This window comes from Virgibacillus oceani (assembly GCF_041521345.1).
GTDB lineage: Bacteria > Bacillota > Bacilli > Bacillales > Amphibacillaceae > Virgibacillus_N > Virgibacillus_N oceani_A.
In genome coordinates, this window is the sequence record NZ_JBGOHB010000039.1 from 1 (window position 1) to 42,731 (window position 42,731).

At 40.7% G+C, this 42,731-nt stretch carries 21 protein-coding genes and 1 pseudogene; 6 read left to right on the forward strand and 16 right to left on the reverse strand.

Going from position 1 to position 42,731, the window contains the following annotated elements:
- Window positions 1-481: 481 nt before the first annotated feature.
- Together ACDX78_RS20455 and ACDX78_RS20460 are read right to left on the reverse strand one after the other, a co-directional pair.
- A complete protein-coding gene (locus ACDX78_RS20455; protein ID WP_486030313.1) occupies window positions 482-4,744 on the reverse strand; it encodes a S8 family serine peptidase in 4,263 nt (1,420 codons plus the stop codon).
- A 1,063-nt stretch (window positions 4,745-5,807) separates the two neighbouring features.
- Window positions 5,808-10,925 carry a S8 family serine peptidase gene (locus ACDX78_RS20460; protein WP_486030315.1) on the reverse strand — a complete coding sequence of 1,706 codons (5,118 nt, stop codon included), beginning with the start codon at window positions 10,923-10,925 and terminating at the stop codon, window positions 5,808-5,810.
- 697 nt (window positions 10,926-11,622) lie between these two features.
- Between ACDX78_RS20460 and ACDX78_RS20465 the strand changes: the two genes are divergently transcribed.
- Complete coding sequence (locus ACDX78_RS20465; RefSeq protein ID WP_486030317.1) at window positions 11,623-12,522, forward strand: LysR family transcriptional regulator; 900 nt, start codon at window positions 11,623-11,625, stop codon at window positions 12,520-12,522.
- A gap of 650 nt (window positions 12,523-13,172) precedes the next feature.
- On the opposite strand, the gene ACDX78_RS20470 is transcribed toward ACDX78_RS20465, so the two are convergent.
- The 9 genes and pseudogenes from ACDX78_RS20470 to ACDX78_RS20510 form a co-directional block, all read right to left on the reverse strand.
- On the reverse strand, window positions 13,173-15,149 hold the full coding sequence (locus ACDX78_RS20470) for an FIMAH domain-containing protein (protein WP_486030319.1): 1,977 nt from the start codon (window positions 15,147-15,149) through the stop codon (window positions 13,173-13,175).
- Window positions 15,150-15,254: 105 nt separating this feature from the next.
- Complete coding sequence (locus ACDX78_RS20475) at window positions 15,255-16,154, reverse strand: serine hydrolase (protein WP_486030320.1); 900 nt, start codon at window positions 16,152-16,154, stop codon at window positions 15,255-15,257.
- A 627-nt stretch (window positions 16,155-16,781) separates the two neighbouring features.
- Complete coding sequence (locus ACDX78_RS20480) at window positions 16,782-19,622, reverse strand: gamma-glutamyltransferase (RefSeq protein ID WP_486030321.1); 2,841 nt, start codon at window positions 19,620-19,622, stop codon at window positions 16,782-16,784.
- Between the two features lie 110 nt (window positions 19,623-19,732).
- Window positions 19,733-23,239 carry an amidohydrolase family protein gene (locus ACDX78_RS20485; RefSeq protein WP_486030323.1) on the reverse strand — a complete coding sequence of 1,169 codons (3,507 nt, stop codon included), beginning with the start codon at window positions 23,237-23,239 and terminating at the stop codon, window positions 19,733-19,735.
- An 88-nt stretch (window positions 23,240-23,327) separates the two neighbouring features.
- Window positions 23,328-24,200 carry a serine hydrolase gene (locus ACDX78_RS20490; RefSeq protein WP_486030325.1) on the reverse strand — a complete coding sequence of 291 codons (873 nt, stop codon included), beginning with the start codon at window positions 24,198-24,200 and terminating at the stop codon, window positions 23,328-23,330.
- Between the two features lie 297 nt (window positions 24,201-24,497).
- Complete coding sequence (locus tag ACDX78_RS20495; protein ID WP_486030327.1) at window positions 24,498-27,392, reverse strand: N-acyl-D-amino-acid deacylase family protein; 2,895 nt, start codon at window positions 27,390-27,392, stop codon at window positions 24,498-24,500.
- Window positions 27,393-27,487: 95 nt separating this feature from the next.
- Entirely contained in the window at window positions 27,488-28,072 is a 585-nt protein-coding gene (locus ACDX78_RS20500; protein ID WP_486030328.1) for a TasA family protein, read from the reverse strand.
- Window positions 28,073-28,143: 71 nt separating this feature from the next.
- A pseudogene (ggt, locus tag ACDX78_RS20505) lies at window positions 28,144-30,681 on the reverse strand (gamma-glutamyltransferase); the annotation flags it as partial.
- Between the two features lie 1,279 nt (window positions 30,682-31,960).
- Entirely contained in the window at window positions 31,961-33,016 is a 1,056-nt protein-coding gene (locus ACDX78_RS20510; RefSeq protein WP_486030330.1) for a M20/M25/M40 family metallo-hydrolase, read from the reverse strand.
- 125 nt (window positions 33,017-33,141) lie between these two features.
- On the opposite strand from ACDX78_RS20510, the gene ACDX78_RS20515 reads away from it, so the two are divergent.
- The 4 genes from ACDX78_RS20515 to ACDX78_RS20530 all read left to right on the forward strand — a co-directional run bounded on the left by ACDX78_RS20515 (window position 33,142) and on the right by ACDX78_RS20530 (window position 37,145).
- Window positions 33,142-33,696 (forward strand): thioredoxin family protein, encoded by a 555-nt coding sequence (locus tag ACDX78_RS20515; protein WP_486030332.1) that lies wholly within the window; start codon window positions 33,142-33,144, stop codon window positions 33,694-33,696.
- A 93-nt stretch (window positions 33,697-33,789) separates the two neighbouring features.
- Window positions 33,790-34,791, forward strand: a complete 1,002-nt coding sequence (locus tag ACDX78_RS20520; protein WP_486030334.1) for a potassium channel family protein — start codon at window positions 33,790-33,792, stop codon at window positions 34,789-34,791.
- A 128-nt stretch (window positions 34,792-34,919) separates the two neighbouring features.
- Complete coding sequence (gene yugI / locus ACDX78_RS20525; protein WP_486030336.1) at window positions 34,920-35,285, forward strand: S1 domain-containing post-transcriptional regulator GSP13; 366 nt, start codon at window positions 34,920-34,922, stop codon at window positions 35,283-35,285.
- Window positions 35,286-35,816: 531 nt separating this feature from the next.
- Entirely contained in the window at window positions 35,817-37,145 is a 1,329-nt protein-coding gene (locus tag ACDX78_RS20530) for a glucose-6-phosphate isomerase (RefSeq protein WP_486030338.1), read from the forward strand.
- A 187-nt stretch (window positions 37,146-37,332) separates the two neighbouring features.
- Here ACDX78_RS20530 and ACDX78_RS20535 read toward each other — a convergent pair whose 3' ends face one another.
- Window positions 37,333-38,910, reverse strand: a complete 1,578-nt coding sequence (locus ACDX78_RS20535; protein WP_486030340.1) for a hypothetical protein — start codon at window positions 38,908-38,910, stop codon at window positions 37,333-37,335.
- Window positions 38,888-39,451 carry an RNA polymerase sigma factor gene (locus ACDX78_RS20540; protein WP_486030341.1) on the reverse strand — a complete coding sequence of 188 codons (564 nt, stop codon included), beginning with the start codon at window positions 39,449-39,451 and terminating at the stop codon, window positions 38,888-38,890. The genes ACDX78_RS20535 and ACDX78_RS20540 overlap by 23 nt, the downstream gene beginning before the upstream one ends.
- 361 nt (window positions 39,452-39,812) lie before the next feature.
- Between ACDX78_RS20540 and ACDX78_RS20545 the strand changes: the two genes are divergently transcribed.
- Window positions 39,813-41,000: a MalY/PatB family protein gene (locus tag ACDX78_RS20545; RefSeq protein WP_486030343.1), complete on the forward strand. Its 1,188-nt coding sequence runs from the start codon at window positions 39,813-39,815 to the stop codon at window positions 40,998-41,000.
- A gap of 84 nt (window positions 41,001-41,084) precedes the next feature.
- Here the strand turns inward: ACDX78_RS20545 and ACDX78_RS20550 are convergent, their stop codons facing one another.
- The 3 genes from ACDX78_RS20550 to ACDX78_RS20560 all read right to left on the reverse strand — a co-directional run bounded on the left by ACDX78_RS20550 (window position 41,085) and on the right by ACDX78_RS20560 (window position 42,009).
- Window positions 41,085-41,381 (reverse strand): TIGR04104 family putative zinc finger protein, encoded by a 297-nt coding sequence (locus ACDX78_RS20550; RefSeq protein WP_486030344.1) that lies wholly within the window; start codon window positions 41,379-41,381, stop codon window positions 41,085-41,087.
- 33 nt (window positions 41,382-41,414) lie between these two features.
- Window positions 41,415-41,678: a hypothetical protein gene (locus ACDX78_RS20555; RefSeq protein ID WP_486030346.1), complete on the reverse strand. Its 264-nt coding sequence runs from the start codon at window positions 41,676-41,678 to the stop codon at window positions 41,415-41,417.
- Window positions 41,679-41,772: 94 nt separating this feature from the next.
- Entirely contained in the window at window positions 41,773-42,009 is a 237-nt protein-coding gene (locus ACDX78_RS20560) for a hypothetical protein (RefSeq protein WP_486030347.1), read from the reverse strand.
- Between the last annotated feature and the right edge of the window lie 722 nt (window positions 42,010-42,731).

Below are 42,731 nucleotides of genomic sequence, written 5' to 3' on the forward strand. Positions count from 1 at the left end.
CCGCAAGGGTATGACCTAAAGGCCCTTGAACGAATCGGGCCGTTACTGGCTGTTGGATCTCCCACTTAGCATTTTCATGTTTCCTTCATGCTTGAAGTGGGAGTCTTACGACGTACAGGACGTGCTAATGCCGACAATGCCACAATTCTTTATGATGGGACGAGGAACTACTGTCCCGTAGTCCCAGGACGTGGCGTTTTTGTCGGCCAGCCAGTTACACTGCGATAAAAATGATTAAAATTACTATCCTGATTACAATAAATCGAAACCTAGATTCACTCCTGGGATAAATTTCTCAAATCAACATTTAATCAAAGATTTATTAAGTAACACTTTCAAATCAGAAAAAACAAAACTAAGTAAAAAGTCTCAACTTCAGAGCAGGTCCTTTGTTACTATGTAAAAAAAGAGCACAGAGACATAAAGCCTCTGCACCCTCCCACATTTAAACATTTTGCAACAGAAGAACCGTCCCTATGTTTCACTCCACGTTAATGAACAGTCTTCCTTCTGCCTGCTGGCGGGTTTCATTGCCAAATTCATCTTTTGCAATTACTTCAATAACTGCTCCGTCAGCATAAGTGTTCTGTGGCACTGTGTAATATCCTACATAATTACCTGGTGTTGTTTCCATCATCGGTAACTCCGTAGCATTTAACGTTTGTATACCAAAGTCCGTTAATGGCATATGCACCACAAAGCTTGTACGCAGTCCCGGTTCACTTTCGAATTCAATCATCACGGATTGACCTGTTTCAAGTTCTACATCTTCATCCGGTGTTAAGTTGGAAATTTCCGGTGCAGTATATTTAGCATATACAGTAACTGTTTCTGTGGCAGTATTTCCAGCCAAGTCTGTTGCCGCAACTTCGATTACATTTTCTCCCTCATCAAGAAGAATTCGTTGTGAGAACGCCCCATCATCAACGGCTGTTTCCTGACCGTTTACAGTAACTGTATCAAGGTGTTCATCACTTACAGTACCTTCCACTGTAGCTGTTTCACGGTTCGTATTCTCCCCGTCTTCCGGACTGTCAATAGCGAGTTCCGGTGCTTCTGTATCCAGTGTTACTGTTACAGGATCAGACTCATCAGCCTGTTCACCATTTACATACGTTATGGCGCTAAATTCATTCTCACCTTCAGCCAATTCCGTATCCACAGCAAATCTTCCATCTTCGCCAATTTCTACAGAACCTGCTTCTTCACCATTTTGCATCACTTCTACCGTTGTTTCTGGAGAAGCGGTACCTTCTACAGTAATATCAGCTTCATTTGTAACGAGTCCTTCTTCAGGTGAAGTAATTTCAGGTGTTTCCACCTCATAAGCTACACGTGCACGGATCATGTAGTTCCCTTCATCCAAAGGAGATTGGGACCAAACTCCGCCTACTTCCTGATAGCTTCTTTCTGCATTCGGGCTATTTTCATCTGTAGCAAGTCCAGGCGCGCCCGTGTTATCCTGTGTTTGCACATAGACCATAAAGAAGTCGCCATTTACTTGAATACTTTCATCACGCAGATCAACTACGGTCCATTCATCCAGATCTCTGACTGCATCAGCATCAATTGGTCCAGCCAGTCTTTCATCAGGCATACCGTCATCACCTGCCGACCATACTTCAACCGCAAATGGGGTACCACCTGGAACAGGGAATTCATCATCATGGAACTGGAATACTCCATCTGTCACAAGTGCAGTATCTCTTTCTTCAGGCAGGGACATTTTTACAGCCCATTTGTTGCCTGCGTCATAGAATGCACGTGCGTTTTCGGCTGTACCATCATCATAGTAGATCTCTCCGCCAGGGACAGTGAAGAATGCCTCCAGTTCAATATCAAGAGATACTTCCCCATCAATGGTTACTTCTACATCTTTGCTATGGAAATCAGTCGCAATTACTCTTAAAGTATAATCGCCTTCATAACCGGTAATTTCGTAATTCCCGTTAGCATCCGTTTGAACAGGATCAACATTGGCATCTTCCACAAGAAGTACTGTTGCTCCTTCAATCGGATTACCGGAATTTTCACTTGTAACAGTGCCGCTCACAGTACCTTCAGGAAGCTCTTCCAAAGTGAAGTTCGCTTCTGTTGTACTATCTTCTTCCACTGTTACTGTTTGCTCATCAGTATAGAATCCGTATGCTTCAGCCACTACAGTAAATGTACCTGCAGCATGCATTAATCTATACGACCCATCCTGTGGGTTTGTGTTTGTGGAACGACCGCTTTCAAGCACACTTACCTGCGCCTCTAATGGAAGTCCACTAGCAGGTTGTACTTCTTCTACAGTTTCTTCTTTTTCAGCAGTTTCTGTATTTACAGAAGTACTTTCTTCATTTAATTTTTCTTTTTCTTTCGGTGCCATCATTGGCTCATCAAATAATCCTACATTACGGGACTCGATATTTAATGATTCATCGGACAATACAACATCATCAATATACCAGCCCGGGTTTGTAATTGAAGCATCTGAATCAAAGTGGAAGCCTACATATACACGCTGATCACTATAATCGGATAGATCAACCTCTGCAGCTTCCCAACCATCAGTTGCACCAGTAAATGTCATTAAGTCTGTCCAGTCTTCCTGATCGGTGGAAATAACGACATAACCGTTGTCCCAGTTGGTCTCAATATCATGCCAATTATTGAACTGTAAATAAGACTCCCCTTCAGGCAAATCAACAGGCGGCATCATTAAAATAGCATCGGAGCTGTTTACATAATCCCCTGCTAAATTAGTGGCATAGACATTATCTCCGGATGCAGCTTCTTCCGGTCCAGAAGTAGGCTCTCCCCACTCCCAGGTGTCATTTTCGCCGAAAGAATACCAGCCTACTGGAGTTGATTCAAAATCCTCTTCATAGCCTACCGTAATACCAGGTTGTACATCTACCACATATTCTTCCGTCGTAACTTCATTATCTCCAAAATCATTAATGACAAAATGATACGTAAATTGTTCATCATTAATATCTTCCCCAGGCACCGTCACGGCATATTCACCGGATTGGAAATCACCAGAAGTACGGGTTGCTTCAACTACTTGATCATCGTAGTGCAATTCTACAGAAGTAACACTTACATTATCACTTGCTTCAATAGCTAGATCCAGATCCATTCCCTCATACGTTTCTGAAGGTGCCGCGTGGTTATAAGTTGGAGCTTCATTATCTTCTCCATCTTTTGTAACCTGCCCTTCAATGGTTCCAAGACCAGAAACAACAGAAGAAACCGCTGCATAAGCATCAACAATTCCATGTCCGTATCCGTGGTTTGGAGACTCAGGGAAAGATTCATCTGTTCCTGCTTCGGAATCTGCCATTTCTATTAAAATTCCTTCCATTGTATCTACATCAAGATCTGCATTCGCTGATCTCAACAATGCAACTACCCCGGCAACTGCTGGAGATGCCATGGAAGTACCGTTCATGCCACCATATCCGCCACCTGGCAGTGAAGAACGGATTCCTTCACCCGGTGCAGCAATATCCGGTTTAATCTCATCATATGGTGATGGCCCTTCTAAAGAAAAGCTGGATAGATCGTCACTGTTGTTCGTGGAACCTGTTGCAAAAGATTCTGGATAATTTGCAGGTACAGCAACTGATCCAGGTCCACCTGGATTTGTCGGCGTCGTATTCCCGGCTGCAAAAGCAGGGAAAATTTCTGCTGCTCTCCATGCAGTAACTGCATCACGGTACCACTCATCAAGTCCAGGTCCGCCACCCCATGAGTTATTTACAACATCCGGCGCCTTTGTTACGTCATCACCTGGTGCTAAAATCCACTCTGCTGCCGCAAGCAGATCTGTATCATAAGCACCCAGAGGAGTGAATGCTTGCACAGAAATCCACTGCGCACCTGGAGCAACACCTACTTGGTTCGATCCATCTGCTTCACTTCCAACCATGGTACCAGTAACATGGGTTCCATGACCGTCATCATCATAGGCTGCTTCTTCTCCGTTAACCGGATCAAAAAAGCTGTACGTATGGTCTACGTCACCTGTAGCTGGGTCATATCCACGATATTTATCCTGCAGTGCAGGGTGTTCCCAATCAGCACCGGTATCGATGCTCGCAACAACCGTGCCCTGACCGTCAATGCCCATATCCCAAACAGCCGGTGCACCAACACGGTCTACGTTCCACTCAATTTCTGCTGTTTCGTTTTGTGGAACTTGCGTCTCCGTATCCGCTGCCCTGATTAACTCACGCTGTTCATTTGGCAAAAGCTTTTCTACTTCAGGAAAAGAAGCTAATTTTTCTGCAACTTCTTTTGTCGCAGTAACTGCCATTCCATTTACAATATGGTAGGCGTGGATATCCTCCGCATTACCAATTTCTTCTTGGTCTTCGAGGAAATGCTGTACTTTTTGTTGTGACTCCATCGCTGTTGACTTTAATTCGGAAATTACCGCAGAACGCTGTGCGTGTTCCTGACCCAGTGCGGAAATATTTGCTTTTTGCGCACTATCTCTCGCTTCCTGGGCAACATTCATTACATCAGCTGTTTCCGTAAACTTAATTAAAAATGTTACTTTATCTTCGTTCTCGAATTCACTTTGCAAGTTATTACTTACTTTGTTCTGAACATTAACTTTTGAATCATTAAGTGACTGACTTACTTTTCCAGTCGACTCTGCAAATGTAAATCCTGGTGTAATTAATGAGAAAATCATGATGATCGATGCCAAAATACTAAATGCACGAACCTGTCTTTGTTTTTTTCTCACACTTTATCCTCCCTTCGATTTTGAACCCCTTGAAACGAAAAACTAGCCCCCTTCTCTTATATTTTCCCAACACTGGTAATCTACCAGGCTAGCCTTGTTGCTAGTTTCACTATAGTAGATAATCAAGTCAGAATGTGTCGAAATATGTCTATAAATATCCGATAATTCCAAATTGATTAATAAGTCCTGGTTCTTCTCGAAAATAAAGTAGGCAAAAGGTAGGTAGGACAATATACCAAATACTATTATAGAGGGAAAGCGTTCTTACAGAATAAAAACAATCCAGAAGATTTATACAATAAAATGATTAATAGTTACTAATTTTTTCACAAAAATTGAATCAAGAATACTAATTGGTATAATTTACCTATCAACTATCTTTACAAGTTCAATAATATATAAAACTTTCCTATCACAAAAGATTAAAAAAGGAAAATAGACCCATTTTTGAAACACCGGGACGAATCTTATTATATTTTTTAAAAGGGGGGGAAATTGTTTTCACTATTTTATGATTCAGTCGAGAACAATCGTGACTTCAATCATGAGATGAACCGGTTTCGGATAAGGCGTGTCTTTTGGCACGTTAATTAGCCGATATGTTTAGATTAGGTATGGTATCATATCTTGGTATAGATTGCTCTTTGAAAACTGAAGGTATAAGGTTGTTGCAGAAAAAACGTCTGCAACGTAAAATCTTCAACATTCTTTCACCCCACGCTCACCGGAGTAGCGAAACCCAAGCTAAGTAGGTAGCGTGGCGAGTCAACGTACAAGAATTGTTCTTTCACCGTAGGGACTATGGCTTTGCCTGCTAAATAACTAGCGGTTACGTTGGTGTTCGCAGGAATCTCTTGATTTTAATCACGAGTAGTTCAGTAAACTGGATTTACATTCCGCTATAATTATCAAATTTCCACCATATTAATTCTAACAAACTATCGATTGTTATTTGCAGAACCAGACTTCTCCCGCTGTAATGCAAAAAAGGATGCAGAGTGAACATCAAAGTCTCTGCATCCTTCCATATAATCATTATGCAACAGGAAAATATCCCCTGTGTCTAATCTTCTAGATTTATAAACAATCTGCCTTCTGCCCGTTTACGGGCTTCGTTGCCAAAGCTGTCTGTAGCAATGACCTCTATGGCTGCCCCGTTAGCATAAGCGCTACGCGGCACTGTCCAGTATCCGACATATTTGCCTTCACTTATTTCCATCATCGGTAATTCTAAAGCTGTTTCAGTTTGCATGATAGGGTCAGTAAGCGGCATATGCACGATAAATTTTGCTTGCAATCCCGGTTCACTTTCAAACTCAATCATGACAGATTGACCGGTTTCCAATTCCTTATCTTCATCGGGCTTTAGATTGAAAATTTCCGGTGGAGTGTCATCAACATATACAGTAATCGTTTCGGTTGTTGTATTTCCAGCCAGGTCAGTTGCCACAATTTCAATTACATTCTCTCCTTCATACAGAAGAATTTGATGTGAAAACGCCCCATCAGTAACTTCTGTTTCCTCACCATTCACCGTAACGGCATCAAGGTGTTCATCGCTCACAGTACCTTCCACTGCTATTTCACGATCTGCTTTCTCACCGTCTTCCGGACTGGTAATCGTTAGATCCGGTGCTTCTGTATCCAGTGTTACTGTTACAGGATCAGACTCATCAGCCTGTTCACCATTTACATACGTTAATGCTGTAAATTCATTTTCACCTTCAGCCAATTCTGTATCCAAAGCAAAGCTTCCATCTTCGCCAATTTCTACAGAACCTGCTTCTTCACCATTTTGCAGCACTTCCACTGTTGTTTCTGGAGAAGCAGTACCTTCTACAGTCACGTCAGCTTCATTTGTAATCAGCCCTTCATCAGGTGAAGTGATTACAGGTGTTTCTACTTCGTATGCTACCCGGGCGCGGATCATGTAGTTACCCTCAGCAGCCGGAGATGGTGACCATACACCTCCAACTTCCTGATAGCTTCTTTCAGCATTCGGACTATCTTCATCTGTAGCAAGTCCAGGTGAGTTTGTATTATCCTGGGTTTGGACATAGACCATGAAGAAGTCGCCATCAACCTGGATGCTTTCATCACGCAGGTCAACTACCGTCCATTCATCCAGATCCCTGATCGCTTCATCTTCAACCGGACCAGCCAATCTTTCATCAGGCATCCCGTCCTCACCAGCTGACCAAACTTCAACTGCGAATGGCGTATCACCTGGTGTAGGGAAATCTGTGTCATGGAACTGGAATACACCATCAGTGACAAGTGCAGAATCCCTATCTTCAGGTAAGCTCATTTTTACTGCCCATTTGTTACCAGCATCATAGAATGCGCGTGCGTTTTCCGCTGTACCATCATCATAATAGATCTCTCCACCAGGGACAGTATAGAATGGCTCCAGCTCAATATCAAGGGGCACATTACCATCAATCGTTATTTCCACATCTTTGGAATAAAAATCAGACGCAATTACTCTTAAAGTGTAGTCACCTTCATAACCGGTAATTTCATAATCTCCGTTAACATCCGTTTCCACAGGATCAACATTAGCATCTTCTACAAGAAGCACTGCTGCTCCTTCAATTGGATCACCGGAGTTTTCGTTTGTAACGGTGCCACTGACTGTATACTGATCCATTTCCTCTAAGGTGAAATTAACCTCTGTTGTACTATCTTCTTCGATCGTGACTGATTGTTCATTCGGATGGAATCCATATGATTCTGCTGCAACTGTAAAATCACCAGCTGCATTAACAAAAGAGTAGGTTCCATCTTCAGGGTTTGTGTTAACAGATCTACCAGACTCTATTACACTGACACTTGCAGCCAGCGGTAATCCAGAAACATTTGCTTCATTGCTTTCATTCTCAGTTTTGCTATTTTCAGTTTGAGGATTATCCTTTTCTGGTACACTATGGTTCTTCGCATCTGTTTGTAACGCTCTTTTATTATCATTTGATTGTTTTTCCTTCGTATTGCTTTGTGTTTCCAAAGTGTCCTCGGCTTTCATTTTCTCAAAACCATTTTGCTGGGACAGATGAGTCGTACTAAATATGGACGTGTCAGTCAATTCAACATCATCCAAGTACCATCCAGGTTCATGAACAGAACCATCGCTTTCAAAATAAAATGCTAAATATATTTCTTCTCCAGCATAATCTGACAAGTCTGCTTCTATATGCTGCCAAATGCTGCCCTGTCCACTGAAGTGTGCAAGTGTTTCCCAATTTTCCTGATCTGTAGACACTTGTACTTCCCCAAAATCACCTGAACCTTGTTCAAACATATACCAATGTTTGAACTGCAGATAAGCATTACCTTCAGGCAATTCAACAGGCGGCATAATCAACTGATCGCTACTGTTTCCAGGGTAATCTCCATCAAGTATTGTAGCATAAACATTTTCCCCTGCAATTGCTCCCTCAGGTCCTGAAGTTGGCGTGCCGACTTCCCAGGAACTTCTATACTCAGAGATCCAGCCTGGGTTCGTTTCAAAATTTTCACTGTATCCGAGTGTTATGCCAGTATCCACTTGAACCTCATAAATATCGCTTACTACCTCATTTCCACCGTAGTCAACTATACGCCATCTATAGTCAATTGATGGTTCACTAACAATGTCACCCGGAAGTGTTGCAGAATAGCTTCCATCTAATTCATCACCATCTATAAGCTCTGCATCTACAGATTGCCATTCACTTCCCTCTGAATCTTGATATTGCAGCTCAACTAATTCAACACTAAAATTATCCTGAACGTCAATACCGACAGGAAGATTCATTTCATCATAAGCAACAGCTGGCACCTCATGCTGATAGGTTGGTGGCTCTGTGTCTTCGTATAACGGTTCATCACTTAAACCGACGTCATCTAAATACCAGCCTTCATTATGAACAACTGCAGTGCTCGTAAAATGAAACGCAATATGAACACGTTGCCCAGCATAGTCTCCCAACCTTAATTCAAAATCTTCCCAACCATCACTTTCACCCTCAACAATAGCAAGTTGTTCCCAATTCTCCTGATCAGTGGAAATCAAAACATATCCCATATCCCAAGTAGCATGGGTATGATACCAATGTTTAAACTGCAGATATGAATTTCCCTCAGGCAAATCAATCGGAGGCATTTCTAACATCATATCGTTATTAGCACCATGATCCCCATCAAGATTCGTGGCATATACTCTTTCACCTGAGTAAGCATCAGGACCATAAGTAGGTATGCCCCATTCCCAAGAATTGTTTTCCCCATAGGAAATCCAGCCGTTCGGCGCAGTTTCAAAATCCTGGAAATAACCAACTGTGATTCCCTGTTCTATATTTACTTCATAAATGTCGGTTGTAACCTCGTTTCCTCCATAGTCATTAATGACAAAGTGATAGGTGAATTCATCCCCAACAATCTCTTCTCCAGGCACCGTTACATTATACTCACCGGAACGATGATCCCCGGAAGCTCTAGGTAATTCTACTACTTCATCATTATAATGGAACTCTACTGAAGTAACACTTACATTATCACTTGCTTCGATAGTCAGATCCAAATCCATTCCCTCATAAATCTCAGCAGGTGATTCATGCTCATACGTTGGAGGTTCGGTATCCTCTCCATGCATCGTGACCTGCCCCTCAATCGTTCCTAAACCAGAAATCACAGACGAAACTGCTGCATAAGCATCAACAATTCCGTATCCATATCCATTATTTGGAGACTCAGGAAAAGATTCATCTGTTCCTGCTTCTGAATCAGCCATTTCCATTAAAATTTCTTCTGTGGTATCTACATCAAGATTTGCATTTGCAGATTTCAACAATGCTACTACCCCGGCAATTGCTGGAGAAGCCATAGAGGTACCGTTTTTTCCACCATAACCACCTCCCGGTATGGAAGATCGGACACCTTCACCCGGTGCTGCAATATCCGGTTTGATCTCATCATATGGCGATGGTCCTTCTAAAGAGAAGGTAGATTTATCGTCACTGCTGTTGGTGGAACCAGTAGCAAAGGACTCGGGATAATTTGCAGGCACAGCAACTGATCCAGGTCCACCCGGATTTGTCAGCGTCGTATTTCCAGCTGCAAATGCAGGGAAAATTTCTGCTGCTCTCCATGCAGTAACCGCATCACGGTACCACTCATCAAGCCCCGGTCCACCTCCCCAAGAGTTATTTACAACATCAGGCGCTTTCGTTGCGTCGCCGCCTGGAGCTAAAATCCACTGCGCTGCGGCAAGCAAGTCAGTGTCATATGCACCTGCTGGTGTGAAAGCTTGGACTGAAATCCACTGTGCACCTGGAGCCACACCTACTTGATTCGACCCATCTGCTTCACTTCCTACCATTGTTCCGGTCACATGTGTACCATGACTGTCATCATCATACGGCACTTCTTCTCCATTAACCGGATCATAAAAACTGTACGTATGATCAACCTCACCGGTTGCTGGATCGTATCCGCGATATTTATCCTGCAGTGCCGGGTGTTCCCAATCAGCACCTGTATCGATGCTAGCAACAACCGTCCCTTGTCCATCAATGCCCATATCCCATACAGCCGGTGCACCTATTCGGTCGACGTTCCACTCAATTTCTGCTGTTTCGTTTTCAGGCACTTCAGCTTCGGTATCCACCGCTCTTATCAATTCACGCTGTTCGTTTGGCAAAAGCTTTTCTACTTCAGAGAAAGAAGCCAGCTTTTCTGCAACTTCTTTTGTCGCAGTAACAGCCATACCGTTCACAATATGGTAGGAACGAATATCTTCCGCATTACCCATATCTTCTTGTTCTTCAAGGAAGAGTTTTGTCTTTTGCTGTGACTCCCTCGCAATTGATTTTAATTCGGAAATCACCGCAGAACGCTGTGCGTGTTCCTGACTCAGTGCAGAAAGATTAGCATTTTGCGCACTTTCTCTGGCTTCATGGGCAACCCCCATTACATCCGCTGTTTCCGTAAACTTGATTAAAAATGTTACCTTGTCTTCGTTCTCAAGTTGGCTTTGTAAGCTGCTGCTTACTTTATTTTGAACATTTATCTTTGAATCGTTAAGGGAATGGTTTACCTTCCCATTCGATTCCGCAAATGTCAGTCCTGGTGTAATTAATGAGAAAATCATGACGATCGATGCCAAAATACTAAATGCACGAACCTGTCTTTGTTTTTTTCTCACACTTTATCCTCCCTTCGATTTTGAACCCCTAAAAAAACTGCCCCCCTTTTACAACTCCCTATACCAACCTGGCAATCTTTCAGGCTGATTCTTGTTGCTAGTTTCACTATAATAGATACGCAACACAAATGATGTCGAATTAAGTCGCTAATAATCTGATGATTACAAATTGAATAATTGGTACTACCTTTTAATGCTTACAAACTGGGCAGAAAGTATGTACGGTTAAAATTCACAAGGCATCGGAACAGTATTTTGTTTATCCTAAAAAAAAGAAGTTTACCGATAAAATATTTTCATTAGAAAAAATGATTAATAGTAACTATTTTATTACAATTAATTCCATAAAATTCTTATATTAGTAGAATATCCCTACTAAATATCCCTTAAAGCATGTCGGCTATGTAAAACTTTCTTATTACAAAAGAACAAAAAACAGGATCAAAGAATTAATTTTGTATCATCGAGAAGGATTTCTTGAAGCAAAAAAAAGAAAGAGTTTTTCCCACTACACCTTTAATAGGTATGGGGAAAGCATAACTTAACAGTTGAGAGTTTAACTGTTATGATTGCAAAAACTAAATTCATATATTATAAATTAACATGCAGGCATATTTCTATTTTCTGAAAAATAGAGTTTCATTTGTATGATAAGGCAAAAATATTTCTCATAATTATGTAAAAAGGAGCATCAATAATGAATCTATTATCATTCCGATATTTTTTAGAGGTTGCACGTCATTTAAACTACAGTAAAGCCTCAGAAATACTTCATATCTCACAGCCCGGACTCAGCAAGCAAATTACGTCACTTGAAAAAGAACTGGGTTTTAAACTATTTGATCGCACTACAAGAAAAGTGGAACTAACGGCAGAGGGCAAATATTTACACAAAAAACTATCCCCTCTATTTCAGGACATTGAAAGTACAGTTAGCGAACTAACAAATAAACAAGCGATACCTGAAACCACAATAAAAATAGCAACCGTTCCTTCCGCTGCAAGTAACTATTTGCCAAATATTTTAAGCATGCTGCATAAAGATATGCCGGACATTGAAATTTCTTTATATGAAACTACTTCTGTCCAAGCCATTGAATTGTTAAAGCAGCAAAAATGTCATCTTGCTTTCATCAGAACACCAATCGATCCCGAAAAGATAAAAAAACAGGGGCTTAATATGCTGGAATTTTCTAGATATCCCATACAGTTAGTCGTTGCAAAGGACCATAGAATAACGAAAAACGCTTCGGTTGATTTATATGATATACGGGATGAAAATTTCATTCATTATGACTCTAATAATTCACCTTCATTATATTATCTTTTACAACGTGCCTGTTTAACTGCGGGATTTGTGCCAAAAACGTTTTGTGTTGGACCCGAAATGCTGACCATTGCCAATTTGGTTTCATATGGATTGGGAGTTACCATCATGCCAAAAGACATGATCGAATTAATCAATTCAAGTAATATTACAGCTATTAATCTTAAAAACCAGGATCTACAAAGTTCCATATCCGTTTTTTGGAAGGATTCAGATTATTTGCCTCTTAATACCAAAGTTATTTTGAAGTATTTACATGATATTGTTTAACCAAAAAAATTCCTTGTGATATAAAGTCTTCATTAACAAAATTGAGCCGAAAAAAGAAACAAACTTAAAAATTGTGAAAGAAGTTACCGAAGTAATCAAACAGGGGGCGAGTTATTTCCGATTCGATATATTGAAATGTTAAACTAAATACAAATATCACTGAATAATAAGAAAAACATAGAATAATCCAATTGATAAACTGGTGACAGGTACCAGTAAAGAACCACCATCACCTTCTAAGAAGAAGGCGATGGAAGGATGAAAACTTTAAGAGGTTCGCACGTTAGTATGGCGAATTTCCAAAAGCTCTATGGTACATGCCGCCTTAAATAATCAATTTTTCCCGACACCTAGTAAGTTTATAATCTTACTACAGTGAGCATTATCTCTGAAAAAAGATATATGAGAAGAGCCACGATCCTACATGATGTGCATTGGGTCATAACTCCTAAATCAGTTAAAATAAGGATAAAACCTGTTAAGGATTACACTCTTTTATCTACAAACCTTACACATGGATCAAACGCATTCCACGTAAAGAAAAGCACAGCATCCCAGTTTATAGAATACTGTACTATTATGGGAAGATTCAATTTAGTATTTAATCAATTAACCGCAGAGGTAATGCAGCTGACAGCATAACTAAAACGCTATTCCCACTGTTCAATCAAGTTATCTGCACCCGTTTTAAGTTCATCATACACAATCTCTGAGATCAATTCGTCTTCTTTCTGATGTTCCAATAACATTTTAAAGCTTTCCATATGTTTGATGGCCTTATCCATGGACTCAATTTCTTCATATTGTTCTACTGCAGTCAGGTGAGTCTGTAAATGTCTTGCTGCTTCGTCACTTACAATGGACCCCTCGTCCAAGAATTCCTCAACCTGTGTCATCATTTGATCGATAGAATACTCACCGGGATCTTCGGGATCTTCAATCGAGGTATAAATGGTTGTCAAATTACCTCTTAAATGCAATAATCGCATAATCGATTCACCAGCAGAGACATTTTCACTAACTTCTTGAATCATGTCCCAATCTTCAGGTTCAGCATCTCCATCTTCCCAAAGGCGGACAGCTAGTTCATTGCCTTCAATGTGTAGTCTTAACCAATGCCAGTCGGTCGTCATATTTGCATCAATACTGTCAAAATGGAAAGTGTTCTTGTTCTCCATTCCAAATAGCTTTAACTGGTCTGTTTTTAAATTTAATTCAATACCGTATCCGTTTCGAGGAGAAGAGTTACCGTCGAGGAACTCATCACCCCGAATAAATGCCCTCATCCATTGGTCATTACCCACTTGATCAGTGCGAAAGCGCATTAGTAAATCACTTTCCATTGGATTTTCCATATTAGGTATTACCCTACCGTAAGAGGCGCTTAAATCGGCTTGCTGTGATCCTAGCTCAATCTTACCCGTATTTTCCTGTATGCTATACTTTACCCCATCTGAATTGTCCGGATTTGGGTATGAATGAAGTTGATCAAAAGCTTCTGAATTCCAATTAGCACCATCCTCGCCATTAAAGTCATGATGGAAGATAGATTCATTCTCTGGTGACTCCACAGTAAGTTCGTCAATAAAAAATGTATTTACATTATCCTTGTCAAGGTTAGCAAAACTTAACATAGACTTTTTATGAACTTCAGGAATATCGTATTCAATGTCCCAATCCCCAGGTTCTTCTTCATTATCGTTCCATAGACTAACCGAAACCTTGCCGTCTGAAGCACGTAACTTCAACCAATGCCAATCCGTCGTCATATTGGCTGTTACACCTTCCACTTTGGTTGTACTATTGTCTTCTCTTCTTTGCAAAGCTAACTCGTCCGTTCCAAGATGCAATGCAATCCCATAACCATTCCGAGCAAATGAACTACCAGACCCAAACTGATCGGATTGCACCCAGACTCTTAACCATTGTGTACTGCCTAAATCATCCACCCGAAAACGCATTCGGACCTCACTGTTTTCTAAATCTTCCATAATTGGAGTTAGTTTCCCATAGCTGCTAGATGTTCCATCCCTCCTTTCGTCAATCTCCATTTTCCCGGTATTGTCTTCGATGCTGTATCTCACGGCATCCGGATTTCTTGGGTATACAAAAAGGTCCTCACCAAAGGCTTCTGGATCCCACGAATCACCATCTTCACCATTAAAGTCATATGTGAATGCAATCGTTTCTTCATCCAAATCTTCAACTGTAAACTCGTCAACATGGAGCATATTGCCATTGTCGAAATCTAAGTTGACGAAGCTCCATAGCCCCTGCCCTTGATCAATTTCGTAGTCGAAGTTTGTTTCTCGGTCAAAGTCTGTCATCCAATCCTCAAGTGTATCCCCTAGTTCAGGAAAACGGATATCGGATGCGCTCTCTACACGTTCATTCACTATTTCTTCAATTTCTTCCTCAATTTGCAACCGCAACTCAGGATCAACCATTCTTTTTAACATTTCGTGTCTTCCGCCTTCTTTAACCCAAGTAGGCACGAAATCAATCAAATCTGTTTCGACTTCTTGATTATCAGCTTGAAGCTGTCCAGTAGGTATTTGTAAAACCATACCTGGCAGCAGCAAAAAAATAACAGCTACAATCGCCATTCTTTTTATCATTTTTGACATGTTAATCCCCCCAGAATAATTATTTCAACACGTGTATTGCAACGATATGGTCTTATAAATAGCTTAATCTTAGCTTATAAAGGCTCTCATCCTAATACCCTCCGATCAGTCATTCTCAACCATATAATCCATAATCACTTTGCCGATCTCAGCAATGGTAGGAGTTGCGGTATTAGGAACTACATTATGCGTAAGGACTGCGGCATATATTTCTTCTTCCCCAAGTGTAAAAACGCCCACATCATGAAGCACTCTTGGGCTTGCTGTTGAGCCACCTTTACGGCCTGTCTGGATGTCTCCGTGAATCTCCGGATCTTTGTACGCAGTCAACCTGCCATCCGGTACTTCTCTCATAATTCTTAAAAATTCTTCTTTACCTTCCTGGGAAAAAATATCTTTGTTAATTACTCCTGCAACAACTGTTGCCATATCTTTCGCAGTTGTATAATTGTGAGGTCCTCTATCCTGGGGCATTGATGTATATATTGAATTCTGCATCACAGTTTCTTCACACCCTAATTCAATACAAGTCCAATTAATTTGATCAAACCCTACTCTTTCAGCAATCATGTTCGTAGCTGTATTGTCAGAAACAGTCATCATCAACTCTGCCAATTCTCGGACGGGCATAACTACTGGCAAGTCCATATCTCTAATAACACCGCTTCCACCAACTGCATCCGACGCTTCCACAAGCACCTCATCATCCCAAACTAAGTCACCTCTTTCGGCTTGTCTTACAGCTTCAGCCAAAATAGGAACTTTGATAACACTAGCAGAAGACATTACTTCCGTTTCATTAATATTTATGATCCCTTCGCTTGTTTCAATAAAAACCCCAATATTTCCATCAGTATCAGCTTCATTCACAATCTCTTCCACATTATTCTTTAATTCAGAAAAAGTCTCTACTTCCGCTTGTCCGCTTTCCATTGACGTAAGCAAAACTATCAACATTACACAAGCAATAGCTATCACTCCATATCGCTCAATAAACTTAAACATGCTAATCCTCCTTTTTTTAAAACGTAGATATTAACAGACAGTCAAGTTCACTTCCATATTTCATAATGTTCAGGGGCAATGCTACAGAACGAGCTTCCAGAAAAGTGAAATTTAAATAATTGTGATTATTATCTATCTCCTTGCATACTACGTATATTCACTACCCTCCTATCCAGATTTGAAATTGTATATATAAAATTATCACTTCTCTAATCTGTTCTAAGAACTTCTCTATTCCGGAATTTCCAAGTCACAAAATATCAGTAATAACATCCCAGATTCATTTCTATGCGGCATTAAAATTGATATAGACATAAATGTTGGGAATGCATCATCTACACATCATCGGGACCAACATCTTCAATTCGTGGTAAATTTATAATTGCACGTAAAGAAAGTATCCCTTCAACTACCCGCTAGCCAATTATAAACATAGCCCAGTGAGGCAGGAAATTTCAATTTTAGTCAACCCTGACTACAAACTTGTGCTGCTTCTTAAAAAAATTGATTATGGATCTTCCAAGATGCTCTGTTTCGTTTTCTCTCTCGATAAAATTCTTCTAAGTTTTACCTTGATGACAGGTTAACACCTGCCACCAAGGTAAGAATCCGTCCAAATCTATCCATCTACTCCCACGCATCAAGCAAAACATCTGCATGTGCTTTTAACTCGCCGGCAGCATTTTCAGAAATCAACCCTTCATCACCTTGATAATCTACCAGCAATTTAAAGTTGTTCATATGCCTTATAGCCTTATCTATCGCGCTTTGTTGTTCATACTGCTCTATCGCAGTCAAATGCGTAGTAAGCAAGCGGGCAGCTTCTTCATCTGTGATTTCCCCGTTTGCTGCATGCTCTTCAACGAGTTCCTTCATCAGAGCCACACTGGAATCTCCAGGAGGGGCAGGATCTTCTATCTCATCCATATCAATAGCCATCGCGCTTCCTCCACCTCTTCTCTCCGGCTCCGAAGCAGCTCGGATATTTCCATCTTCCAGAAATTCAAGGCCATTTGCTGCACTAATTCCCTGTGGAGCATTATCTGCAATAAACGTGTGTCCCATATCTTCCAGTTCATCTAAAAGTGCCCCATATTTTTCAAGGTACACACCTTCAAATTGTGTACTGGCATGGCTTAAATTCCGCTGTGATAAACGCGGTTCATCAACTGCTTCCGGTAGTGACATATTAAAATCAAGCAGACTGATGATAATCTGTAAATTTGTTGTGATAATTCGGTTGCTGCCTGGTGATCCAATCGTCATTACCGGGTCCCCGTCTTTTGCCACAATCGTAGGAGACATCGCGCTCAGCATGCGAAGTCCCGGTCTCGGGGCATTGGGATGGTCCGGATCCTGCATTGGTGTCCGACCGGAAAATCCGTTGTTTAAAATAAACCCATAGCCAGGAACAACCATTCCATTCCCTGCAATACTGTTAATCGTCTTCGTATAGCTCACTACATTACCATCACCGTCAGCTACAGATAAATGAATGGTCTCTGTAGGTATTTCTTCTTCCGCTTCCTGAGAATCCGCCGCATCTTGCTCGAGTGCAGTCAATGGTGCAGCAGCATTTTGTTCCATTGCTGTCAGTTGTGTATCATCAGCTAAATCATTTACGTTAATCTCATCAAACTGAATCGTATTTCCACTGTCATGATCAAAATTAATAATGCTTAGGAGTGCTCTTCCCAAATTATTATTTTCTTTTTCCTCATCAGACAATTCATGTGTAACAGCCCATTCATCTGGCTCTTCCATATCATCATTCCAAAGACGAACGCCCAGATGATCACCTTCTGCTTTTAGTCGTAGCCAGTGCCAGTCTGTGGATAATTCCGTGTTCGCAGTACCAAGTGTAGTGGAACTTCCGTCCTCTCTTCCACGCAAAATTAACCTTTGATCATCGGCTCTTAATTCAATTCCATATCCATTTTCTGCCATGGAACTTCCAGAACTGAACCGATCCGCCTGAATCCAGAATCGTAAGCGCTGATCATTCCCTAGTTCATCAAATTTAAACTTCACAAGCAGTTCACTTTCATTTAAAGCACGCATGTCCGGGGTAATTAACCCATATGCACTTCCATTTCCTTGAAGCCTGTTATCCATTACTACCTGTCCAGTGTTATCCTGAATGGTAAACTCCGCGCCGGGCGGTGTGCCAGGCCATGAATGAAGATTAGCAAAAATAGTCGGATCCCAATGATCTCCATCTGTTCCTTCAAAACTATGTTGGAAAGCTACCCCTTCTTCTGGAAGTTCCGGCTGTTTATCCGGATCTTCATCATATGGCCACGGATCTCCCGGAGCAACCTGTCCAATCGTAGCAAAATCATCTGATACGTTAAATCTGCGCTCAGCAGCATAACCTTTTGACATTAAGCCATCTACAGGGATTACTGTATGTGCAGGGTCCCCCATATACATGCTCCGATCAGCAAATGCATAACGGGAAGCCTCCAAAAAGTAATGATAGGCTTGAGCTTTTGGCACATCACCAAGGTCATAAGCCTCTAATATATTCAATATCTCAGTAATCGTTACACCACTTGATGAAGGTGGTACACTGTAAACGTCATAATCACGGTATGTCGTATGAGTCGGCTCTTTATGAATTACTTCATAATTTTGCAGATCATTCATTGACATATTCCCTGCCAAGACCTCTCTCTCTGGATTATCCACAACCGGCGGGTTATGAATAGTATCAATAATGGCCTCAGCAATTTCACCTTCATAAAAAATTTCACTGCCGTGTTCCGCAATTAAACGATATGTTTCAGCAAGATCAGGATTTTTCATGATTGTCCCTGGTTCTGGCACTTCACCATTTTCATCGAGATAAAGTTCTATCGAGCTTTCAAAAAGCCGGAATTTATCAGCGTGTTCTCCTACTTCCCGAATGAAGTTATCATCTGCAGGAAAACCTTCTTCTGCGACTTCAATTGCCGGCTGCAACACTTCTTCCAGGCTCATAGTTCCATGTTCTTCCAACGCCTCCTCCCAGGCTTTCACCATCCCTGGCTTACCTGTTGCCATTCCGCTCGCACTGCGGACATTTGCAGGGTAGAGCTCTCCTGTTTCCGGATTAATATAGGATTCCGGCCCGAAGTTTTCACTTGTTTCCGTTACATGGTCCAAAACCACGGAGCGTTCCTCATCGGCCAGGTAAATATTCATAAAACCTCCACCGCCAACTCCGCCTGAGAATGGACGAGTAACACCCTGAGCTGCAGCAGCTGCTACAGCCGCATCAACCGCATTACCGCCTTTTTTCAGTGTTTCAATCGCTGCATTAGATGCATCTGGATGCTCTGTGGACACAGCTCCACCATCACCAACAGCGGTAGGCGTTTGTCTTGGATCCCCTGGGTCTCCTGCTAATCCTGTCATTGGCATGGTGATGGTTAAAAGAATGATTAAAAATATAGAAGCTGATTGTCTCATTCGTTTTCTTTGCATGATAGTTCTCCTCTCACTTTTTTTAACTCCCTGTGACCGTCTCTTTGTCACAGGGAGTGCCAAGTAGTCAAATCAACATTCTATTGAACTAGTCTGCTCCCGAACTCAAACTATTCCCAAAACTCAAGAAGACTTTCTGCATGGGCAGTCAGAGTGGCAGCTGCTTCCACAGAGATTAATTCACTTTCTTCATAATGAACAAGCAATTCATCTTTAAAGCTGTTCATATGTCTAATCGCCTTGTCCAACTCTCCGTTTTCTTCATATTGACCAACGGCAGTCAAATGTGTCTGTAATACCCGGGCAGGTTCATCATTGGAAATCTCCCCATTTTCCCTGTATTCATCAACGAGAAGCTTCATTTCTTCAATACTTATAGGCTCTTCAGGCAGTTCTGCACCTTCTTCGCCTAAGAATCCTTTTATTTGATCCTGTCCAGCGATATCGATCGTTACTACCGGTTTTTCATCATCAATTGTCGGATCCTTCTCATCAACAGTAACCCTGAATGTTGTCAACGTTTCACCATTGATTGTTCCTGATCCAGTAAAGCTCACCCAGTCATCAAAAGTCTGGATTCTGCCTAAGTTATCAGCAATGAGTTCCATGTCATCACTTACAAATGTCATACTACCAGTTGCCCCATGATCACTTTCTCCCTGTTCAAGATTAAAGGAAATCGAGGATCCGGTTTCTGAACCATCTAAGGATAATATTTTACGGTTTTCAGTTGCCTCCACATTTTCATCTTGCGTTACAGGACGAGTCGGCATGTTTGGCTCCATTTCTACAAATTCCCCAACTTGAATGCCAGTTAGTTCGCCATTGTTCAGGGCTAATTCACCATTTACCAGCACTTGTTCAATGCCATCAGCGAACTGTCTTGGTTCCTCAAATGTAGCATGATCTATAACAGAATCAGGATCAAAAATCGTAATGTCTGCTTTCATACCTGCAGCAAGATAGCCACGATCAGACAGACCAATCAGCGCAGCAGGGAGTGAAGTCATTTTTTGAACAGCTTCTTCCCAAGCAAGCAGTCCTTCTTCCCTTACATAGTGGCCTAAAACTCTTGGCTGTGTTCCATAACGTCTTGGATGGACTTCATTGGAAGTACTTGCTCCGCCATCAGAAGCGATGGCAACTACTGGAGATTGAATAAATCTCCTAAAGTCATCTTCGTGCCCAAAGTCATAAATGGTCCGCAAGCTTCCTTCTGTTTCCAGAATTTGCATTGTTGTTTCACCAATCGTTAACTCCCTTTCTTCTTCAACGTAAGTGAAATTCCAGTCTTCTGGCTCCTCCTCACTGTCTTTCCAAATACGGATACTTACTTCATCTTCTTCAGCACGCAATCTTAGCGTATGCCAATCCGTATCCAGGGCAGCATCTGCAGTATCAAGAACTGTTGTCGTACTTTCTTCACGATTGATGAATGACATTTCATTGTCTTCAAAGTCTATTTCAACCCCGAATCCATTTGCAGGCAACGTCATGCCGGATTTGATTTCATCCGCTTTTGTAAATATTCTCAGCTGCTGATCTCCGCCAATTTCGTCTGCTTTAAAGCGCAGTAAAACATCACTGTTTTTCACATCATCCATGGCAGGAGTAAATTTGCCATACGTACTGCAGCATAAATCAGCGTCATAGCCATCAAGTGTAACTACTCCTGTATTATCCTGAATACTAAAGTCAACACTTTCTTCCGGGAATGAATGAATGTTGATAAACTTATCGCTATGCCAGCCATCACCATTGTTTCCTTCAAAATCATACTCATAATATATATCTTGTCCAGTAGCTGACTCTACCCTGAAATCGTCAAAATGGAATGTGTTGCTGGCAGAATCAAGATTTGTTATGCTTACCATTGCTTTCTGATCTTCAATTACTTCTTCTTTGGAAACATCTACTATGGAGTCCCAATCTGCTGGTTCTTCTTCATCTGCCGGCCACATTTTCACGAGTAAAGTGTCATTTTCCAGTTTCACTTTTAAATCGAGCCAAGTGTCCGGTTCAATTCCGGCATTGGAAATGGTCTCATGAATCGTGGATGAACTGTTTTCCCTTTCGTATACCTGGATACGATCCTGGTCAAGACGCACCGCAATGCCATAACCATTTACAGGGAATGAACTTCCCGATCCAAAGTTATCGGAATTAATCCATACCCGCATGATCTGGTTTGCTCCCATCGTATCCCCGACTTTAAAGCGCATAAATGTTTCACTATCTCCCACGTCTGCCATTGCAGGGGTAACATTTCCGTAGGCACTTGCATTCCCGCTTATTCTCGGAGCTACATTTGTATGTCCCGTATTATCATTGATCGTACGAGTTACTGCATTAGACGGGTATGAATGCAATACGTCAAATTTGGATGTATCCCATTCCTCTCCGTTATCACCTTCAAAGTCATATTCATACGCTACATTTCCACTTGCATTTGTTACGGTTATTTCATCGATATCAACATCAAATTCCTGTTCATAGTTTAAATTGAGAAATGATAAAAGGGTTCTGCTCCGTGGGTTCCCAACTCCTGTATCCATATAATCAGCAAGGGTCATCCGTTTCGTTGGAAAATATACACCCTCAGGTCCTTGAACACGGCTATACATTATTTCCTCAATCTCTTCTTCAATAATGTCCCGTAATTCAGGATCTGCAAACCTTTCCAGCATGGCACTTCTTCCGCCTTCTTCCGCCCATGGTGGAACGATGGCTGTAAGCCCTGTCTGACTTCTGAGATATGGATAAATATCTGCAGCAGTATAAACACCGCGCTCATTTGCATCATTGATGAGCTGCATCATTTCTTCAGATTTTCCCCAGTTATTAGGCCCCATTGTCTTGATATGGGTAATAACCGGTGCCAATCCTGATTCCTCACCAATTTCAATCGTTTCTTCAGTAGCTTCAATTACTTCATTATTTTCATTTCTCTGGTGGTTTGGAAAATTGGTTCTCCATTCTCCTGCTGCACTCACCACATCAATTACTTGATCCGTCTCTGCAAAATAAGCCGGTCTGTAAAACAATCCTGCTGAAACACCTGCAGCACCTTTTTCCATTGCTTCTGTGATAAGGGCTTGCATTTCTTCCATTTCAGCATCAGTTGCTCTTCTGTCTTCATTACCGACTACTTCACTCCAAACGGAATTAAAGCCAATATAGGATCCGATATTTATTCCCAAACCGCTTTCTTCCAAATCAATGCGGGACTGAAGATCTGTTGGTCCTCCGCCATCAGGGCTTAGTACTTCCATCGTGACGCCCTGGCTTAATGGACTTTCAGCTTCTTGCAGTGCAGCAAGGCTAGCGTGACTGTGAACATCTATAAATCCAGGTGCCACAAAATTTCCTTCTGCATTGATTTCCTGTTCTGCTGTCGCATTGGATAAATCGCCAATTTCTGCGATATATCCATCTTTAATAGCGACATCGGCATCATATCGATCCAGGCCTGATCCATCTACAATGCTTCCACCTCGAATGATCGTATCGAAACCATCGTTAGCTGCAGCGCTTACACGGATGTCACTAATGCCTAAACTCAATAATAGTGTGAACACGACAAACATATGAAAATATTTTTTCATTTTCTTTACCATACTTTCTTAAACCTCCCTTTTTGAATAAGAGTTTAAATGAATCCTTAGAACGGAAAATTAAATTTAATAGAGAGCATACATGATTATTTTATTCTACCAGGTAGTCCATGACACGCTCGCCAATTTCTGCCATTGTTATTCGGGAAGATTTTAAAGTAGCATTTTGAGACATAACAGACACATATACTGCTTCATCCTGATGAGTAAACATGCCAATATTATGTCTGACATTCGTACTGCCTAAGCTTCCGCCTTTGCTATAAAGACTGACACCGCTATGATCATCGTCTTTATAATGGCTTAAAATACCTTCCGCCATCATTCTTAAAAATTCCTCTTTACTTTCAGAGCTCAATATGTCTCCTTCATATACCGCTTCCATTATAGTTGCCATATCTTTAGCTGAAGTAAGATTATCATTCGGTGTAACAGATTCCATCATATACCTTTGCAATTTTGTATCATCAGCACCCATTTCAGCAATAGCCTGATTGACAGAACCCATTCCAACTCTTTCAATAATCATATTTGTTGCTGTATTATCTGACTGCGTAATCATTAGATATAACAAGTCTCTCAATGATAGAATTTGGTCATCTGACATATGCCGGATGATTCCGCCACCTGAAGTAATATCGGAATCGCTTACCGTAACCTTTTCATCCAGATTTATTATTCCTTGTTCTGCTTGACGCAATGCTTCGATTAAAATAGGCACTTTAATGGTACTTGCAGAAGAATATACCTTTTCTTCCTCAATTCCTATATCTCCGTCCTTTGTACTCACGAATACAGCATAGTTTTCATCGTCACCAATAATAGTTTCTATATCTTCTTCCAGGGATGAAAAGCCACTCTCTTCTCCACTGGCAAATTCATTCACAGACAGTCCTAAAAGTAAGCTGAACAAAACTACGGCTAACACAAGTAATAGTTTATTTTTCCAGGATTTATAAACCAATCGAAAAACCTCTTTTCTGTAAGTTTTTATATGATATTTCCAACTAATCCTTACCAATTATTTAATGATCTGAAGTAATATTTGTATAACTTTAACCCCCTATACGATTCAATAATATTTTGAAGCTTTGCCTCCAATTCAACATAGTAGATATGAATCTGCAGTCTGCAATATTTAAGACATTTTGAACAAAGCAGACAATTTTTTTACTAAATGTAATTAATGGTATTAGATCAGGTTAAGAGAACCCCAGTGGAGGAAAGTAATGTCTGCCACTGGGGTGTAATTTCAACTCTTTTATTCTTGCTGCCAATTCTCCAACAAATGATCGGCATGTGTATTTAGAATGCTGGAAGCTTCTTCAGAAATCTCTCCACTTGACTCAAGGAAATCAAGTAATTGTTTAAAGCTATTCATATGTCTGATCGCTTTATCCATTTCTTCTGCAGCTTCATACGCACTTACTGCAGTCAAGTGAGTATTCAGATGTCTGGCAGTTTCATCATTTTCTATTTCACCGTCTTCTCTGAATTCATCTACCAGCTGTTTCATTTCCTCAATACTTACAGGCTCTTCAGGTGGTTCTGAATCTTCTTCACCCAATAACCCTTTTATTTGGTCCTGTCCAACGATATCAATCGTTACCACCGGTCTTTCATCATCGATGGTTGGATCATTCTCATCAACAGTAACCCTGAATGTTGTAAACGTTTCACCATTGATTGTTCCTGATCCAGTAAAGCTCACCCAGTCATCATAAGTCTGGATTCTGCCTAAGTCATCAGCAATGAGTTCCATGTCATCACTTACAAATGTCATACTACCAGTTGCCCCATGATCACTTTCTCCCTGTTCAAGATTAAAGGAAATCGAGGATCCGGTTTCTGAACCATCTAAGGATAATATTTTACGGTTTTCAGTTGCCTCCACATTTTCATCTTGCGTTACAGGACGAGTCGGCATGTTGGGCTCCATTTCTACAAATTCCCCTACTTGAATGCCAGTTAGTTCGCCATTGTTAAGAGCCAATTCACCATTTACCAGCACTTGTTCAATGCCATCAGCAAACTGTCTTGGTTCCTCAAATGTAGCGTTGTCAATTACGGTATCAGGATCAAAAATCGTAATGTCTGCTTTCATACCTGCAGCAAGATAGCCACGATCAGACAGACCAATCAGCGCAGCAGGGAGTGAAGTCATTTTTTGAACAGCTTCTTCCCAAGCAAGCAGTCCTTCTTCCCTTACATAGTGGCCTAAAACTCTTGGCTGTGTTCCATAACGTCTTGGATGGACTTCATTGGAAGTACTTGCTCCGCCATCAGAAGCGATGGCAACTACCGGAGATTGAATAAATCTCCTAAAGTCATCTTCGTGCCCAAAGTCATAGATGGACCGCAAACTGCCTTCTGTTTCCAGAATTTGCATCGTAGTTTCACCAGCCGTTAATTCTCTTTCTTCATCTTCATCTTCATCTTCGTTGGTAACATCTACGCTGGAATCCCACTCTTCCGGCTCCTCTTCATCTGCCGGCCACATTTTCACAAGTAAAGTGTCATCTTCCAATTTCACTTTTAAATCGAGCCATGTGTCTGGTTCTATCCCGGCATCTGTAATGGTGTCATGAAGTGTGGTTGATGCATCTTCTCTTTCCTGTACTTGGATGCGATCCTGATCAAGACGAACTGCAACGCCGTACCCATTCATGGCAAATGAACTACCGGAGCCGAAGTTATCGGAATTAATCCATAACCTTATGATTTGATTTGATCCCATCGTATCCCCGACTTTAAAACGCATAAATGTTTCACTATCATCCACATCCTCCATTGCAGGAGTAACATTTCCGTAAGCGCTTGCATTTCCGCTGATTCTCTGCGCAACATTTGTATGTCCCGTATTATCATTGATCGTACGAGTTACTGCATTAGACGGGTATGAATGCAATTGATCAAATTTAGATGCATCCCATTCGTCTCCGTCATTACCTTCAAAGTCATATTCATATACTGCATCTCCATTTGTATCTGTAACGGTTATCTCTTCAATGTCTACATCAAATTCATTGTCATAGTTTAAATTTAAAAATGATAATAGGGTTCTGCTTCGCGGATTTCCAACGCCTGTATCCATATAGTCAGCAAGTGTCATTCGTTTCGTTGGAAAATACACGCCTTCTGGTCCTTGAACACGGCTATACATGATCTCCTCAATCTCTTCTTCAATAATTGGCCGTAGTTCAGGGTCTGCAAATCTTTCCAGCATAGCACTTCTTCCACCTTCTTCCACCCATGGCGGAACGATAGCAGTTAGTCCAGTCTGACTTCTGAGATATGGATAAATATCCGCAGCAGTGTAAACACCGCGCTCATTTGCATCATTAATGAGCTGCATCATTTCCTCAGATTTCCCCCAGTTATTGGGACCCATTGTTTTAATATGGGTAATAACCGGTGCCAAACCTGATTCTTCCCCAATTTCAATCGTTTCTTCAGTTGCTTCGATTACTTCATTATTTTCATTTCTCTGGTGGTTGGTGAATTTCGTTCTCCATTCCGAAGCTTCACTCACCACATCAATTACTTGATCTGTGTCGGCAAAATAAGCCGGTCTGTAGAACAATCCTGCTGAAACACCTGCAGCACCTTTTTCCATTGCTTCTGAAATCAGGGCTTGCATTTCTTCAATTTCTGCGTCCGTTGCTCTTCTGTCTTCATTACCGACTACTTCACTCCAAACAGAATTAAAGCCAATATAGGACCCGATATTTATTCCCAAGCCACTGTCTTCCAAATCAATCCGTGACTGCAAATCTGTTGGTCCTCCACCATCAGGACTTAGTACTTCCATGGTAACTCCCTGGCTTAATGGACTTTCAGCTTCCTGCAGTGCAGCAAGACTGGCATGACTGTGAACATCTATAAATCCAGGTGCAACGAAATTTCCTTCTGCATCAATCTCCTGTTCCGCTTCAACATTGGATAAATCGCCAATTTCTGCGATATATCCATCTTTAATAGCGACATCGGCATCATATCGATCCAGGCCTGATCCATCTACAATAGTTCCACCTCGAATGATAGTATCGTAGCCATTATTAGCGCTAGCACTTACTTGCATGTCGCTAATGGTCAAACTTAATAGCAGGGTGACCACAACAAACATATGAAAATATCTTTTCATTTTCTTTACCATACTTTCCGAAACCTCCCTTTTTTGATCGCTAATATGGTGCCTGGGACTGCACTAAATGCTCGTCCTACCGTAAAAAGCTGTCCCTCCTTCCCAAATTACAATTCTTCACCATTTGTTTGTGTTGCTGTAAACGTCCACTCCAGATTGAGTGTATCTCCCTGAAATTCGTTTTGGTCCTCGCCATTGTCTACAAAGTTAAATTTCACAACTAAATCGTCTAAATCACCCACTGGCAGCCCTTCACCAAGAATTGGATCTAACGCGTGCTCACCAACTGCTTCTGGCGTCATTTCCCTTAGTTCAGCAAGAGTGGTGCTAAATACGACTTCATCCAGCTTGTCCACGTTATATAAAAATTCAACTTCAATATGTTCACCGAAATCTTCGGTGTTGTTTCCTTCTGCATCATCTACAGTATATTCTGTATCGAGGTAGACCCGGTCAATATCAAGTGATCCATCGTTATGCAGTTCAAACGTACGAACCATGGAGTCACCCGGTTTTATATTATCCACATTAATGATTTCTGTAGGTTCAGCAGAGAGATCCAGTGTACCCGCAGCAAACGTGTTTTCCGTTGTTACCGAGTCACTGAAATAGGCAAACGTTCCCCCGCCAATTAATGAAATTCCGAGTGCTGCTGACATAATCCCCATACCTAATTGTTTTTTAATGTTCATGATAATTCCTCCCATTTTTTGAATGTTTTATTAACCCTGTGACAAGATCCCGCTTGTCACAGGGAAATGAATCAGTTGTTACCCCACTCCTCAATCAGTGCCTCAGCAATAGCACTCAATGTTTCAAAAACTGCTTCGGATATGGCATCATTATCCAGCTGATGCTGGAGCAGTAATTGGAAGCTTTCCATATGTCTGGATGCCTTATCCAGCTGACCTGCCTCTTCATAAACCCCGACAGCTGTCAGGTGAGTTTGGAAATGACGCGCTACATCATCTTCCGTGATATTTCCATCTTCTCTATACTCTTCAACGAGCGTGAGCATTTGTTCCACGGTTTCTTCTATAGAAGATATTCCAATGGCTGAGCCTTCTCTCGTAGAGTCTGCAGCACCATAAAACACACCTGATTCCTCATCCAGTAAAATACTATTTACATTTCCAATCTCTCCGGCACTGGACTGCCAGGCATGCCCCATCCCTTCAAGCTGTGCTCTTACGTCATCTGGAATGCCATACTCCCATCGAATCGTTGGATAAGCACTGCTGAATATCCGTGGCTCCTCTATGGCATCCTTCAGTTCCATTTCATAGCCAATTACATTCACAATCGTCTGCAGCACTGAAGTTATAATTGTTGTGCCGCCAGGAGAACCGACTGTCAGGAACGGCTGATCATCTTTTAACACAATGGTTGGTGTCATACTGCTCAACGGACGCTTATTCGGCTGGACTTCATTTGCTCCACCTGGTATCGCATCAAAATCCGTCAGCTCATTGTTCAGCATAATGCCGTATTCCGGCACCATAATTCCCGAACCAAATACCTGTTCAATGGTAGTTGTATAGGATACGAGATTTCCCCACTGATCCGCTACTGTGAAATGAGTAGTTTCTCCATCTACTTTTTCATCAATTTGTGTTACTCCTTGTGTTGGTTCACCGTCCTGGTAACCCCACGGGTTTCCAGGCTGTACATTCGGATTGGCCTGATCAGGGTTAATCAAGTCCACCCGCTCATTGACATAATCCGGGTGAAGCAATCCTTCTTTAGGGACCTCAACATGCTCCGGATCCCCCATATACTCTCCTCTGTCTGCATATGCCAGATGCATTGCCTCTGCCATGTAATGATATTTTTCAGCAGACTTCACATCATACTGGGTTAAATCAAGCTCCTCGAACATCATCAGCATTTGCAGCAAGGTCAAACCGCCTGAGCTTGGCGGCGGCATGGATGCAATGTCATAGCCGAGGTACTCTCCCCAAACGGGCTCATCATGCGTCACATCATAACCTGCCAGGTCATCGATCGTCATACTGCTGTCATTTTCCTGCACGACATCAGCAAGTGCTTCGCCAATCTCCCCTTCATAAAAGACCTCGGTACCTTGCTCAGCGATTAAGCGAAGTGTGTTGGCAAAATCCTCCTGTACAAGAAGATCCCCTTCTTCCAATGGCTCGCCATCAGGCAAAAACACATCTGCTGCAGCTGTTTGGGATAATTTATCAGCATTACTGGCAATCGAATTTGCAACTGCCCAGTTTACTTCCACTCCATCTTCTGCCAATGCTATGGAAGGATCGATTAATTCTTCAAATGGCTGTGTACCCCATTCATCCAATGCTGTTTCCAGCCCTTTTAAAGTGCCAGGCACTCCGACCGAAAGGCCACTGCGCACCCGCTCCTGAAATGGTATGACACTTCCGGCGAATGTATCGATATCCCATTCTTCAGGTTCTTCGGCTGCATCACCCCAAAGTTTCACTCTTAATTCGTCTCCATCCACCTGGAAGCGCAATGACTGCCAATCTGACGTACTATCATAATTAAAAGTAGATAGGGTGGACGTGCTAGAATCTTTTGACTGAATCAGTTTTACCGTATTTGATCTTGTTTCGATTTCCACGCCGTACCCATTTTGGGCATACGTACTCCCCGGTCTGAAATCATCCGCCCGCAGCCATATGCGCAAGCGGCGGTCATCCCCAGGATCATCTGCCCGAAAACGCATGAACAGTTCACTGTTTTCCAATTCTTCCATTGTGGAAGTCGTCCTTCCAAATGAAGTACTATTATTTCCTACCGGCGGACCAAATGTAATCTTTCCGCCTTCTTCAGCAATAGTAAAGGTTGTGCCGCGCTCATCCAGTGCAAATTTTTCAGGGTCCCAGCTTACACCTTCCTCACCGGAGAAATCATAATGAAAAGCAGGCTCTTCATCGGTTGCATTCACATCAAAAACACGGACTTCATCAATATGGAATTCTCCGCCTCCCTCATTATTCAATTCATTGGCACCAAGTAAAAAGGTTCCTTCCCCGGTAACAGTGTTACTTTGGTCAATAAACATGTCAGGTGTTGCCCCAGCCGGAGCACGCTCCCTGCTGTTAATCACGGATACATCCTCTGTTTCGGCGTCATAGTACATCATGAAACCACCGCCGCCAATACCGGACATCTGTGGTTCGACCACATTCAAGGCAAGCTGCATTGCTACAGCAGCATCCACGGCATTTCCGCCGTTCTCCAGTACTTCAGCGCCGACCTCAGAAGCTGCCGGGTGTGCACTTACCACCATTCCCTGATCACCTTCATCTGTTTGCTCATCCTTAATTCCAGGGTTATCCGGCTCGTTACCTGTATTATCAGCAAATGCCGCTGGCACGGTTATCTGAAATAGAAGCATAAAAGCAAATAATACAGATAACAGTTTCACTTTTTTCCCCTTCATTTTATTCCTCCTCCTTGAAATTTACTTTAAATACCAGCAAAAACTTCTTGTATTACAACACACGTCACCCCTTCTCGGCTTAGCTTCTTCACTCTATCAATCTATTAAATTGAACCAATAAATAGAGTGTTTTTCGCAAGCGCTGTCATATTTATGAAGCAAACTTAATTCTGCTGTAATAACAATGTAAATCTTTCTATTAGTTACAGATTATAACTACAGTTTATTTATTAGTAAAACACTGAAATATTATAAACATATAAATATTAGTAATAAATAGATAATGATTAGTTCCTTTACCCTATTCCAAGTTGAATACTAGTTACGAAAGACCTGCAAAATTCCTCTGTTTTATTAAGACTTATTTACCACTTTTCAAATGTCATGCTGATCACCCTACCCAGTATATACAGATAATATTTTGCAAAAACACTGTCGAACAGGAGGGGAGACAAAAATATACTAACACTTTAATACAACTTTAAATTACTACACCGTAGCTATTACCACCTAATTAATAAAAATGATTAAATAGACATACATAAGTGATAATTACAATTTTCAACAGAAAAATTCGGAAAATCAATCCACCAACAACAAAAATAACATCAAATTACTCAGGTGAAATCAGTTATTTATACTCATTTTCAATCAATCAACTGAACCTTTGGAACTGCAACACCAGGACGATTCTCCTGTTTCAAGAACAAATGCTCAACCGATTGGATAGGAAAGATTCTCATTACATTTTAAAACTGCTGAAAGTTCTATTGCGTAAAGATCTGAGAATACGAGTACTCGCCCCCAACGGAAACATTTGAGACTTGATTCCACCTTATTAAGAAGAGGGAAACACCTTCATTCGTTAACGACCAAACATATAAGTGCATGAACTAAATGTTTCGTCACTTTTAGTTAATTCATCAAGCATATTATGTTACTTCCAAATGCATGGTTTTATTAAGAAAACGTTAGGTGAGTCATTGCTTCTATGATCGTCACAAAATGCCTTAATACCTTGTTAATAATGATTTTTTAATTTGGTCAGCATTCCGTAATTCTGTATATTTCTAAGCAAAAAAGCACAGACACCTTATGCATCTGCGCTTTTCCTTATAATAGTAAATCTGTAACAAGAAAACTTTCCCGCTGTTTACTCCAACGGATTCAAACTTTCCTCTCCTGTAAGGTCACTTATCATGGTGACAAGCAATTCAATTTCTTCTTCTATATCTTTAAAGCTTGCTGTTTCAACTGGAGAGTGCATGTACCTTAGCGGCAGGGATACCAGCGAAACCGGTATTCCGCGACCGGTAAGGCGCATTTTGTCTGCGTCTGTTCCTGTCATTCTTGGGGTCAATTCATATTGCACGTCCATCTTCAGCTTTTTTGCAGTATTTTCCAGTAGCTTGTTTATCTTTCTATTGATCGGTGCACCCTTTGCCAGTACCGGACCGCCTTCCAAGCGGATATCCCCGTGTTTATTCTTGTTTACACCCGGATAATCGGTAGCAAAGGTAACATCGCATGCGATTGCCATCGTAGGTTCAACGCCTGCAGCCGCAAAATAAGCTCCACCCATGTTGGTTTCTTCATTTACCGTACTTGCTGCATATACGCCTACAGAAGATCCCTTCTCAGCAAGCCGCTTCAATACTTCTGCAACGACGAAAGCTCCAGTCCGGTTATCAAGTCCTCTACCGGCAATATATCGGTCGGATAAAATTTCCGGCTCTGTTTTATAAACGGCAAGATCGCCAATTTGCACGAACTCTTCCGCTTCCCCCTTTGTCTTATAACCGCAATCGATAAATAAATCCTCCAAACTGAAATCATCCTTCAGGCCGCCATGGTGCTGGGCATTTACACCAATCACACCAGTAACTTCTCCGTTATATCCCTGAACAGTTACTTTCATGCCAACAGCTGCTTTTGGATTGACACCGCCCATTTTATCAAAATGCAAAAAACCATCCTCATCAATACGATTAATGACGAGTGCAATCTCATCACAATGTCCGGCCAGCAATATTCTAAATGATGCCCCAGGGTTAAGCACGCCAATCGCATTTCCTGCATCATCTGTTCGAATTTCATCGGCAAAATTTTTCACATAATCGATCCATTTCTTTTGAATCTGCACCTCATCACTGGATGGAGACGGTGTTTTCAAAAGTGCGGTTAAAAATTCCTGATTTATATTAGCCACAACCATTCCTCCTTATGCTTCTATGTCTTTTCCTATATTACCATAGTAAGGAGCACATTTGTTTACGGATCGGGGTGCACATTGGTAAAATCTGATTAAGTACGAAGAAAAGGAGCCGGTGATAAATGGAATTGAATCAATGGTTTGAAAAAGCAATGTCTCCAGATGTTTATATTGAATCCATGGAAAAACATAAGGAAAATACATTGCATATTTATGATGAATTTAAACTTCCGGAAGATGACTCGTTCTTACAAAAACTGCAGGAGGATAGCTTGAGAGTAATCGTACTAACGGAGGATTGGTGTGGAGATGCCATGCTCAACCTTCCTATCTTACTGCGTTTAGCTGAGGCTGGTAACATGGATGTGCGCGTACTGCTTCGTGATGATAACCTGGAATTAATGGATCAATACTTAACAAACGGCAAAGCACGTTCTATCCCGATTTTTATCTTTATTGATCAGGACGGGAATGAAGTAGCAAAATGGGGCCCTCGTGCGGAAACACTTCAAACGTTTGTCGATGAAGCAAGATCAAAGCTTCCTGACAAAGAAGCGGACGATTACGATAAAAAATTTAAAGAAATGATTTTCTTTATGACAAAATCATTCCGGGACAATACCGATTTTTGGGATGATGTGTATAAAAGTTTGAAAGAAACATTGCAGAATAAATAATTTTCACGGCCGGGCCTAAAGCGTCCTGCCGTTTTTTGTATAGTATTCATAACCTTATGTCCATACTAATTACAAAAACATCAAGGTGAACGTATGAATATAAGATATGCAAAACAAATCTATTTCCGTATGCCAATTATCGTTCGTTTGCTTGTTACAATCAGCATCCTTATGGTCTTATTTGGTGTACTCATCCATTTTATTGAACCTGCCCAGTTTCCCACCATATTTGATGGCATTTGGTGGGCATTTGTTACCGGCGCAACAGTTGGCTATGGCGATTATGTTCCTTTAAGTATAACCGGTAAAATCGTTGCTATTTTGCTGATCTTAACCGGCGGCGCATTTATTGCATTTTACATATCCTCCTTATCCACAGCAGCCATACAGCATGAACAGGATTTGGAAAAAGGAAAGCTATCCTTTAAAGGAAGCGGCCATATTATTTTGATAGGTTGGAACGAAAGGACCCGGCAATTGATTGAGTTCATGCTTGAAAATAAACCAGCGAGCAGGATTGTGTTAATTGATCACTCCCTGCATCGTATCTCTTATCAGGATTTCCCCGTTCATTATATCCAAGGAAATCCAACTGAAGATGAAACGCTACATAATGCCAATATTAAGCTGGCTGACCGTGTCCTGATTACAGCTGACGTTTCAGAGGTAAGTGAGCGGCAGGCGGATAATTTTACCATTCTCACCACAGTGGCAATCCGGGGGAACAATAAAGTTATACCTATTATTGCTGAAATACTATCCAAAATTCAAATTGAAAATGCGCTGCGGGCCGGTGCCACAACGATTGTCCGGTCGAACGATTTCATGACCGGTTTATTTTATCATGAGCTATTTTTTTTAAAAAACGCAACGCCTTTTGAAGATATTTACCAGCTGCTAAAAACACAGCAATTTTATCATACGAAACTGCCGGATGAACTGGTCGATAAACCATTTCATTATCTTGCCGGGCTACACGCGGAAAAGCAGCAAATTTTACTTGGGGTTATTCGAAATGAAAACTATCATTTAAATCCCCCGGCCAGCTTTAGGGTGAAAAAAGACGATATTTTATTGTCTCTCATAAATAGTTGATTTGTTTTTCGGGTATATAACATAGTGTAAGCATGATTTATCTTTTGCTTTGCTTCATTATCCCCGGTATGTTAGAATAGTTTATTGTGTGAAAAGAATCGAATTTAAGTAAATAGGAGTTGGTCACCATGACAAACAATTACGAGGCCGGTCAGGTACTTGAGGGGAAAGTAACTGGAATTCAGCCGTATGGTGCTTTTGTCGCTTTAGATGAGGACACACAAGGGCTGGTTCATATTTCCGAAGTAACGCACGGTTATGTAAAAGATATTAATGAGCATTTAGCTGTTGGGGACGAAGTAAAGGTAAAAGTACTAAATGTAAATGAGGAGCAAAACAAAGTTTCTTTATCTATCCGCGCTACAGAAGAAGCACCAATTAAAGCTTCCCAGCCAAAAAAGCAAGCTCCAAAACAACAGCAAGAGGATCAATCCGCAGGCTTTAACACGTTAAAAGACAAGCTGGAAGAATGGATTGAACAATCGAAAAAGTAATTCTTGAGAAGGAAACAGCAAATTTATTGATTTGCTGTTTTTTCTTTTCCAGAAGAATGGAGAAAAAATCTCAGTAATATATTTGATAGCCAAACTCAAGTACATACACGGCAAAAATTAATCAAACGATGTACTTGAAGAGCCTTCTCAAATACATGATTGATGCAAAACCCGAGGATCATGTACTTGATAACCCTTCTCGAGTAGATGATTGGAGAAAAATCCGTGTTTCATGTACTTGATAACCTGTCTCGAGTACATGATTGATGAAAATTCCGCGCTTCATGTACTTGATAACCTGTCTCGAGTACATGATTGATGAAAATTCCGCGCTTCATGTACTTGATAACCCTTCTCGAGTATATGATTGGAGAAAAATCCATGTTTCATGTACTTGATGAGCCAGCTCAAGTGAATTAAATGGAGAAAAAATTCACCAACGATCTAGCATGTTGGCTTTTGTTTGCTAGTATGCGCTGTAATCGGTAATATAAAAATAAATAGAGATAACTGCATACAAGGAGGAGTACAATGACATATATTAACTTTTCGTATTCCAATGCATTTTTACAAGAACATGAAATGAGCAGTATGGAAGGAAATGTTAAATCTGCACATGAAAGATTACATAATAAAAGCGGGACAGGCAGTGATTTTCTGGGCTGGCTTGATCTGCCTGACACATATGATAAAGAAGAATTTTCAAGAATACACCTGGCCGCGAAAAAAATCAGAGAGGATTCGGATGTACTGCTTGTAATTGGGATCGGTGGCTCTTACCTGGGGGCACGGGCAGCGATAAGCATGCTTTCCCATTCATTTTCAGACATGCTTCCTGATACACCGCATATTATTTTTGCCGGTCATCATCTAAGCGCTGCATATATCCAGGATCTTATGGATGTGCTTGAAGATAAAGATGTTTCCATTAATGTTATATCCAAAAGCGGAACTACGACCGAACCGGCGATTGCCTTTCGTATTTTTAAAAAATGGCTTGAAGAAAAGTACGGAGAAAAAAAAGCAGCGAAACGAATTTATGCGACGACTGATAAACAGAACGGTGCATTAAAAACGGTAAGTGACAAGAACGGATACGAAACCTTTGTTATCCCGGATGATGTCGGTGGCCGTTATTCTGTCCTTACTGCAGTAGGCCTGCTGCCAATAGCAGTGAGCGGAATTTCTATCGAGGAAATGTTGGAGGGAGCGCAATTGGCAAAAAAAGAGCTTGAATCGCCTTCTCTTGATGATAACCCGGCCTATCAATATGCCGCCGTTCGCAATATTTTATATGCAAAAGGAAAAACAACAGAGCTGCTTGTGAATTATGAGCCGAAATTCCAATATTTTTCCGAATGGTGGAAGCAATTATTTGGAGAAAGTGAAGGAAAAGATGGAAAAGGAATCTTTCCTGCTTCCGCAAACTTTTCCACAGACCTGCACTCACTTGGACAATATATTCAAGATGGCCGCCGCCACCTTTTTGAAACGGTATTGCGTGTACAAGAACCTAACAGGGATGTAATAATGGAAAAAACCGCAGATGATACAGACGGATTGAATTATTTAGCAGGAAAGACAATGCATGAAATTAATGATACGGCATTCCAGGGAACCATGCTTGCACATACAGATGGGGATGTGCCTAATTTAATTATTGATATTCCCAAACTGGAGGCCTATACATTTGGCTACCTAGTTTACTTTTTTGAAAAAGCCTGTGCCATGAGTGGTTATTTGCTTGGCGTGAACCCATTTGATCAGCCGGGAGTGGAAGCGTATAAAAAAAATATGTTTGCGCTGCTTGGTAAACCAGGATTTGAAGAAGAGCAGGAAACTTTGAGTAAACGCCTTTAACGAATGTATTTTGGAACTGAAACTTAGAATCGAGTTAATCGATTGAATAATGAAAGCATGCGATATTGTAATTTCGCATGCTCTTTTGTCGCGGTCACCCATTTTTTTATTATTTTGTATTGGTTACGGTCAGATAATCCTATGGAAAATATTTTCTAGATTATGCTCCATACCACTATTAATAGATTCAGCCATTATCCAAATGTGGGGCCTCTTCTACTGTTTGATCAAGCAATTTCCAGACGCCATCTTCCTTCATCCATTCTAATTGTGCACTTGCTTCATAACCAATGATAAACGTTGCAGTAACCTGACCTCCTCCAGAATCTTCCTGTATTACCAGGTATCTGGCCAGATCAAATACATCCATCCAGCCTTCTTCCATCAATGCTTCGTGCAATTCCTCTTCGCCATAGCTGTTCCATTCACTTTCTGCTGCATATAAAGTGGAATAGAGTTCCGCCTCTCTTCTTACAAATGCATATTTATATAACAGCGTTAATTCTGCACCGTCGAGGTTTGCCAACAGTTTTTCATCTTTCGTTTCACTATATTCCACATAGCTTTGTTGAATATCCTGAGCTCTGTAACGGTCATCGTAATTTAAATCAATAATGTCATTAAACGTAATTCCGTCAAATTGTTCATTAAAAAGCAGGTGCAGCTGAGAATCAAGACGAAAATTCAAATAATCTATTGACTCCATTTCTATAGTATCAACTCTCGCCTTTACAATCTCCCAGAAACGCGAATCTTCATGCTTTTCCAAAAAGCTATAGTATTCCTCTAACATCACTTCATGATCAATTTCACCAACTAAAGATAAAGCTAAATATTCTCTCAAATAATTGTTCACCTCTATAAGAAGAGATGTATTTTCAAATATAAGTTCCCGTTCATCCGGATACGTATCATATATATACTCTACTTCCAAAAGAATGGTAGCTATTTCATTCCTTTCTATATTGTAAAAGTTTCCTGCCATATCTTCCATTAGCTCAAGATAATGCATATAACCTTCACTTCCCGTTAATCCTTCACTCTGCTCAAGCTGCCAAGAAAAATCTAATCCTATACTTAATCGATCAGTACCTTTATTTCTGGTCACTCTAAAACCCTGCTCATCCAGTACAATAAGGAAATTCTTGATTTCTTGTGGCCCTTGATAGTTTTCCGGATTCCCCTGTGCGTCTAATAACGCATCCTGATCTTTTCGTTGAATACCATATTCCACCTGCAAATCAGAAAAATAGGTTTGAAATGAATAAAGCATTTGTGTCATTTTCCTGTTAAATTGCTCATCATCGGCAAAAAATTCTCCCTTACTTTTCGCTTCCTCCACCATTTCCTTTGTTGTTGTTAAATAATGATCGATTTTTTCTTTCGCATCCTCATAGTCCTCTGAGCTTGGTGAAGAACCGTAGTGTTCAACAACCGACTCCGCCATGGTCACTTCTCTGAATTCTTCTACATCATCCAGCCCAAGCGACTCCCTGAAATCTTCCAACGCATTTAAATAATACATTTCCAAATAACTTGGGTTATTGTCTGCCTGGTCATAATCATTTAAATAAGGAAGGGAAACAAGCGCAAACAGAAATAAACCAGCAATAACCGCAACTAACGGCATTGCTTTTCCGAAACGGGGCTTCCTTTTTTTCCTAAAGACACGCTGCATAATCGTCCGCTTATCCACCTGCTCCGGCATCCGCTTATACTCCTTCTTTAATCCGGAGAGCAATTCATCCATATTTTTGTTGTTCATTACCTATCGCCTCCTTCCCATCTTTACTTTCATAAATCTCTTTTAGCTTACCTTTCGCACGGTGTATTCTCGTTTTGACAGCAGCAAGCTTGATCTGTAAAATAATTCCTATTTCCTCATACGTTCTATCATGAAAATAATATAATATTAAAGGTTCTCTATATTTCGGTTTAAGCAGCTGCACGCATTCATGCAAAAGTAAATGTTCTTCTCTCTCAAAATAATAGCCACCGGGAAGTTTTTCTTTTTGCTGTTCCATGGATTTTTGCACCAGCGCCTGATCCCGCTTTTGCTTCCGGTAAAAATCCCTCGTTGTATTTAATGTAATCCGGTAGACCCATGTAGAAAATTTTCCCGTGTGATACTGATGCAATTTCCGGTAAATTTTAATAAATGTTTCCTGTACGATATCCCCAAGGTTTGTCTGGTTAATCCCAAATTGAAACGCAAACCGTTCTACTATCGGTTTATATGTATCAATGATTTCCTCAAATGCTGCTTCATCTTTATCTTTAGCACGCTGAATTAACTCATCCTCCACGTGGAACCCCCTCCCAAAATGGCCGCTCACATATAAAACGAAACCTGTAACCTCATTTGTTTCATCTTTTTTAAAAAACTTTTAAAAAAGATGTTTATATTTTGGTCACCGGGGTATAACTATAAATGTAAGACTTTCTCGTATTCCCCCTGTAAGCAAGGCGATAAAACGCTTTGCTTTTTTTTGGGTAGGTAAGAAAGCATAAAACTTTCTTACCTGCATAAGTGCAACTAAAGCTTTCGCCATTAAAGCTAGGCGATAAGCCAAGTTTTCTAAGCTTTTTCCGCCAAGCGTATTCTTTACTCACCCTGCCGAAAATTTGGTATAATGGCAAGTAAAATAGTAAAGGTTGGTGGAAAAATTGAGTATATTTTCTGAACTACATAATAGAAAAAATACACGATCCGTCAAATGGGATATGCTGGAGCCTGTCTTCCAGACGTCCGATGTACTCCCGATGTGGGTCGCCGATATGGACTTCAAGGCACCGGAAGCGGTGAATAACGCACTCATCAAACGAGCTGATCACGGCATTTACGGATACACCATCATTGACGATGATGTGGAAACTGCAATTGTAAACTGGCTGGAACGGCGTCATGGCTGGAAAATTGATCAAAAATGGCTGACATTTTCCCCAGGTGTTGTAACAAGCTTGCACATGGCTATACAGGCATTTACAGAACCAAATGATAAAGTGTTGGTGCAAACACCAGTCTACGGCCCATTTTATAATGTAATCGAAAGTCACCAGCGAGAACTGGTCAGGAACGAACTTGTATATAAAGATACGTATTACACCATTGATTTTCAGGATTTTGAAGAAAAATTAAAAACAGGTGTAAAGGCATTTATCCTCTGTTCCCCGCACAATCCGGTGGGACGTGTCTGGAAAAAAGAAGAACTCGAGGAAATGGCTCGTCTCTGTTTAAAATATGATGTACTCATTATATCAGATGAAATTCACGCCGATCTTGTTTTGGCAGGAAATAAACATATTCCAATCGCTTCCCTTTCAGAGGAAATAGCGGAAAACACCATAACAATGATGGCCCCTTCCAAAACATTTAATTTAGCCGGACTGCAGGCTTCTTTTATTGTTACGGAAAATAAGGATAAGCGTTTGAGATTGCAGGAATTCTTAGGTAAACAAGGATTCCATATGCTTAACACAATGGGAAACGCGGCAATTGAAGCTGCTTATAACCACGGGGAGGAATGGCTGGATGAGTTACTCACTGTCATTGATGACAATAAAAAACACGTCATGGAGATGTTTGCAAAAAATACACCGGAATTAAAAGTAATCAACGCGGAAGGAACTTATCTGCTGTGGATCGACTGCAACGGATTAAACATGGATAACAAACAATTGAAAAAATTCATGATCGAGAAAGCAAAAGTAGGATTAAATGCTGGCATTGAATACGGAGATGAAGGCGGTCAGTTCATGCGAATGAATTTAGCCTGTCCGAAATCAACCGTGGAAGAAGGCGTAAAGCGAATAGTTGACGCTGTAGCTGAATTTCGGGGAAATCAAACTAATTAAAGTCATCATGCAGTTAACTAACTGTAATGAAAAAAGCTCAGATATAAATCTGGGCTTTTTAAATGTATTTTATTTACCAATTTATCACCAAACCGGTTCCTCTTTATTCGATAATTCTATAATAATGGGATAGATCCCAAAAATAAATGGAATTAAGATAATTAGAGCTATTAAAGAAAAGTAGGTGGTACCAAAGATAAGATTACCAAGCATGATCAAGGGAACTAAAAAAGGGATTGCAGTGCTTCTTTTTCTCGCGCGCGAAGTTAGAAATTGTTTTTCTTCACAATACGGACACGTCATTCCATTATCCAAAGTAAAAGATCTTTTAAAAGTTTGTTTCCAGTTCCACTTATGATGACAGTTCTGACAAATTGGCATTTTAATCACTCCTCTTTATTATTCCGACAACGGTTAACCCCTGCTTTGTGGAACAGGCATATACTTCGTGAAATAAGCGGCAGCAATTAACAGTGCAACACTGACAGTCCAACTTAACAACCCCATAAAATCAAGCCAATAAGCTAACAGGTTTGTTGTAGCTATAAGAAAGAAACAGATAGAGGTTAGCGCACTTTTTATTCCTGTTACTCCCGCCTTTTTTCTTCTCCTGATTGCAATTGGTATAGCAATGAAAATAGCGACTAACAGTATTATATATAAAATATCCAGGATCATTTCCCATACCTCCCTTTGCAATTCTGTCCGATTCAGCACTTCATTTTTCCAGTTAAAACAATAGCTAAAGTAATAAAACATGTCAGTTATTCAATTAATTAATACGTGTACGCCGAAATTTTACCGTCATTATAATCCCAACGATGATCTCAAGAATGGCTAACCCTAATACATATAACCCAAGGGATGGAAGTGATAAAATTCCCAAAACGACATGGAAAGCCGCAGCAAGATACAAGCCTGTCGATTTCTTTAAATAAACACTGAAAATAGCATAGAGAAATACAGCTGCGATAAGTCCCACGAAAACCCAGGAAACCCAAGAAGTCATTCCAAACTCCTCCCTTATGGATGTATCATTTTTTCTCAATATATTGCACTCGTTTGCTTTAAACCTGTTAAAAATAAATTTACACAACTTCACACCAATAATATATACGCGGAACCAAACAGAAGAAAGATAGTAGTTATAAGTAATAATGTAAAATATTTCTTTTTCCCGGTGACGAACATTTCAACAAGGTAAACAACATTAGATAATCCCAGACAAAACATCATACCAAAAAATAATACATCCGGCACAGCAGGTGCAGGACTCGACCTTACTAATCCGGAAATAGAAATTGATATAACTCGAACGGCAAAATAAATAGTAAAAAAGCTTAGAAGTGCTTTCAATCCTAAAAATAACTTATTACTACTCCTATATTTCTTGGATCCCACCTACCATTTTCAAGTTTACCTACCCCACTTCATCATTGCCCTTTGTGGAACACAAAGTAAACGCTGCTTTCTCCAATCATTTTTACTTCAGTACCATTCTACTTAATATTAGCATAATATTCCGAAAATGTATTGTGCTTATACAAAGACGATTAAATTAATAATCGCCTGTTGGAAGTAACATTTTAGTTATTTGTAATCTGTCACTAGCATTGCATTAATTAAAACTAAAAATTAGGAATGGGCAAAATTTTCGTTAATTTACTGTTATCCAAAGAAAAAGTCCTTTATAATGGATATAGTCAGGTGGTAACCCGTCCAAATCCACTA

Bases quoted from the DNA above. Each gene is read 5' to 3' on its own strand.
- ACDX78_RS20535 (WP_486030340.1), bottom strand. From the start codon at position 38,910: ATGAACAACAAAAATATGGATGAATTGCTCTCCGGATTAAAGAAGGAG.
- ACDX78_RS20465 (WP_486030317.1), top strand. From the start codon at position 11,623: ATGAATCTATTATCATTCCGATATTTTTTAGAGGTTGCACGTCATTTA.
- ACDX78_RS20560 (WP_486030347.1), bottom strand. From the start codon at position 42,009: ATGACTTCTTGGGTTTCCTGGGTTTTCGTGGGACTTATCGCAGCTGTA.
- ACDX78_RS20495 (WP_486030327.1), bottom strand. From the start codon at position 27,392: ATGGTAAAGAAAATGAAAAGATATTTTCATATGTTTGTTGTGGTCACC.
- ACDX78_RS20515 (WP_486030332.1), top strand. From the start codon at position 33,142: ATGGAATTGAATCAATGGTTTGAAAAAGCAATGTCTCCAGATGTTTAT.
- ACDX78_RS20480 (WP_486030321.1), bottom strand. From the start codon at position 19,622: ATGCAAAGAAAACGAATGAGACAATCAGCTTCTATATTTTTAATCATT.
- ACDX78_RS20485 (WP_486030323.1), bottom strand. From the start codon at position 23,239: ATGGTAAAGAAAATGAAAAAATATTTTCATATGTTTGTCGTGTTCACA.
- ACDX78_RS20550 (WP_486030344.1), bottom strand. From the start codon at position 41,381: ATGCCAATTTGTCAGAACTGTCATCATAAGTGGAACTGGAAACAAACT.
- ACDX78_RS20555 (WP_486030346.1), bottom strand. From the start codon at position 41,678: ATGATCCTGGATATTTTATATATAATACTGTTAGTCGCTATTTTCATT.
- ACDX78_RS20520 (WP_486030334.1), top strand. From the start codon at position 33,790: ATGAATATAAGATATGCAAAACAAATCTATTTCCGTATGCCAATTATC.
- ACDX78_RS20475 (WP_486030320.1), bottom strand. From the start codon at position 16,154: ATGTTTAAGTTTATTGAGCGATATGGAGTGATAGCTATTGCTTGTGTA.
- ACDX78_RS20500 (WP_486030328.1), bottom strand. From the start codon at position 28,072: ATGAACATTAAAAAACAATTAGGTATGGGGATTATGTCAGCAGCACTC.
- yugI (WP_486030336.1), top strand. From the start codon at position 34,920: ATGACAAACAATTACGAGGCCGGTCAGGTACTTGAGGGGAAAGTAACT.
- ACDX78_RS20530 (WP_486030338.1), top strand. From the start codon at position 35,817: ATGACATATATTAACTTTTCGTATTCCAATGCATTTTTACAAGAACAT.
- ACDX78_RS20470 (WP_486030319.1), bottom strand. From the start codon at position 15,149: ATGTCAAAAATGATAAAAAGAATGGCGATTGTAGCTGTTATTTTTTTG.